This is a genomic window from Microbacterium sp. LWO12-1.2 (assembly GCF_040675875.1).
In the GTDB taxonomy this organism is placed as follows: domain Bacteria; phylum Actinomycetota; class Actinomycetes; order Actinomycetales; family Microbacteriaceae; genus Microbacterium.
Window position 1 is genome coordinate 3,151,366 of record NZ_JBEGII010000001.1, and the last position, 56,422, is coordinate 3,207,787.

53 protein-coding genes (2 of these 53 running past the window's edge) are annotated in these 56,422 nt (G+C 68.6%); 25 read left to right on the top strand and 28 right to left on the bottom strand.

Annotation, left to right across the window (positions count from 1 at the left end; genetic code table 11):
* The 4 genes from MRBLWO12_RS15105 to MRBLWO12_RS15120 form a co-directional block, all read left to right on the top strand.
* Positions 1–101: the final stretch of a CDGSH iron-sulfur domain-containing protein gene (locus tag MRBLWO12_RS15105; protein ID WP_363556890.1), read on the top strand. 106 nt of this gene lie to the left of the window's left edge; the window shows 101 of its 207 coding nt (coding positions 107–207); its start codon lies beyond the left edge, outside the window; it ends in the stop codon at positions 99–101.
* 136 nt (positions 102–237) lie between these two features.
* A complete protein-coding gene (locus tag MRBLWO12_RS15110; RefSeq protein WP_363556892.1) occupies positions 238–915 on the top strand; it encodes a response regulator transcription factor in 678 nt (225 codons plus the stop codon).
* Entirely contained in the window at positions 878–2,224 is a 1,347-nt protein-coding gene (locus tag MRBLWO12_RS15115) for a sensor histidine kinase (protein ID WP_363556894.1), read from the top strand. Before MRBLWO12_RS15110 ends, MRBLWO12_RS15115 begins: the two co-directional genes overlap by 38 nt.
* 80 nt (positions 2,225–2,304) lie before the next feature.
* Positions 2,305–3,147, top strand: a complete 843-nt coding sequence (locus MRBLWO12_RS15120) for a hypothetical protein (protein ID WP_363556896.1) — start codon at positions 2,305–2,307, stop codon at positions 3,145–3,147.
* Between the two features lie 60 nt (positions 3,148–3,207).
* Here MRBLWO12_RS15120 and MRBLWO12_RS15125 read toward each other — a convergent pair whose 3' ends face one another.
* From MRBLWO12_RS15125 to MRBLWO12_RS15140, 4 genes are all read right to left on the bottom strand, one after another.
* The gene (locus MRBLWO12_RS15125) at positions 3,208–4,353 is read right to left on the bottom strand and encodes a lysyl oxidase family protein (RefSeq protein WP_363556898.1); all 1,146 of its coding nucleotides are present in this window, start codon (positions 4,351–4,353) and stop codon (positions 3,208–3,210) included.
* A 49-nt stretch (positions 4,354–4,402) separates the two neighbouring features.
* Positions 4,403–5,371 (bottom strand): class C sortase, encoded by a 969-nt coding sequence (locus tag MRBLWO12_RS15130; RefSeq protein WP_363556900.1) that lies wholly within the window; start codon positions 5,369–5,371, stop codon positions 4,403–4,405.
* Between the two features lie 78 nt (positions 5,372–5,449).
* Positions 5,450–7,045: a SpaH/EbpB family LPXTG-anchored major pilin gene (locus MRBLWO12_RS15135; RefSeq protein WP_363556902.1), complete on the bottom strand. Its 1,596-nt coding sequence runs from the start codon at positions 7,043–7,045 to the stop codon at positions 5,450–5,452.
* Positions 7,046–7,161: 116 nt separating this feature from the next.
* Positions 7,162–10,089: a prealbumin-like fold domain-containing protein gene (locus MRBLWO12_RS15140; RefSeq protein WP_363556904.1), complete on the bottom strand. Its 2,928-nt coding sequence runs from the start codon at positions 10,087–10,089 to the stop codon at positions 7,162–7,164.
* Between the two features lie 372 nt (positions 10,090–10,461).
* Here MRBLWO12_RS15140 and MRBLWO12_RS15145 point away from each other — a divergent pair, with 372 nt between their 5' ends.
* Positions 10,462–11,172: a GntR family transcriptional regulator gene (locus MRBLWO12_RS15145; RefSeq protein WP_363556906.1), complete on the top strand. Its 711-nt coding sequence runs from the start codon at positions 10,462–10,464 to the stop codon at positions 11,170–11,172.
* 260 nt (positions 11,173–11,432) lie between these two features.
* Here the strand turns inward: MRBLWO12_RS15145 and MRBLWO12_RS15150 are convergent, their stop codons facing one another.
* Positions 11,433–12,224, bottom strand: a complete 792-nt coding sequence (locus MRBLWO12_RS15150; RefSeq protein WP_363556908.1) for a GntR family transcriptional regulator — start codon at positions 12,222–12,224, stop codon at positions 11,433–11,435.
* A 55-nt stretch (positions 12,225–12,279) separates the two neighbouring features.
* Here MRBLWO12_RS15150 and MRBLWO12_RS15155 point away from each other — a divergent pair, with 55 nt between their 5' ends.
* Positions 12,280–12,507, top strand: a complete 228-nt coding sequence (locus MRBLWO12_RS15155) for an RNA-binding S4 domain-containing protein (protein WP_363556910.1) — start codon at positions 12,280–12,282, stop codon at positions 12,505–12,507.
* Between the two features lie 34 nt (positions 12,508–12,541).
* Here MRBLWO12_RS15155 and MRBLWO12_RS15160 read toward each other — a convergent pair whose 3' ends face one another.
* Complete coding sequence (locus MRBLWO12_RS15160) at positions 12,542–13,147, bottom strand: hypothetical protein (protein WP_363556912.1); 606 nt, start codon at positions 13,145–13,147, stop codon at positions 12,542–12,544.
* A 264-nt stretch (positions 13,148–13,411) separates the two neighbouring features.
* Here MRBLWO12_RS15160 and MRBLWO12_RS15165 point away from each other — a divergent pair, with 264 nt between their 5' ends.
* Positions 13,412–13,993, top strand: a complete 582-nt coding sequence (locus MRBLWO12_RS15165; RefSeq protein ID WP_363556914.1) for a hypothetical protein — start codon at positions 13,412–13,414, stop codon at positions 13,991–13,993.
* Here MRBLWO12_RS15165 and MRBLWO12_RS15170 read toward each other — a convergent pair.
* Entirely contained in the window at positions 13,972–15,591 is a 1,620-nt protein-coding gene (locus MRBLWO12_RS15170) for a helix-turn-helix transcriptional regulator (protein ID WP_363556916.1), read from the bottom strand. The genes MRBLWO12_RS15165 and MRBLWO12_RS15170 overlap by 22 nt on opposite strands.
* Before the next feature lie 236 nt (positions 15,592–15,827).
* Between MRBLWO12_RS15170 and MRBLWO12_RS15175 the strand changes: the two genes are divergently transcribed.
* Positions 15,828–16,655 carry a class I SAM-dependent methyltransferase gene (locus MRBLWO12_RS15175; RefSeq protein WP_363556918.1) on the top strand — a complete coding sequence of 276 codons (828 nt, stop codon included), beginning with the start codon at positions 15,828–15,830 and terminating at the stop codon, positions 16,653–16,655.
* Positions 16,656–16,673: 18 nt separating this feature from the next.
* Here MRBLWO12_RS15175 and MRBLWO12_RS15180 read toward each other — a convergent pair whose 3' ends face one another.
* Positions 16,674–17,633, bottom strand: a complete 960-nt coding sequence (locus MRBLWO12_RS15180; protein ID WP_363556920.1) for a helix-turn-helix transcriptional regulator — start codon at positions 17,631–17,633, stop codon at positions 16,674–16,676.
* Between the two features lie 62 nt (positions 17,634–17,695).
* On the opposite strand from MRBLWO12_RS15180, the gene MRBLWO12_RS15185 reads away from it, so the two are divergent.
* A complete protein-coding gene (locus MRBLWO12_RS15185; protein WP_363556922.1) occupies positions 17,696–18,832 on the top strand; it encodes an epoxide hydrolase family protein in 1,137 nt (378 codons plus the stop codon).
* A 20-nt stretch (positions 18,833–18,852) separates the two neighbouring features.
* Here the strand turns inward: MRBLWO12_RS15185 and MRBLWO12_RS15190 are convergent, their stop codons facing one another.
* Positions 18,853–21,408, bottom strand: coding sequence for a hypothetical protein (locus MRBLWO12_RS15190; RefSeq protein ID WP_363556924.1), 2,556 nt, complete (start codon positions 21,406–21,408; stop codon positions 18,853–18,855).
* 186 nt (positions 21,409–21,594) lie between these two features.
* On the opposite strand from MRBLWO12_RS15190, the gene MRBLWO12_RS15195 reads away from it, so the two are divergent.
* The 6 genes from MRBLWO12_RS15195 to MRBLWO12_RS15220 all read left to right on the top strand — a co-directional run bounded on the left by MRBLWO12_RS15195 (position 21,595) and on the right by MRBLWO12_RS15220 (position 25,925).
* Positions 21,595–22,023 carry a hypothetical protein gene (locus tag MRBLWO12_RS15195; RefSeq protein WP_363556926.1) on the top strand — a complete coding sequence of 143 codons (429 nt, stop codon included), beginning with the start codon at positions 21,595–21,597 and terminating at the stop codon, positions 22,021–22,023.
* Entirely contained in the window at positions 22,020–22,316 is a 297-nt protein-coding gene (locus MRBLWO12_RS15200; RefSeq protein WP_363556928.1) for a hypothetical protein, read from the top strand. The genes MRBLWO12_RS15195 and MRBLWO12_RS15200 overlap by 4 nt, the downstream gene beginning before the upstream one ends.
* A gap of 237 nt (positions 22,317–22,553) precedes the next feature.
* Positions 22,554–23,219: a hypothetical protein gene (locus tag MRBLWO12_RS15205; RefSeq protein WP_363556930.1), complete on the top strand. Its 666-nt coding sequence runs from the start codon at positions 22,554–22,556 to the stop codon at positions 23,217–23,219.
* Positions 23,216–24,037 (top strand): hypothetical protein, encoded by an 822-nt coding sequence (locus MRBLWO12_RS15210; RefSeq protein WP_363556932.1) that lies wholly within the window; start codon positions 23,216–23,218, stop codon positions 24,035–24,037. The genes MRBLWO12_RS15205 and MRBLWO12_RS15210 overlap by 4 nt, the downstream gene beginning before the upstream one ends.
* Before the next feature lie 11 nt (positions 24,038–24,048).
* Positions 24,049–24,768: a hypothetical protein gene (locus MRBLWO12_RS15215; protein WP_363556934.1), complete on the top strand. Its 720-nt coding sequence runs from the start codon at positions 24,049–24,051 to the stop codon at positions 24,766–24,768.
* Positions 24,765–25,925 (top strand): OmpA family protein, encoded by a 1,161-nt coding sequence (locus MRBLWO12_RS15220; protein ID WP_363556936.1) that lies wholly within the window; start codon positions 24,765–24,767, stop codon positions 25,923–25,925. The genes MRBLWO12_RS15215 and MRBLWO12_RS15220 overlap by 4 nt, the downstream gene beginning before the upstream one ends.
* Before the next feature lie 49 nt (positions 25,926–25,974).
* On the opposite strand, the gene MRBLWO12_RS15225 is transcribed toward MRBLWO12_RS15220, so the two are convergent.
* Positions 25,975–26,649, bottom strand: coding sequence for a TetR/AcrR family transcriptional regulator C-terminal domain-containing protein (locus MRBLWO12_RS15225; RefSeq protein ID WP_363556938.1), 675 nt, complete (start codon positions 26,647–26,649; stop codon positions 25,975–25,977).
* A 118-nt stretch (positions 26,650–26,767) separates the two neighbouring features.
* Between MRBLWO12_RS15225 and MRBLWO12_RS15230 the strand changes: the two genes are divergently transcribed.
* The gene (locus MRBLWO12_RS15230; RefSeq protein WP_363556940.1) at positions 26,768–27,256 is read left to right on the top strand and encodes a DUF6326 family protein; all 489 of its coding nucleotides are present in this window, start codon (positions 26,768–26,770) and stop codon (positions 27,254–27,256) included.
* A gap of 21 nt (positions 27,257–27,277) precedes the next feature.
* Here MRBLWO12_RS15230 and MRBLWO12_RS15235 read toward each other — a convergent pair whose 3' ends face one another.
* The gene (locus MRBLWO12_RS15235) at positions 27,278–27,886 is read right to left on the bottom strand and encodes a class I SAM-dependent methyltransferase (protein ID WP_363556942.1); all 609 of its coding nucleotides are present in this window, start codon (positions 27,884–27,886) and stop codon (positions 27,278–27,280) included.
* A gap of 126 nt (positions 27,887–28,012) precedes the next feature.
* On the opposite strand from MRBLWO12_RS15235, the gene MRBLWO12_RS15240 reads away from it, so the two are divergent.
* The 6 genes from MRBLWO12_RS15240 (at position 28,013) to MRBLWO12_RS15265 (ending at position 33,479) form a co-directional block, all read left to right on the top strand.
* Positions 28,013–28,579 (top strand): helix-turn-helix domain-containing protein, encoded by a 567-nt coding sequence (locus MRBLWO12_RS15240; RefSeq protein WP_363556944.1) that lies wholly within the window; start codon positions 28,013–28,015, stop codon positions 28,577–28,579.
* Positions 28,580–28,723: 144 nt separating this feature from the next.
* On the top strand, positions 28,724–29,827 hold the full coding sequence (locus tag MRBLWO12_RS15245; protein ID WP_363556945.1) for an ABC transporter substrate-binding protein: 1,104 nt from the start codon (positions 28,724–28,726) through the stop codon (positions 29,825–29,827).
* Entirely contained in the window at positions 29,824–31,161 is a 1,338-nt protein-coding gene (locus MRBLWO12_RS15250) for an amidohydrolase family protein (protein WP_363556947.1), read from the top strand. Before MRBLWO12_RS15245 ends, MRBLWO12_RS15250 begins: the two co-directional genes overlap by 4 nt.
* Positions 31,158–31,919: an ABC transporter ATP-binding protein gene (locus MRBLWO12_RS15255; RefSeq protein ID WP_363556949.1), complete on the top strand. Its 762-nt coding sequence runs from the start codon at positions 31,158–31,160 to the stop codon at positions 31,917–31,919. Before MRBLWO12_RS15250 ends, MRBLWO12_RS15255 begins: the two co-directional genes overlap by 4 nt.
* Positions 31,916–32,722 (top strand): ABC transporter permease, encoded by an 807-nt coding sequence (locus MRBLWO12_RS15260; RefSeq protein ID WP_363556951.1) that lies wholly within the window; start codon positions 31,916–31,918, stop codon positions 32,720–32,722. The genes MRBLWO12_RS15255 and MRBLWO12_RS15260 overlap by 4 nt, the downstream gene beginning before the upstream one ends.
* Before the next feature lie 58 nt (positions 32,723–32,780).
* Complete coding sequence (locus MRBLWO12_RS15265; protein WP_363556953.1) at positions 32,781–33,479, top strand: DUF1028 domain-containing protein; 699 nt, start codon at positions 32,781–32,783, stop codon at positions 33,477–33,479.
* 45 nt (positions 33,480–33,524) lie between these two features.
* Here the strand turns inward: MRBLWO12_RS15265 and MRBLWO12_RS15270 are convergent, their stop codons facing one another.
* Positions 33,525–33,755, bottom strand: a complete 231-nt coding sequence (locus MRBLWO12_RS15270) for a histidine ammonia-lyase (protein ID WP_363556955.1) — start codon at positions 33,753–33,755, stop codon at positions 33,525–33,527.
* Between the two features lie 152 nt (positions 33,756–33,907).
* Entirely contained in the window at positions 33,908–35,281 is a 1,374-nt protein-coding gene (dnaB, locus tag MRBLWO12_RS15275) for a replicative DNA helicase (protein WP_141874585.1), read from the bottom strand.
* A 526-nt stretch (positions 35,282–35,807) separates the two neighbouring features.
* Here dnaB and MRBLWO12_RS15280 point away from each other — a divergent pair.
* The 3 genes from MRBLWO12_RS15280 (at position 35,808) to MRBLWO12_RS15290 (ending at position 42,617) form a co-directional block, all read left to right on the top strand.
* Positions 35,808–36,812, top strand: coding sequence for a hypothetical protein (locus MRBLWO12_RS15280; protein WP_363556957.1), 1,005 nt, complete (start codon positions 35,808–35,810; stop codon positions 36,810–36,812).
* Positions 36,813–36,915: 103 nt separating this feature from the next.
* Positions 36,916–38,418 (top strand): chaplin family protein, encoded by a 1,503-nt coding sequence (locus tag MRBLWO12_RS15285; RefSeq protein ID WP_363556959.1) that lies wholly within the window; start codon positions 36,916–36,918, stop codon positions 38,416–38,418.
* Between the two features lie 503 nt (positions 38,419–38,921).
* On the top strand, positions 38,922–42,617 hold the full coding sequence (locus tag MRBLWO12_RS15290; protein ID WP_363556961.1) for an efflux RND transporter permease subunit: 3,696 nt from the start codon (positions 38,922–38,924) through the stop codon (positions 42,615–42,617).
* A 272-nt stretch (positions 42,618–42,889) separates the two neighbouring features.
* Here MRBLWO12_RS15290 and rplI read toward each other — a convergent pair whose 3' ends face one another.
* The 15 genes from rplI to MRBLWO12_RS15365 all read right to left on the bottom strand — a co-directional run.
* Complete coding sequence (rplI, locus tag MRBLWO12_RS15295) at positions 42,890–43,342, bottom strand: 50S ribosomal protein L9 (RefSeq protein ID WP_363556963.1); 453 nt, start codon at positions 43,340–43,342, stop codon at positions 42,890–42,892.
* Positions 43,343–43,353: 11 nt separating this feature from the next.
* Entirely contained in the window at positions 43,354–43,608 is a 255-nt protein-coding gene (rpsR, locus tag MRBLWO12_RS15300; protein ID WP_017829850.1) for a 30S ribosomal protein S18, read from the bottom strand.
* Between the two features lie 56 nt (positions 43,609–43,664).
* The gene (locus MRBLWO12_RS15305) at positions 43,665–44,180 is read right to left on the bottom strand and encodes a single-stranded DNA-binding protein (protein ID WP_363556965.1); all 516 of its coding nucleotides are present in this window, start codon (positions 44,178–44,180) and stop codon (positions 43,665–43,667) included.
* Positions 44,181–44,185: 5 nt separating this feature from the next.
* Positions 44,186–44,554, bottom strand: a complete 369-nt coding sequence (gene rpsF, locus MRBLWO12_RS15310) for a 30S ribosomal protein S6 (RefSeq protein WP_363556967.1) — start codon at positions 44,552–44,554, stop codon at positions 44,186–44,188.
* 180 nt (positions 44,555–44,734) lie between these two features.
* On the bottom strand, positions 44,735–45,730 hold the full coding sequence (locus MRBLWO12_RS15315) for an ADP-ribosylglycohydrolase family protein (protein WP_363556968.1): 996 nt from the start codon (positions 45,728–45,730) through the stop codon (positions 44,735–44,737).
* The gene (locus tag MRBLWO12_RS15320; RefSeq protein WP_363556970.1) at positions 45,727–46,722 is read right to left on the bottom strand and encodes an ADP-ribosylglycohydrolase family protein; all 996 of its coding nucleotides are present in this window, start codon (positions 46,720–46,722) and stop codon (positions 45,727–45,729) included. The genes MRBLWO12_RS15315 and MRBLWO12_RS15320 overlap by 4 nt, the downstream gene beginning before the upstream one ends.
* Positions 46,719–48,101, bottom strand: coding sequence for an ADP-ribosylglycohydrolase family protein (locus tag MRBLWO12_RS15325; protein ID WP_363556972.1), 1,383 nt, complete (start codon positions 48,099–48,101; stop codon positions 46,719–46,721). Before MRBLWO12_RS15325 ends, MRBLWO12_RS15320 begins: the two co-directional genes overlap by 4 nt.
* On the bottom strand, positions 48,098–49,246 hold the full coding sequence (locus MRBLWO12_RS15330) for an ADP-ribosylglycohydrolase family protein (RefSeq protein WP_363556974.1): 1,149 nt from the start codon (positions 49,244–49,246) through the stop codon (positions 48,098–48,100). The genes MRBLWO12_RS15325 and MRBLWO12_RS15330 overlap by 4 nt, the downstream gene beginning before the upstream one ends.
* A 51-nt stretch (positions 49,247–49,297) precedes the next feature.
* The gene (locus MRBLWO12_RS15335; protein ID WP_363556976.1) at positions 49,298–50,590 is read right to left on the bottom strand and encodes an ABC transporter substrate-binding protein; all 1,293 of its coding nucleotides are present in this window, start codon (positions 50,588–50,590) and stop codon (positions 49,298–49,300) included.
* 53 nt (positions 50,591–50,643) lie between these two features.
* The gene (locus tag MRBLWO12_RS15340) at positions 50,644–51,552 is read right to left on the bottom strand and encodes a carbohydrate ABC transporter permease (protein WP_363556978.1); all 909 of its coding nucleotides are present in this window, start codon (positions 51,550–51,552) and stop codon (positions 50,644–50,646) included.
* Positions 51,549–52,490: a carbohydrate ABC transporter permease gene (locus MRBLWO12_RS15345; RefSeq protein ID WP_363556980.1), complete on the bottom strand. Its 942-nt coding sequence runs from the start codon at positions 52,488–52,490 to the stop codon at positions 51,549–51,551. Before MRBLWO12_RS15345 ends, MRBLWO12_RS15340 begins: the two co-directional genes overlap by 4 nt.
* Positions 52,487–53,509, bottom strand: coding sequence for a LacI family DNA-binding transcriptional regulator (locus tag MRBLWO12_RS15350; protein ID WP_363556982.1), 1,023 nt, complete (start codon positions 53,507–53,509; stop codon positions 52,487–52,489). The genes MRBLWO12_RS15345 and MRBLWO12_RS15350 overlap by 4 nt, the downstream gene beginning before the upstream one ends.
* 104 nt (positions 53,510–53,613) lie before the next feature.
* Entirely contained in the window at positions 53,614–54,414 is an 801-nt protein-coding gene (locus MRBLWO12_RS15355) for an HpcH/HpaI aldolase/citrate lyase family protein (RefSeq protein ID WP_363556984.1), read from the bottom strand.
* The gene (locus MRBLWO12_RS15360; RefSeq protein WP_363556986.1) at positions 54,414–55,631 is read right to left on the bottom strand and encodes a CaiB/BaiF CoA transferase family protein; all 1,218 of its coding nucleotides are present in this window, start codon (positions 55,629–55,631) and stop codon (positions 54,414–54,416) included. The genes MRBLWO12_RS15355 and MRBLWO12_RS15360 overlap by 1 nt, the downstream gene beginning before the upstream one ends.
* Before the next feature lie 231 nt (positions 55,632–55,862).
* Positions 55,863–56,422: the 3' portion of an ABC transporter ATP-binding protein gene (locus tag MRBLWO12_RS15365; protein ID WP_363556988.1), read on the bottom strand. It continues 280 nt past the right edge of the window; the window shows 560 of its 840 coding nt (coding positions 281–840); the start codon falls outside the window, past its right edge — the gene reads right to left on this strand; the stop codon is at positions 55,863–55,865.

Sequence of the window (56,422 nt, forward strand, 5' to 3'; positions counted from 1 at the left end):
CCCGCCGCCGCACGGTCGCCCTCTGCCGCTGCGGGCTCTCCACCATCAAGCCGTTCTGCGACGGCACGCACAAGGCCGCGGGGTTCCGCACCGACGTGTGACCGCGACGGCCGCGGCAGGGCTCAGCCGCCGGCCAGAGGACCACGCCGATCCGAGAACTCCAGGACGGCATCGCGCTTTCCGCGCCCTGCCCCCCGCTTCAGCCCCGATTCAGCCGCCGCCCGCCACACTGGAGGAATGCGGATCCTGGTGGTGGATGACGAGGTGCGTCTGGCGGACGGCGTCCGGCGTGGACTCGAGGCGGAAGGCTTCGCGGTCGACGTCGTGCACAACGGCGTCGACGGTCTCTGGCGTGCCCGCGAGACCCGCTACGACGCGATCGTTCTCGACCTCATGATGCCGGGGATGAGCGGGTGGAAGGTGTGCGAAGCGCTGCGCGCCGAGGAGAACTGGACCCCGGTGCTCATGCTCACCGCGAAGGACGGCGAGTGGGACCAGGTCGAGGCGCTCGAGACCGGCGCCGACGACTACGTCACGAAGCCCTTCTCGTTCGCGATCCTCGTCGCCCGCATCCGCGCCCTCGTGCGACGCGGTGCCGTCGCACGACCCACGATCCTGGAGGCGGGTGATCTGCGGCTCGATCCCGCCGCGCATCGCGTGTGGCGCGGTGAGACGCCCGTAGCGCTGACGGCACGCGAGTTCGCCGTGCTCGAGTACCTGCTCCGCCATCGCGGCCAGGTGCTGTCGAAGCGTGCGCTGATCGAGGGCGTCTGGGATGACGACTTCGACGGCGACCCGAACATCGTCGAGGTCTATGTCGGGCATCTGCGCCGCAAGCTCGACAAGCCGTTCGGCCGCGAGGCGATCGAGACGATCCGTGGCGCGGGATACCGGCTGGCGGCCGACGGTGGCTGAGCGCGGCTGGCGCTCGGTCCGCGGGCGCACCACGCTCGGCGCGACCCTCGTCGTCGCCGCCGCTCTGCTGGTCGGGGCGTTCTCCTTCTACGGTGTGCTCAGCGCCAGCGTGCACGGCAGTGCCGAGCGTGCGGCGGAGCTGCGGCTCTCCGAGCTCACCGAGCGTGGCGACGGTCCGGGAGGACGGTCGGTCGATTCGCTGGATGACGAGATCGTGCAACTCATCGGCGCCGACGGTTCCGTACGGGCCGCCAGCGAGGATGCCCGCGAGGCGCTCGGGTCGACACCCCTCCCCCTGTCCGACGACCCGCAGACCATGACGATCGACGGCGAGCCGATGCTGGTCGTGTCGGATGACCTCGACGACGATCAGATGCTCGTGCTGGCGGTGTCGATCGAAGACGGCGCCGAGACCCTGGCGACAGTCGCGACCCTGCTCGCTGTCGCGGTTCCGCTGCTCCTGCTCCTGGTCGCCGTGACGACCTGGCTCGTGGTCGGTCGCGCCCTGCGCCCGGTGACCCGTATTCGCCAGGAGGTCGACGGCATCACCGCGGAACGACTGCATCAGCGCATCGCCGTGCCGGAATCCGCAGACGAGATCGCCGCACTCGCGACGACCATGAACCGGATGCTGGACCGCCTCGACGCGTCCGCCGCGGCCCAGCGGCGGTTCATCTCCGACGCCTCGCACGAGCTGCGGTCCCCGCTCGCGACGATCCGTCAGCACGCGGAACTCGCGCAGGCCCATCCGTCGACCACCAGCATCGGCGAACTGTCCGAGGTCGTCTCCGAGGAGGGGCTCCGGTTGCAGGGGATCGTCGAGTCATTGCTGCTCCTCGCCCGCCTCGACGAGGGGGTGAGCGGGCGCGCGGAGCCGGTCGACCTCGACGACATCGCACTCGGCGAGGTGCGGCGGCTCCGCGCCTCCGGACTCGATGTCGACGGCGCCGGCATCCGTGCCGCGCGTGTGAACGGTGATCCGCGCCTGCTCGGACAGCTGCTGCGCAACCTCGCCGACAACGCCGCCCGCCACAGCCGCGGGCGCATCGCGATCGGGGTGGCGCCTTCCGACGCGCACGTGTTCGTGATGATCGAGGATGACGGCGCCGGGGTGCCGTCCGAGGAGCGCGAGCGCATCTTCGAGCGCTTCGTGCGCCTCGACGAGGCCCGCAGCCGGGACGCCGGCGGGAGCGGTCTCGGGCTGGCGATCGTGCGTGGCATCGCGGCCGCCGCAGGCGGAACCGTGATCGTCGACGAGTCCCGCTGGGGCGGCGCCCGGTTCGTCGTCACGCTCCCGCTCGCCCGCTGAGCGAGAGGGAGCAGGCATTCCTGAAGAGGTCTTCAGGACGCTTCAGGGTGGCTTCAGCGCCTCCGCGGGAGCATCGATGCATGGACGACAAGAACCAGAACCAGAACCACGACCTCACCCCCGACCAGACCCCCGAGCCCACGGCAGCCTCCGCGCCCGACGCCCCGACCGTTCCGGTCGCCCCGGCAGCAGCATCCGACGCCACAGCGCAGTATCCGGCTGCGGGCCAGCATCCCGCGCCCGCAGCGCCTGCCGCTGACGCACCGAAGCCGCGCCGCACCCGCGCCCTGCTCATCGGAGGAGGCATCGCCGCCGCCGTGCTCCTGGCGGGCGGAGGGATCGCCGTCGGCGCCGCGATCGGCGACGAGTTCGGCGATGACGATGATCGCTCCTCGGTCTCCGACGATGCACGCCATGACGACGCCCCCGCCGATCGCGGCGACCAGCGTGGCGACCGGGACGACGATGGAGGCGCCGGCTCGAACCGCGGCGCGGCGGTGACCGGCATCGGCACCGCCTCCGCCGACGAGCTCGTGGCGATCGCCGACGCCGCCCGCCGCGCCGCCGAGGGCGATGTCACCTCGATCGACGCGAAGCGCGACGGCACCTGGGAGGTGCAGCTCACCGCCGCGAACGGCGACGAGACCGATGTGCGTGTCGACGCGGACCTCGGCACGAGCATCGTCTCGACGGATGCCGCCGACGGCGATGACACCGGCCCCGCGCTCATCCTCGACGAGGCGACCATCCGCTCGCTCGTGGCCGCCGCGCTCGACGAGGCCGACGGGATGATCACCGACCTCGACGTGGACAGCGACGACGTCAGCCCCTACGACGCCTCGGTGCTCACCACCGACAACCGTTCGATCGACATCGACTTCGACTCCGCGTTCGCGGTGGTCGGCACCGACATCGACGACTGAGTCCGAGCGTCCGGCACTCGTGGTCGCGCCCGGTGCGCACCTGGACCTCGGGCGCGAGCCCTACGGTGCGCGATAGTCGACCGGGAACTCCACCGCGTTGTTGGTGGTGTCGGATTCGAGCAGCAGTCCGCCCGGATCCACCGTGATGCGGACCCAGTAGTCCCCTGAGGGGAGGCCGGTGACGTCGATCCACTGGTCGGGTAGGTCAGCGCCGTAGTAGTCCGCGTAGCCCGTGTTGATCCCCTGCTCCTCGATCCCGCACTCGAAGGGAGGCAGCTCGAGGAACACGTCGCCGTCCGCGCGCGCTGGCGGATCCACCGGGACGACATCGGTCAGACAGAAGCTGATCTTGGTGCTGGACGCCACCACCGTTCGGCGATCGGCGGCCAGCAACTCGTAGCTCTCGAACTCGTCCAGATGGAAGTGGTGATGCTCGGCGTGATACACGAAGTGCCCGGCATCGCGCACCAGCACCTGCCCGGGCGCATAGATCCGCTGCTGCACGTCCTGCATCCCGCTGTCGGCGCTGACCGCACCGGCGGTGACATGCAGCAGCCCGCCGAGGTTGGCGGTGGACGAGGCGAAACGCAGCAGCACCCGTCCGGGCTGGGTCTCGGTGTCGACCAGAGTCTCGGTCGGGGGCGGGTTGTCGTCGCCGAGTACTGTCAGCTGCGGAGCCAGGTCCGGCAGGGCGAGGTCGGGGCACTGCTCTTCCGAAAGGCACGGGGCGAGGGCGGTGACCGGTACCGCCCGGCTGCTGCCGAGCGTGAACGTGAACGACTGGGTCAGCGCCGTGGGCTGCGGCAGGTGGGTGACGGCCGGCCCCTCGACCACCGGCTGCACCCGCACGTCTACCGTGGTCTCACCCGGCGTCAGGTTCTCGATCTCCGGGAACACGAACACCCCCGACGCGTCGGTCTCGGCCGTCGCGAGCGCCACGGGTCCCGTCGAATGCACCCGCACGGTCCAGCCGCTCAGCACCGGCTCTCCACGGCCCTGCGCACCGTCGCCGTCCCGGTCCTGGAAGAGGAGGCCGGAGATCCCGGATGCCGATGGCGACGGCAGCGCCGGAGGGGGCGGGGTGCCCGCGGACTTCGCATTCCACACCATGAGACCCCCCACGACCGCGACGACGAGCACCGCCGCACCCCCGACGATCCAGAGCAGGCGACGCGAAGACCGCGTGCTCTGGACGGTACGCGTCACCGCGGCACCTCGGCACCGGAGCGGCGGTACTCGTCAGGCGAGAGACTTCTCATGAGACCCGATCGTGCCGTATCGGACGCCGCCGCGCATCCGGAACCGCCTCCCTGGTCCGCCCCGCCCACCCGGCATAGCCGGCGATAGCAGCCAGTGCAGCACCGTAGCCGAGGAGCCACCAGGGGAATCCGGGTGCCTCGGAGGGGCCGGTGGCCGCTTCGAGCGCGCCAGGGGGCGTCGGAGTCGCGCGCTCACCGGTGACGAGGATGCGGTGGCTGTTGATGCCCAGTGGCGTGCAGGTCACGAGCGTGACGAGGTCCCGTCCCGCCTCCTGCCGGATGCTGGTGGTATCGGCCGGATCCACGACGCGCGTGTCGACCACCCGATAGGTCAGCACCTCGCCGAAGGTGTTGACGGTGAAGAGATCGCCCACCTCGACGCGGTTCAGGTCGGTGAACATCGTGGCATCGGCGAGTCCGCGGTGCGCGGTGATGACGGCGTGAGTGCTTTCACCACCGATCGGGAGGGATGTTCCTTCGAGGTGACCGGCACCACGCAGCAGGGTCTGCTCACTCGTTCCGTGGTAGACCGGCAAGTCGACGCCGATTCCGGGAATCTGAATGCGGGACATCACGCCTGAGGGCGTTCGCAGCACGTTGTCGTAGTCGAATCCGCCCTCGATGACACCGTCGCCTTCCGGCACATTGGCGTGCGCAGCGAGCAGCGCTCCCGACGAGAGTGCGTCGTTGTAGCGGTGCGCCTCGGCGAGCTGCGCCGCCGGACCAGGGGCAGCAGCATCCACGTCGTCGCCGTAGTCTCCGACGAGAAGGGACTGGTTGTAGGAGGAGAGCCAGCTCGCTGCCGGCGAGTAGGTGAGCACGGTCGCACCGGCGACCGCCGCGATGACGGTCAGGATGAGGAGCGCGCTCGGCCGCCAGCGCCGACTCGGACGGCGCTGCTCCCGACGAGCGTGCGTCGCCGGGGGCGGAGGGAGTGCGCCCTCCTGAGAGTCACTGGTGATCATCGTCATCATGCTCCGGTGTTCACGGCCTCGGGGCAAGTGGCACTGGGCCACTTGCCCCGAGGCGTCGGGCGTCGCTGGTCAGGCCTGAGCCTGAGCGCGACGGCGAGTGATCAGCACACCGCCGACGGCGATCGCAGCCAGCGCGATGCCGGCGATCGTGAGAGCGAGCTGACCGTCAGCACCGGTGAAGGGCAGCGTCGGGACGCCCTGCTGCGTGTTGTCGATCGCGATCAGCGGCACGGTGCCGTTGTCACCTGCGGCGACGATGACCTCTGTGAGTGCCGCAGCGCCGATCGGCAGGACGAAACCGGCCGGGGCGGCGATCTCCTTGAGCACGTAGCAGCGCTCGGAGTAGTCGTGACCAGGCGTGTTCACGTCGGTGACCGTGCCGTCTGCGGCGATCTCGAGCTCGGTGTCGCCGACCCACAGACCGGGGAACACCACCGTGCCGTCGGCAGCGGAGGTCACCACGAGGGGGGTCGTGGTGCCGGGTTCGGTGACGACGTCGAGAGTGTCGATGTCGGCGGCGCAACCGGCGCCTTCCGTCAGACCCATGTAGATCTCGAACTGTGCGCCCGCAAGACCATCGGTCTCATCGGAGGCGTTCACCTTGATCGCGGTCAGGTTGCCCCATCGCGTGCTGACCTCGTTCGTCGGCGAGCCACCAGGGCCGTTCGGCGTTCCCGGAGTCAGTTCGAAGTCGTTGATGTTCACGTACGCGATGTTGACGATGTCGCCGACGGCGTTCGCGGCGGCCTCGAACGCCACGACGACGTTCTGGTCGGCAGCGAGCTTCGCGAGTCCGGTCGGGGTGAAGGTGACCGTCAGGGTCTGCCCCGCCCACGCCGGCGTGTAGTCCGTACCCTGCACGAAGGTCGCCCCACCGAAGACCGAGACGCTCACGGTGGTGAGGTCGGTGTTCGGGGTGAGCTTCGAGTCGAGCGTGTCGGTGAGAACGAACGAGTCGTACGTCTGCCCCTCCGCCAGTGCCGGGATCTTCGTCGTCACCTGGTAGTCGATCGCAGCGCCCAGAGCGGCTCCGTTCTCCTCCTGGTCGACGATGTTCTTTCGCGGGCCCTCGGCGATCGTGTTCTTCGGGTAGACGTGCACGTCGTAGACCCACTCACCGTCGAGCGGATCACCTGCGACGCCCTCGTTCACCGCCGGCGTCGGAACCGTCACGATGAACGGGAGGGCGGGTGCGACCACATTGCTCGGTGCGTCGATCTCGCGCACGAAGTACGGTCCCGTCGCCAGATCAGGGGTCGTGACCGTGCCGTCGACTCCGGTGGTCACCGTCTGGCACCCGGTCAGGTCGTAACCGGCGAGCGTCGCACCGGTCTGTGCGGCGTTCTTCTGAGCCTGGGTGATCGCGTTGATCGCGTCCCACCCGGTGTTGGTGCCGTCGAACAGGTCGATACCGTTGATCAGGCAGTACTCGAACACCACATCGGCGATCGGGTCCGTGTTCGGCTGCGTGCCGGTTCCATCAGGGTTCGCCGCACCGTTGCCCGGGTTCGCGAACTTGTGGATCGTGATCGATCCGAGCTGATCGGGGTCGATCTCCGCCGCCTGGGCCGCAACCCCCGCGGTCAGGACGCCCAGCGCCCCGAGCGACAGCGCTGCAGTCAGCGCGGTGGCCCGACGCACACGCGTACGTGTGAGTGAAGTCATTGCATTTCCTTTCGAAGTTTTCACCACAGCCGTGGTGAAGGTGATTCCGGCGCCGACGCTCGGGCCGGAGAAGGGCCGGGGCGGGCGGAGGGGAGATCCTTCCCGCCCCGGGGCTTTCATGCGGTGCGTCGGCGGCGGATCGCCTGCCACGCACCGAGTCCTGTCATCAGCACCAGGAGGCCGCCACCGATCATCAGCAGATGGTCAGCGCCGAACCCACCCGTGAACGGCAGCACGGGCGTCGGCTGCTGAGTGTTGACGATGTCGTCGAGCACCGTGACAGAGGTCGTATCGAGCACCGTCACGAGAATCGGCGTGGGATCGAGCACGAACCCGACCGGAGCGCGCGTCTCAACGAGGCGGTACTCGCCCGGAGTCAGTCCCTCGACGAGGAACTGACCACCCACCGGATCGGTGTCCGTTCCGGTGCACGGAACCTCGACGCAGTCCACGACGGCGACCGCGGGACCGGCCGGTTCACCGTCACCGTCCAGCGGAGTCAGCTCCCACTCGGCGCCGGTCAACAGCTCGGCATCGGCCGTGTCGCCGACCTTGTTCCACTGCAGGGCTGCCGAGATCGGGTTCACGACAGTCGTATCGAAGAACGCGTTGCGGAGTTCACCGGCCGCATCCTCGTCCACCACCACCGCGTAGCTGACCTCCACCGTCTCGCCCGCAGGCAGAGCACCCGTCCACGTCAGCGTCTCCGCCACCGGGTCGAATACGACCACACCCAGACCCGCCGGGCTGACCGCGATCGAACCGACATCGAGCGTCGCATCGTCGACCACATCACTCAGGTCATCGACAGCTGAGAACGATGCCGCGTCGACCGCGCCCGTGTTCGACACCGAGATCGTGTAGATCACCGTGTCTCCCGGTGCGACGAGCACACCGTCGCCGACATCGCTCGTCTTCGACCACTCGATGATCGGATGCTCCACCCGCACGTCCGGCTCCACCAGCAGGTTTCCCACCGTGCCCGTCGCATCATCATCGATGAGCACCGTGTAGGTCACCATCGCCGTCGTCCCGCCGTCCATCGGCACCGCAGGCGTCGACTGCCAGCTGAACTCCGTGTCACCACCCGTGAAGAGGACCTCGCCACACGAGTTCGCAACCGGTGCACACGTGACCGAAGGAGGAGCCACAAGTGTCGCCTTGTCGAGCACTTCCGACATGTCATCCGTGACCAGGCCGTCTTCCGACACCACCGTGCCGGTGTTCTCGATCGTGACCGCATACGTGATCTCATCGCCCGGCTTCACCGCCGTGCCGGGGGTCGGATCAGACGACTTGTCGAACGTGAGCTCCGGCACCTGGAGGGGGCTCACGCAGCCGAGGCCCGTGCCGCCGGCACCACCGGTCCCCGAGGGCAGGTTGTTCTTCGGGTTCGTGATCGACGTGCCGCCGTTGCCACCACCGAGCTCGAACGTCACGTTCGGGGCACCATCGGCCGGGCAGCTCGTCGGTGCGTCGAGCAGCTCGACCCAGATGCCTCCGGCCCCACCGCCGCCTCCTGAGACACCGGCGTGGTAGAGGTTCGCCGTCGGCGCGCCACCGATCCCGCCGTTCGCGGTCAGCAGCAGCGGCGCATCCACCGACTGCGCGCGTACGCGCATCTGGCCACCCGCGCCGCCCCCCGAACCGGAATGGGCACCTCCTCCGGCCGGACTCGCGCCCTGGCCGCCGTCGGCGCGGACGGCACCCGCACCCTCGATCGAGGCGAAGTCGAGGAACACGATGCCGCCACCGGCACCCCCATCGCTGAAGCCGGACTCCTGACTACCGCGTCCGCCGGCACCGCCCATCATGAGACGCGGGTTCGCCAGGTTCAGGTAGTGGGCGGAATCAGGGAGCGGCGCCGCGACGGCGGTGTTGCCGTCGCCTCCTGCCGGGTACGGCACGTTCGCCTGTCCGACACCGCCGGTACCACCGGATCCGCCGCCGGTCCAGCTGCCGCCGCCACCACCGCCGGAGGAGTCGTCGCCCCCGGAGCTGTTCGACGGCGCGCCGCCGCCTCCGCCGTAGGACCCGCCTCCGCCGCCGGCACTGCCTTCGTTGGCACTCGTGATCGGGTCGGAACCGCTCGCCCCGCCGATCAGACCGTCGCCGCCGTTCGCCACTCCGCGAGTTCCACCGCCACCGGCGCCGATGTATCGCGCCAGGTTCTCGGCGATGACGTCACCGCCGGCGCCACCGCCATCGGTGCCGCCACCACCACCCGATGCGCCGGACGAGATGCTCGCGACGACGTCTGCGCCACCGCCGCCCCCGCCGCCGATCACTCCACCGCCGCCGCCGGCGCCGCTGGGTGTACCACCGTAGAAGAATGGAGTTCCCGCCGCCGCGCCGTTCGTGCCCGGGGCTTCGGCGGCTGATTCTGCCGACCCTCCCCCGGCGATTCCGCCACCCGCACCGGCGGTGCCGACGGCGCCACCGCCACCACCGCCGACGCCGCCTCCGCCCGCTCCGGCGATGTTCGCCGCGGGACCGGAGATCGACCCATTCTGACCACGCCCTGTCGGCGTTCCGGGCCCGGTGCTGGCGCTGGTGGTCACAGCGCTGGTCGGCGGCAGGGCGCTCGTGAATCCGGCACCGCTGGCGTCGATATCGCCGTCGAGCTCGAGCGCTCCCCCCGACAGGGCGATCACTCCCCCCGTGGCGCCGTCCCACGGGGCGGCGGTGATGTCGCCCACGATCGTCGTGCTGGCGGGATCGTGCACCAGGCGCACCAACTGCACCGCCTCCGAGCCCGGGGAGTACGTGCGCGTGATCGCGGAGAGACCGATGTCCGCCCCCGAGATCGAGGTGATGGTCGCGACGTCGTAGTTGCCCATGTTCGACCCCGCCACGGCGGGCGAGACACCCGTCATCTGCACGAGCATCACCCGATCGCCGACAGCGAAGGAAGCGGATGCTCCGCGCGGCGCACCGCTGACGGTGACGACCCCTCCGGCGATACCGGAAACGGCCTGATACGTGTTCACGACACCACTGACGGGCGCGGCGACAGCCGAAGAGGCCCCGATCACCGAGGGCACCAGCGCCCCCGCCGCGATCGCGCATGCTAGCGGGATCACCTGCCAGGCGCGAACCCTGGACAGTGGTCTACGGTTGCCGGGTCGCGGCGCCCGGCGACGGCGCGGTGCATGGCTCATGGACATGGCGTGTTCTCCCCCAGAATGTGGCGAGGACGGCACGGCGATCATTCACCGGCTCCTCGTGCGGCGGTTCAGGCTAGAACGACCGACCATCACGCCGGAACAGTGCCGAGACTGCGCCACCGTTGCGCCACCGAACTCACCGTGATCCCGCGGGATGCGGGCGTGCTCCGCCGTCCGCATCCGACGCTTCGCCGCACTCTTCCGCTGCCTCGGCCCGCGTCACTATGCTGTGGCTGGGAAGGCTGGGGCATGACCGATCTGAGTGAACAAGCCGGCGATGCCGCACGGCGCCGGCTGACTCTGCTGCTGCGCGCCGCGATCACCCGGGGGGACTATCCCGACCGTCTGCCGACCGACGATGAGCTCGCGGCTGCCTACGATGTGCCGCGCGCCGTGGTGCGCGATGCGCTGACCGCACTGTCGGATGTCGGCATCCTCACCCGCACCCGTGGCATGGGGACCCTGCCGACCGACAACCGGCCCGCGTCCTTCAACCTGCTGTCGATGCAGGTCGAAGGCGGGGTGCCGCAGTACAGCATGCATCCGCGCGTGATCGACATCGCCACGGTGCCGACTCCGGAGATGGTGGCGGCACGTCTGCCCACTGCGGGCGCTGAGGTGCTGCGCGTCGAGTACCTCTCGATGCCCGATGAGCAGATCGACGGCGTCTCGACCGGGTTCTTCGTGCTGCCGAAGGCCGAGCCCTTGCGGACCGCCGACTTCGGAGACAACGTCTACAGCTTCCTGGCCGCGGCGGGGCTCGCCGTGTCGGCGACCGACTTCGTGATCGGAGCGATCACGGCCGGCGACTCCCTGGCGCTGCGGCTGCGGGCCCGAGCCGCGAGTGCCGTGCTGTTCCTCGAACAGACCATCTACGACGACGCGGGTGATCCGCTGAGCTTCTCGGTGGTCGCGATGCGGGGCGACAGACTGGCCGTGTTCTCGCACGCCCACGGCTGACGCCGGCGCTCACCCGCCGGCGAGGTGGGGTCCGGCGGGTGAGCGGTCGTCGCCGGTGCCTGCACCATCGACGACGGCGGCCATAGGAATCTCCGCTGGGCCGGAGATTCTTCGGGTCGCGCTGCTCCCCTCCGGATCTCCGAAGGTGGATCATCGCTCGCCACGAGGCTACGACGCTCCGCGCCATGACGACAACGGCGCCGCGACTGCGCCTGGATTGCGCCGCTCGATGCCGCAAGAACACCGGGTGGAAGCGGATGCTACGCCGTCGGAGCGCCCTCTTCCGCGGCATCCTGAACGGCATCTCCGTCGACGGGTCGCACGCCTGCCGTGACGTTGTGGGCGAAGTAGCGCACCCGGTCACCGCGTTGGGCGACGGTCGAGAAGCAGATCGCCACACCCGCCTCGTCGTACATGATCTGCTCGAGGGTGAGCACCGGCGCTCCCGGTTCCATGGCCAGACGCCCGGCCGTGAACGGGTCGGCCTCGGCCGCACCGATGAGCAGTTCACTCGCCGACAGGCGGATGCCACCGTTCGCGAGGAATGCGTAGATGTTGTGGCCGAAGTCCGCATCGCGCAGCGCATCGGCACGCGGCAGCACGAAGTAGTTGGTCGACACGGCCCCGGGGAACTCCTGCGCCACCGCGATGTACTCGACGCGCAGCACCTCAGGCCCGCACTCCGGGATCCGTGCGGCGACCACCGGCGGGGTACGGATCACCGACCGGTCCGTCACGCGCGGATAGGTGGACTGCTCGGGGACCCCGTCGACGCCGTGGAACGCCCGGAGGCCGAAGATCGACGGAAGCACCCCGGTGCGGGTGCCCAGCCCTGGCTCTCGGGACACGACCCCCGACTCGGCCAGCTCGCGCAGCGAGTCCCGCACGACCGCGCGCGTGGCACCGGCCGCGTCCATCAGTTCCCATTCCCGAGGAAGCCGACCTCGGGGATAGTCGCCGCGGCCGATCGCCGACCGCAGCAGAAGGTTCAGTCTGCGCCGTTCGGCATTGCCGTCCGGTTCGCGCAGATGCTGCGATGCATCCCGTTTCACGACGCTCAGTGTAGCCAGCGAGGTGCGCCGCGCGACAGGCCGTTAGCATTCAAGGATGACGAACTCCGCTCCGATCGACGACGTATCCATCGGCGGCGACATGATCCGCCTCGGCCAGTTCCTGAAGTACTCGGGTCTGCTCGACTCCGGCGGCGACGCCAAGGAGGTCGTGATCGACGGCTACGTGACCGTCAACGGCGAGGTCGACCGCCGCCGCGGGCGCCAGTTGCACGACGGCGACCTGGTGAGCTTCGAAGGCCGCACGGTCCGCGTCCGCCCCTGACCGGGCATCGCCACCGAAGAGCAGATGATCGCGTTCAGGGCACCCGTGACCCTGAGGTCTTCTCGCTGAGGAACTGCGCCGAGAGCGACGTGTTCACGTAAGTCTCCCCCAACGCCCCGCCGGCGGTCGGGTACAGCCAGAGCACCGGAAGCTGGACGACGTTGTCGGCACCGTTCAGCGCGCCGCTGAGCGTGTACTCGACGAACCCGGAGACCCCTGGCTCGGGGAGCGCACCCGAGCGGACCCACCCGTTCAGGGTGCGCTCCTCGGCACGGTAGCTCGCCGGAGTGGGCACGCCGTTCCCTGCTCCCCACTGCACGGTCACGGTGATCACCCCCGAGCGGTACATGCCGCCGGGCTCCGTGTCGCCGGTGTCGGCGTTGAAGACGTTGAAGCCGACGGTCTGGCCCGTGTTCACCTGCACGCGGTTCGGCTGAACCACGGTGAGGGTCTGCACAGAGGTTCCCCCCTGCCACACCGACAACCCGCCACCCGGTGCCGGCAGCGGCTCAGCCGCGCTCGCTGCGGCCAGCGGCGTCGCCACGGCCACGGCGACGACCGGTGCCGACCACGCAGCCGCCTTGAGGAACGTCCGACGATCCGAGGAACCTGCCGGCAGGTCCGTGCGTGTTTCCGACATGATGTTGCCTCTCCGATTGGTCTATCGATCGTGCGGCGGTCGACGGGCACCGCGCAGGGGAGAACCGACCAGCAGCCGGCGCGATTCGGTGTCGCCGTGGGCGCCGCCCGGGTACCCCTGGGCGGTTGATGGTCCTCAGCTCCGGGAAGACGCTAACAACGCGGATGCGGCGAATCAGGTGGGCGACGAAAAGCCCACCTGGGTGACACCAGGGTGAATCCTGACCTCGATCCGTGAGCCCTGCGGGTGGCTATCGTGGTCCTGATGCCTGCCCCCGTTTCCGCCCGGTGGTTCTCGACCCGGGTGCTGCTGACCTGCGCCGCACTGGCGGTCGCCCATCTGCTCCTGCACCTGTGCACCGTCCCTGTGCTGACGACCCTCGCTCCCCTCGCCCCGCCCGCGTACGCCCTCGTCGCCGGGGTGCACAGTGTCATGCCGTTCCTTGCGCGCCGCGTGACCGGAGTGGCCGGTTCCGCGATCGTGACCAGCGGGATCGCTGCGCTCCTCGTCATCCCGTCGAGTTCATCGGGGTTCATCGCCGCGATCCCCGCGCTCCTCGCGGGCGTCATGATCGATCTTGCGCTGTGGCGCTCCACGCGGGGCGCCACACGTGAGGCGCGCTACCTCGCAGCCGGTGCCGTCACGGCCGTCGTGCTGTGGGCGGTGTCGCTCGCGGTGTTCTCACCCGAGCACCTGACCCCGGCCATCGTCGTCGGAACGTTGGTCGGTCGCCTCGGAGGGGAGCTGCTCGCCGTCGTCTCATCCCGCGCTCTCGCATCAGCTCTGCAGCGGGCCGGCATCGGCCGAGGCCTGCGCGCGTCCGATCAGAGCAGTCCCACCTCGTAGGCGCGAGCGATCGCCTCGTCGCGACTGCTCACGCCGAGTCTCTGGTACAGGCCGCGCGCGTGCGTCTTCATCGTGTTGTGCGACAGGTGCTCTCTGGTCGCGATCTCCCGCAGGCTCCATCCCTTCTCCAGTCCCTGCAGCACGATGCTCTGCTGCCGCGTGATGCGGATCGGCTGCTCCAGGACTGTGAACGGATCTCGCACCGCGCGTGTCGGGTCGTTCTGGTCGAGCTCCAGCTCCCGACGATCTTCGGCGGGGACCCCCACGCCGACGAAGCTGAGACCGTTGGCACGGATCGCATCACGCAGGTGAGCGGCCGTCTGCGCAGCCGCGGCCGGATCGGAGACTCGTCGTTGCGCGGGAGCGAGGATCGCGAGTGCTTCCGTCCGAATCCTCGACGATTGCGGACGCGCCAGTGCCGCCGCGGCGTGGCGAGCGGCGAGATCGTACGACCCGCTCACCAGTTCCATGCGCGCCAGCGCGATGATGCTCGCCGGCTGCGACGGGTCCGATGCGACCGCCCGTCGAGCCTTCTGGAGCTGGCCGACCGAGAGCAGCAGTTCCACCTCCGCCTGCGCGAGCATCGGGCCGAGCGCGCTGCTCTCCCCGAGCCAATCCGCGTATCGCGCGCGATCTCGACGCACCATCTCGATCGCGCTGAGCCGGTCACCCCATGCGAGCGCATACCGCGCCCGCGCGAAGGTGACACCCGCTCCCCATCCCTGCTCCGCGTTCACCGGCTGGTCGAGCTGACCCAACGCCGCCGCGGCCGCATCATGGTTCAGCATCTCGGTGGCAATCACGGCACGTGCGATGTCCGCGGTCAAGGCGACCCTCGGCCCGAACCATCCATGGGCCGGCGGTGAGGCATCAAGGCGTTCGAGCCACACCTCCGCCTGATCCAGGTCGCCCGCCAACGAACTGAAGAAGGCCGCCTTGCCCGCCGCATCCCTCTCGACATAGCGGACGCGAGCACCGGGCCCACGCTCGTAGGCGTCGCGCAGAGTGATCAGCGCGCCCGGGATGTCATCGGCGAGCCCTCTGGTGATTCCTGCCTGAAGCAGCGCCGCCGGAAGACGGTCGGTCAGGAGGGCGGGTTGGTGGACCACGGCGATGCGGCCGAATCTCTCGACGAGTTCGGCGAGCCTCGTCGCACTGACCAGCCGCCCGCGCACTCGGAACGCGATCATGCGCGCCGAGGCGACGCTCAGCAGGCTGAGGGCGCGTTCCGAGCGGGCGATCGCTTCGAGCGCCACGAGATCTCCGGCATCGGGCACGGGGACGTCTCCGAGCATCCGATCCACGGCATCGGCGGAGCTGTGAAGCCGGATGTCGCGCACCGCGGCCGCGCGGGTGTCGTGCTCGAAGGCGCTGAGCGGGATACGCCGCAAGGCGTCGTCGAGCAGGTCCCCCGGTCGATCGAGCAGAGCGGACCAGTGCTGTCCGATCAGACCGACGGCTCCGCGCCAGTTCCGACTCTCGAGAGCGATGCCGAGTTCGGCGACGACGTCCTGGAGTGCAGTGTCCTCCGCTGCGGACGCGCGATCGACACCCGACTGGTCGGTCGAGGCGTGGGAGTCGCGGAGGCTGGGGTTCATGGCGGAGGCACGGGCGAGCAGATCCCATGCTGCCAGGGTTTTCTCCCGACGCGGCGACCTCGCCCCGATGGAGGTGTAGGGGCGTGAGAATTCACCCTCACTTCACCCGGCTGATCAGGTCCGCCGCGGCTCGATGAGAGCGAGCACGCACGGCGTCCGTTGCCGTGCGGGAAGCCATGACCTAAACTGCAAGGCTCGGCACTCGAGCGACCCATCACTCTTGCAAGGACACTCCCGTGCAGCACTCCTCCTACGACCTCAACCGCGCCAACTGGAACGAGCGCGCGCCGCTGCATCTGGCCTCTCGCGAGTATGCCGTCCGGTCGTACATCGACGATCCGACCCGGCTCTCCGACGTCGTCTCCTTCGACCGCGAGCGCCTCGGTGACCTGCACGGCGTCAAGGCCGTGCACCTGCAGTGCCACATCGGCACCGACACCATCTCGCTCGAGCGCTTGGGCGCCGAGGTCACCGGCCTCGACTTCTCCGCCGCCGCGATCGAAGGCGCCCGCGACCTGGCCGCGCGCGCGAAGAGCACGGCCGTGTTCGTCGAGGCGGGCGTCGACGACGCCGTCGCCGCTCTCGGTGCCGGGCACTTCGACCTGGTCTACACCGGGATCGGCGCCCTGTGCTGGCTGCCGGACATCGCCGCATGGGCACGCACGGTCTCCTCCCTCCTCGCCCCCGGCGGACGCCTCTTCATCCGAGAGGGCCACCCGGTGCTCTGGGCGATCGACGAGGAGCAGACGAATGGGCTCGTGCTGGGATATCCGTACTTCGAGCAGTCCGAGCCACTGGTCTGGGACGATTCGAGCACCTACGTCGAGACCGACCAGAGCATCAAGGCGTCCGTCACTCATGAGTGGAATCACGGCATCGGCGAGATCCTGACCGCTGTCCTGGATGCGGGGCTCACCATCACCCGGTTCGTGGAACACACCAGCGTCCCCTGGGAGGCTCTGCCAGGGCGCATGCACCTCGACGACAACGGCGAGTGGATGCTGACCGAGCATGCGGAGCGGCTTCCGTTGACCTACACGCTGCAGGCCGTCAAGGCGGACTGAGCCGGTCGCAGCCCTCCTTCACTGTGTGGGTGCGCCACCTGCGCGACCGAATCGCGCCGCCAGGCGATCGAACGCGGTGGCGAGCTCGTCGCCGTCGATCACCTCGACGTCGACATCGAGCTGCGACACCCACAGCGCGAGACGGTGCGGATCGTCGGCACCCAGCTCGACCCGACACGTCGACTCGTCGACTTCCTCGATGTCGACCGGGATGACGATCTTCGCCGCGAGCACGGCGGCGGGGGCGTGCACGAGCATCCGCGCACGGTACTTCCAGCTCGCGCGGATGACCCGTCCGACGACGTAGTCGACGACGCTCCCCTCCGCGATCACGCGCGGGCGGAACCGCGCACCCGTCTGTGTCGGCGAGGTCATGCGATCGACGCGGAAGACGCGCCAGTCGTCACGCTCGAGATCCCACGCCAGCAGATACCAGAGCGGCCCCCAGCTGACGAGCCGCTGCGGTTCGGCGTGACGCGCCTCTTCACTGCCCCCGGGCTTCGTGTATCCGAACCGCAGACGCTCGTGGCCGCGGATCGCGAAGGCGACCTGGCCGAGCGCCGCGAGATCGAGCGAAGGTTCCGCGCCGGCGACGACGCTCGTCGCTCCTCGGACCGCGTCGACTCGGCGCCGCAGACGCGAAGGCAGCACCTGCTCCAGCTTGGCGAGCGCGGTGAGCGATGTCTCTTCCACTCCGAGTCTCGACGTGGCGACAGCCCCCAAGCCGACCGCGACCGCGACGGCCTCGTCGTCGTCCAGCAGCAGCGGGGGCATCGCCGCGCCGGCGACCAGCCGATACCCGCCCGCGACTCCGGGGCGCGCATCCACCGGGTAGCCGAGCGACCGCAGCTTTCCGATATCGCTGCGCACGGTCCGTGTGCTCACGCCGAGACGCTCGGCGAGCGCGGAGCTCGTCCACTCGCGCGTGAGCTGCAGCAACGAGAGCAGTTCGAGCAGGCGAGCCGACGTCTCCAACATGTGTCGATCATCTCAGCAATCGCGGAAGCTTATCTTCCGCATTGGTTGGGAGTGTGGATGCCATGACCGATCACACCGCACTCATCCCCTTCCGCATCGACATCGTTCAGGCGGACGTCGACGATCTGCGCGATCGTCTGGCGCGCGCCCGCTGGCCGCACCCCATTCCCGGCCGCGACGATCGCATGGACTTCAGCCGTGGCATCCCCCTCGGATATCTGCAGGAGCTCACCGAACGCTGGCGCGACGGTTTCGACTGGCGAGCGCAGGAGGCGAAGCTCAACGCGCACGAGCAGTTCACGACCGTCGTCGACGGGCAGACCTTCCACGTGGTGCACGCGCGATCGACGAACCCGGACGCCACCCCTCTGCTGCTCTGCCACGGGTGGCCCGGATCATTCGTGGAGTACCAGCGGCTCCTCCCGCTGCTGGCGGATGCCTTCCACGTCGTCATCCCCTCGCCGCCCGGCTTCGGATTCTCCACCCCGCTCTCCGGAACCGGATGGGAGCTGGCCCGCACGACAGACGCCTATGCCGAGATCATGACGCGGCTCGGCTATGAGCGGTTCGCGGTCCACGGTACCGACATGGGCGCGGGCCTCACCGGGCGCCTCGCCGCCATCCACTCCGACCGCATCATCGGCACACACGTGGGTGGCGACCGGACCTGGCTCGGGCTGGTCGGCACCAAGTTCCCCGCCCCGGCCGACCTGTCCGCTGCAGAGATCGAGCAGCTGGAGGCAGCGCATGCGGAGAGTGCGACGGAGCGGGGATACCTCGCGATGCACAACCACCGCCCCGACACGATCGGCCCGGCGCTCACCGATTCGCCCGTCGGTCTGCTGGCGTGGATCGCGGAGAAGTTCAAGCGCAGGGTCGAGGGCGGGCACCGGGCGCCGGATGTCGACGTCGACCAGCTCCTGACGATCATCAGCGTGTACTGGTTCACCCGCAGCGGCGCATCGAGCGTGCAGTTCTATTACGAGGCGGAGCACACCGAACTCGACTTCGTCATGGGCATCGGGGTGCCGTCCGGATGGGCGGTGTTCGACGCGCATCCGCTCGTGCGCCGCACGATGGACCCGTTCGGGACGGTCGGCCACTGGAACGAGTTCGCCGCCGGCGGCCACTTCCCGGCGATGGAGGAGCCGGAGCTGCTCGCGGACGACATCCGCACCTTCGTGCGCGGGATCGCCTGACCTCGTGACCGGCGGGACGATCAGTCCCGCCGGTCACCCATCTGATGTTCCTGGACATCGTCATCGGGCGTCTGGGAAGCGAACAGGGGGGCGATGAGACCGTGCCGTTCGCCGTTCCAGTCGGACCGGGCGATGCGCGGGCTGTCTGGGGAGTCGAGATCCTTCGGTCTCGGCGCGTTGACGTGGAACGAGTAGTTCGCCGACGACGGGCGCTTGCCGTCGGGCGCTTCGGCGCCCAGCAGGAGCTCGCCGAAGTCGCTTCGCCACCTCGCATAGAGCCCTCCGCTGCGGTCCTCCAGCGTCTTCCACACCGGCGAGCCCTCCGCGACGGATCCGATCCATCCGGCGTTCCAGTTGCGGCTGATGAGCCAGTCCGTCAACAGCGCGATCCGGTTGTAGGTCATCACCGTCCGGGCGCTCGGATCCCCGATCTCGCTCTCGTCGAGGACGCGCGTGACCGCATCCTTGTCGAACAGCGCCGGGTTCAGATTCTTGTATTGGAGCGCGGGAAGGATCCCGCCCGTGAGGAATGTGTGCAGCAGCATCGAATGCATCAGCCGCGGCAGCTCGCCGGGCGCGATGGGATGAGCGATGGTGGTCACGCCGAGGTGGACCGTCTCCAGCTGCCCGATCAGCGCCTCACCGCGTCCTGGCTCACCGAACGGGAACGTCAGCGCCGCCACCGCGGCGGCGCCCGTGCATCGGTAGAGGATGTCGTGCGCCTTGTAGACGAAGTTCGCATCGGCCAGGAACCCGTCGTTGTACCGCTGGCCCTCGAGTTCCCCCTCCGCCAGGAGATGCTCGATGATCGCGACCGCCTCCGTCGCGTGATGCACGGCGAAATTGCTGAACCGCTCCCACTGCTCCCGTGGCACCACGTCACGCTGCCACGTCTTCTCACCCGCGAGGAGCTGTTCCACCCATTGGATCGCGGAGCCGGCGAGATTCATCTCCAGCTGCTCCTCCATGATGAGCATGTCGCGATCGCGGCGCAGCCCTTGGGCGTGCTGCATGCGGAGGCTGCTCAGGCCCTTCATCCCACTCGCGATGGCCCCGTCATAGTCAGAGTTCTGCAGCGCCAGCGCCTCATTGCGATAGTCGGCGGCGCCCAGTGCTTTGCTCGCCGGGTTTCGCTGCAGCCCACCCCGGATCCTGGCGACCACCTTCGGATCGAGTTGCTTGCGAACTCTTCGCGGAGCGATCGCCAGGTTCGCCGCGAGGTCGGCAAGGATCGACACCATTGCGTTCTTCTCGTTGTGCACCATCTCCAGGGTGACTCGACTTCGGGCTTGTATGAAGGCATCGGCAGTAGTGGCGCCGGGCGCGAGCTGGAGCAACTCGGCGGCGCAGAACATGTCGAAGACTCGCGGATGCGCCTTCTCGATGTATCCCGGGCGCTTCTTGCCCGGGAGTGCTTGGATCTTCGGAAAACGGGCCTGGGCCTGCCGGCTCGCTACGGATCGCGCCCGATAGTTCATCTCGGGGCGTTCCGCGCTTCCCGGCCTCTGAAGCGCGAAGATGCGATCGATCGTCTGTTGCGCGGCGGCCTCATTCCAGTCGTTGACGACGCCATGCAGACACATCGCGACGACCGCGGCGACGATCAGCTCATCCCGCGAGCTGGGCTCGAGCCCGTCGCTCTTCTCCTTCTCCGTGCGAAGATCCATCATCGTGTAGCCCTGCCACGGCCGCACGATGTACTGCTGGAAGAAGATCTTCATGCCGCCGTATCCCTCGCTCAGCTGCACGTAGGAATCGACCTGCGCCACGGCGAGGCGCAGCACGACGCTCAGTTGACTGTCATCGCCGATCAGAGTGGTGAGATCGGGCAGCTCACCCAGACGGTTCTCCGCGAAGTCACGGATCCACGCTCGCTCCGCAGGCGGCGGCCATTTCTCGGCCCGCGCTCTCCACACCGGGGGTTTGTCGGACACCACGGCGAGACGGGCCGACTCGGTCGCCGGTCGGCTCCGGTACCAGGTGCGCAGTGCCTCATACGCGATCGGGCTGCTGCACATCGTCTCAGCCCACCGGTCGACGCGCCGATCAGCGGTTGGTGCGATCACGCCTTCATCCCACTCGATGCGGGGAAGGTGATCGAGGCCCCACGATGCTCGCACGGCGGCGACCGCCTCCGCAGAGGTCGCGGTGTCGCTGTGGGGTGAGATCACGGCCCCTGGGTCGAGCGCGAAGGCGTCGAATACGGCCGTCAGCGCCGAGCGAGCTCGGGCGAGGTAGTCCACGCGCCAGTCGCCCCTCTCGTCGTACACGACCTTCGCGACGGCGGAATCGTGCGAGATCCTGCCCGGACGTCCGCTCTGGGTCAGCACCGATCGCAGAGTGCGTCCGAGGAGCAGCAGGCTGCCGTCGCCGACGAGGACGGGGAGGTTCTCCTCCTCGTCCCCGATCAGCTCGCCGTGATCCAGCTGCCACTGCCACTTCGCGAGTCGGGCGAGCGGGACGTCGATCACGTCGAGGAAGATCTCGATCGTGTGCGGGGCGTTGTTCTGCGCATCGCGGTACGCGGCGAGAAGACTCCGCTTCTCGGCGGAAGAGTACCTTTTTTCCTCGGTCATGACGGAACACTGGCAGGACGAATCCCGCCGCAGCAAGGGGCAACAGCCGGTTTCGCCTCGTTCATGGCCTCTTCTGACAGTTCCGGTATCGCTTTGTCATGAGGGCCGCCCGAATCCGCCGATCCGATTCCCCTGCCCGCACCACTGTTCTTGACTCTCCTCACCACCACTGACGAGGAGAACGAAATGGCACGTACGACGAAGTCCCGCTACCAGGGTTCGCGGCGCACCGGAGCGCTCACGATCAACCGCCACACCCGCACCTTCTGCCCCGCAACGGGCAAGGTGCGCCTGCGGGACTCGCACCAGGCAGCGCACGCGCTGCAGGGAGCCCGCCGGGTCGCCTCTCTCGAGCTGTTCCAGACGGGGCACTCGAACCGTCGCGAAACCAGCTTCTACAAGTGCGCTTCGTGCGCCGGGTACCACCTCACCAGTGAGACCTACCGCGACCCGGAGGAATGGCGCCGGTTCTGCCAGGCCCGCTGGGAGGCAGAGCGGATGGCGGAGGCAGCCGCAGATGCCGAGCGGGCTGCCAGCGCAGCCCGCTCTCGTGCCGCACTGATGTCTGCCGTGCACGCCGCGACGCGTCAGACGGACATGACGTGTGCCGCATGACGGCGGTCCCCCGCGATCCTCGCAGCCCGCGGCTCTGCGTTGCCCTCGACGCGGTGCGACTGGCGAACCGAGGCGAGCTCGGTCGCGAAGAACTCGTCACGATCCTCTCGACGTGGACCTACATCCCCCGGTACCGGCAGATCGCCTCCGCGAACCAGATCTTCCTCGAGCCCGACAGCCTCGACGCCGTCGACGTCGCCTACTTCGACTGCGGCCTGTTGACCGATGACCAGTACTCGCGCATCCTCCGCGGTGCGCGAGTACGCCGCGAACCCACCGAGGGAGGTGATTGACATGACCAGTCCGCTCGCCCGCGCGATGTACGTGTGCCGCAGCTGCGGTACCGAATGCGCCTATCCGAACCGCTTCGTCAAGTGCCCTGTCTGCGGCATCAAGTGGAGCTGACCGCCGGCCGGTGACAGAAGCCGTCCCGTTCTGTCGGGTTCCGGGTCCTGTTCGGGCCCGGAACCCTCTCCCGGACTTCCTCGTTCGTACGTTTGCACCACCCCCTCCAGAAAGGCGCAACCGCCGTGAAGAACCTCTTCTCCCGCACGCCAGTGAACACCGATGTTCGCCCGCTCGCGCTGACCGAGCACCGCACCGATCCCGGTCGCATCACGACCATCTCCAACCCCGACACCCGGATGCCGCTGCCGCACGCGGCGAACCAGGTCGATCCGCACGACGGTGCGGACTCCTTCCGCACGCTCGTGCGCCAGAAGGTCGGGACACTCGCCGCAGCCGGCGCTCTCGACCAGGACAACCTGGAGGCGCTGTCCCAGGAGATCTCCTCCTGGCTCGCGACCTGGCGCCAGAAGGTCGAACAGGAGCACACCAGCCGCACCGAGATCGCCCAGCTTCTCCTGGCCCAGACGGTTCAGGACAAGGCCGTCGTCTCCCGCGAGCTCACCACGATGCGCTCCGCACTCGCCGAGATCACCGATGCCCGCGCACGCATCCTGCGGGGCTGGGGCTTCGCCGCCCGCACGGATGAGGGAGCAGCCGCGCCCTCGGCCGCGCCCGCCACCGCGTCCCGCGTGCTCGCGGTATCGCGCGCGGAGACGACCGCCGACAGATCCTCCGACCGGGAGCTGGCCCCCGGCACCGAGGTCACGGCGCCGCCTGTGATCGGCTTCCCGGTCGCGGCTCCTGCCGACGGCCGTTCCGACTCCGACTCCGAGGAGCTCTCCGCATGAACGCGATCACCACATCCGCACCGCAGCCCGCGGTGTCCTCCGAGGCCGCTTCCGGTCTCGCGCCCGACCACGGCTCACTGTCGCGCGCGACGGCATCGTCCCGATCCCGCAGCACCGCGCGCACCTGGGCGCTCGCCGTGCTCATCTTCGCCGGCGCGATGGACATCTTCATCGCGATCCCGGCCTTCAACGGCCTGTTGCGCGGTGAGCCGTGGCAGTCGCTGATCTGCGCCACGGCGTTCGCGCTCATCTCGGTGAGCGCGGCGTTCAGCAGCGGGGCGATGTTCACCCAGCGGAAGAGGCCGATCAGCATCGTGGTGGCTCTGGCCACCGTGGCGATGGTGATCGCGCTGTTCTTCCTGCGTGTGCAGGCAGCTGCCGTCAACTCATCGACGCTCGACTACGAGGGAGGCACGGGGCCTGAGGACGGGGTCGGCGCCGAGCTCGGCATCGCGGTCGCTCTGGCGGTGGCCATGCTCGCGGTGGCCATGCTCGCCTGGGTCGACGGGTACAAGATCACCCTGACGCCCGCGGAGGCGCTCTTCCGCCATCTCGAACGGCGTCTCGCGTCCTCGAACGTCACCGTCGCCGAACTCGAAGGCTCGCTCGTGCGTCTGAATGAAAACCAGGCGATGGCGGAGATCCGCCTCGACCGGCTGCCCGAGGAGCGCGACGAGGCCATCCGCGGGCTTCATGCCTTCAACCGCGAGCTGCGCGAGCTCGCCCGCACCGAGGTGGCAATCCACCTCGGCAACCCGACCGCGACGAGCGGTCTGGACCTGCCCCTGCCCGACACCACCGACTCCGCTTCGAAGTGAAGGAACCCATCGTGAGCACTCACACCACGCACTACACGGCGATGAACAAGCCGCTGTCCCGCCCCATCCCCTACCCCTTCCTCCTGCGCATGCGTGACGCGTGGTTCATCGGTCGTCGCGACGCGCAGAAGAAGCTCGCACACGAGATCGTCGGCGACTCCCAGCCCTCCGCGTCGTTGCGCGGCCTCGCCGCCGAGCTGTCCACCCTGTGCGAATGGGAGCTGCTCGAGGCCGTCCGCATCGCGGGGCCGCTGATCGACGAGCACCGAGAGCACCTCCGAGTGATCGCCTCGCTCCGGCGCCGGATCGCCGCTGGTGCCGCCGAGATCGAGGCCGCATCGGCGACCGACCCCGCCGCATACGATCGTGTGCCGCAGAGCGAGGCGCACCTCTCTCCCGCGCAGCGGCGGGAGCGCCGCGATCGCGAGACCGCCCGCGCGGCCGCTCCCCTCATCGGGCGCCACAAGGCCACGCTCAGCGAGCTGTCCGCCCGCGAACTCGAAGACGCCGAACTCGTCGGCCATCTGACGACGCTTTTCGAGGCGCTGCAGGCGCGCGTGGCGTCTCTCGCGAACCACTACGAGCGGCGGGCGGCGAACCAGATCCGCGCCTATCTGCGCCGCGCACCGGGAGACGCGGATCACCCGCTCAACCAGCGCACCGCGTTCGCTGTTCCGGCTTGGGCCAGCGCGCCGAACCCGTGGCTCCCGGCTGAGGGGGGTGCACTGTGAGGGCGCCGTGGAGTTCCCTCGCATGCATCCTCGTCGCGATCCTGGTGCTCTCGGGATGCTCGAGTGCAGAGGACGACAACTGCGGATGCACCGCAGAAGACCCCACCGATGCGGTCATCTTCGTCGCGGGCGCGCATGCCAACATGCCTGCCGCGCAGGTTCCGGTCGAGCTCGCACCGGTCCTCGAGGCGGCGGTGCGCAACGAAGCACCGATCACCGTGGTCGCGAACGACGGCACCCCCGCCGTCGCGTTCCAGGTGTCCGGCTACACGATCAGCACGATCAACCCCGAAGCCACGCGCAACGACGTCGACCGCGTGGTCGCCGCGGTGATCGACGCGATCGCCGATGTGACCGCCGACTCCGACGGCAATGATCTGGGGGCAGCGCTCGCTGTGGCGCGCGACCAGGCAGTGGCCGACGGCGCCGTCGCCGCATCGATCATCGTGATCGACAGCGGCCTCAGCGATCGGGGCTATCCGATGCTGACGACGCCGGGGATTCTGGCCCCCGGGACGAGCAAGGTCGTCGTCGAGGTCGCGGAGCAGAACGGCTACCTCCCCATGATGCCGGAGGGAACCACGGTGACCCTGGTCGCTTTCGGGTACGGTTCCGCACCTCAGCCGGATCTCACACCCCCACAACGTGACGGGGTGAAAGCGATCTGGCGCGCGTTCATCGAGGCCGCGAACGCGGAGGTCGTCATGATCGACAAGCCTCGAACGGGTCCTGGCCCGGAGACCTCGTTCTCGACAGGGATCGTAGCGCCGGGCTCCTACGAGGATCTGTCGTTCAGCACCACGACCGACGGGGCCGTGCAGGCGACGCTCGGAGCCGATGTGCTGTTCGCGACCAGAAGCGCCACGCTCGGCGAGAGTGCGTTGCCGGCACTGAACCAGCTGCGCGACTTCCTCGCGTCGACGACCGGGGAGATCCTGATCACCGGGCACACCGATGCCACAGGCAGCGACGCGGAGAACGACGTTCTGAGCCTCGCCCGCGCGGATGCGACGAAGGCATGGCTCGCGCGCAACGGCATCGACGCATCTCGGATGACGACCGAGGGACGCGGTTCTGCTGACCCCGCGGTCGCGGACGCAACGACAGCGGAAGAGATGCAGATGAATCGGCGCGTGGTCGCCACCGTGACGCCGTGAGCAGGATCCGCCGGCTGCAGAGGGTCCGCGCGACGGCCCCGGAGCGCGACTAGGCGGAGGCTCTCAACGGCTCGAGCGCAACGAGTACGAGGTCGAGGCCGAAGAGGAACTCCTCCGCCGGGTCGTAGCCGGCAGCGACGAGCGCCGCGGCGGACTCGTTGAGGTAGGGGAACTCGTCGGGAGGAAGTTGGGGCAGGTAGACGCCCTCGGCCATGTCGGCGAACACGCCGGCCGTGTCGAACGGCAGGCTGGCCTCCTGCAGTGCGAAACCGTAGACGTAGCTGTCGAGTAACCAGTTGGCGTGCGTCGCCATCACGACGGAGAATCCCGCCTTCCGCAGGCAGGCGGTGACCGCTTCGTGATGGCGGCGGTTCGCGAGCCCCGGCGATGTGCGTGACTCCATGCGACCGATCGCCCACGGGTGGCGTGCGAGAACCTGTCGCGCGGATACCGCCCGCTGACGGATCGCCGACTGCCAGTCGGCCTGCTCAGGCGGGAGCTCGATCTCCTCGAAGACGCTGTCGATCATGGCGTCCAGCAACTCCTCCTTGCTCGCCACGTAGTGGTAGAGGGACATCGCGCCCGCGCCCAACTCGCCAGCCAGCCGACGCATGCTCAGCCCGTCGACGCCTTCGCTGTCAGCCAGGCGGACCGCCTCGACCACCACGCGCTGCTTGCTGAGCCCCGCGTCTGACGCGACCTGGCGTTGTTCCTTCGCAGACACGTGTCTCCTCACATGGACGAACGGAATGAGAATTCTTCACCGTGTGAGCATCGTACGCTGTACGCTCTTCGTACAGCGTACGTCGTACGGTGTACGAAACTGACCAGGAAGAAGGATCATGTCCACCCGAACGAACACCCGGAACCCGCTCGACAACCCTCCGATCCCCGTGCAGGCCAGACTCGCCGCAGCATGGACCAGCCTCATGTTCCTCGTCATCTACATCGACTACTTCCACCTCTATCAGCCCGGCGAGATCGACGAGATCCGAGGTGGTGTCATCTTCACGTTCGACATCAGCGGGGCCCTGATGTCGATCTTCTTCGTGGTCATCGCGATCCCGGCACTGATGGTGATGCTCTCGATGACCCTGCCCGCACGTGTGAACCGCGTCACCAACCTCGTCGTGGCATCGCTGTACATCCCCATCATGGTGTTCAACGCGGCGGGGGCGACCGGGGACTATGCGGTCTACTACGCCCTCACCATCGGCGTCGAGGTCGTGATCCTGGCCTTCATCCTGCGCACCGCCTGGACCTGGCCGCACCGCTCCGCCGCCCCCGCCGTCCCCATGGCGACGGAGCTTCGACAGGAGCTTCGGCAGTAGGCATCCGACCTCCCGCTCTCCTCAGTCGGATCGGACCGCGATCGCGCTGATCGACGCGTGCGGGCGTCGTCCATCCTGCACTCGCGCTTCGCTGTCGACGACCGAGAATCCCGCCCCTTCGAGCAGCGCCGTCATCCCCTCGATCGACCAGTAGTGGGCGGTGGTGACGGCGTGCGCGAAAGGCTCGCCGTCCACCCCGTCGAAGAATCCGAGGAGCAGGCGCCCTCCGGGGCGCAGCAGAAGTCGGGCGCCGGCCAGGAGAGCGGGGAGCTCTTCAGCATCGGCGTGGATCAGTGAATACCAGGCAAGGATGCCGCCGAGTGAGCCCCCTTCGATACCGGTGCGCTCCAGCGCTGCCACCCGATACGGGACGTGCGGATACCGCGTGGAAGCGTGGGCGATGAACTCCGGCACCAGATCGATGCCTTCGACGTCATGCCCACGGTCGGCGAGGAATGCCGTCCAGTGCCCCGGGCCGCACCCTGCATCAAGAACCCGTCCATCGATGCCTTCTGCCCAGATTCCGATGCGCTCCCGGTCGATCTCATCCATCTGTTCGATGTCGCCGAGGAACTCCACATACTCGGCCGCACGTGCGGAGTAGTCCTCGCGTACATGCCGGCCGTTCATCTTCTCCCCCGCTCCGCGTCACAGTTTACGATTCCGTAACACAAACGTCTTGTCTGCGAACCCCCGCCAGTTTACAGTGTGCTTACTGGAGGTAATCGAACTGATTACCGGAGAGGGGAGGTCGTGATGGACGACAGCAATCTCGGCGCTCGCGTGCGTGAGCTGCGCACGCTACGGCAGATGTCCACGCGCGAACTCGCGCGCCGTGCATCCATCAGTGCCGGGTATGTCAGCCAGATCGAGAACGGCCAGGCCAACACGAGCCTGGATGTCGTGCGTCGCATCGCCGCGGCCGTCGGCATTCCGTGGACCGAGTTGTTCAGCGCACAGCCCGCGGTGGGCACGGTGCTGCGTCGTGGCGAGCGTCCGATGCTCTCATCGGGCAACTCGGTTCGACACTTCAGCATCACCCAACCGCCGCTGGGCAACGTCGAGGTGCTGACCTCGGAGTACGAGCCCGGCCACGGCGAAGGAGGCGAGAACTACACGCACGGCGACTCGCAGGAGATCTGCGTGATCCTGCGAGGCAGCTTCCGCTTCAACCTCGGCGACCAGGAGTTCATCCTCGAGCCCGGGGACAGCATCGACTACCGCACGTCGACCCCGCACAGCATCGTGAACGTCGGCGACTCCGTCGGCGAAGCACTGTGGGTGGTGACCCCACCCTCCGCAGCCCCGCCCGTCACAACCTGATCCGAGGTGCGGCACCGATGCCGCACCCCCTGCACGTCCGCTTCGTCGTCCGACGGCAGCGGTGTTCGGCGATGCCGAAAACGCTCTACCTTCACTACCGCTCCACCCGAACCGCACCACCCCGACTATGTGCAAGGAGACACCATGAAGACCATCCGGACCACGGCTGCCGCGTTCACCGCTGCCGCAATGATCGCTACTCTCGCTGGCTGCTCGACCGACTCGGGCAGCGCCGACGGCTCGACCGAAGCCCTGACCACGGTCGAGTTCGGTCTGCCCACGAACATGGGCGCCAACAACTCGCCGATGGCCGTCGCCGAGGCGCTGGGGTACTTCCAGGACGAAGGCCTGAAGGTCGACATCGTCGTGACGGGAGACTCGACCTCGATCGTGCAAGGTATCGACTCCGGCTCGCTGGACATCGGCAGCACGCCCCCCGAGCCGATCTGGCAGGCGATGACGAAGGGCAGCGATCTGCAGCTCGTCTACAACTACATCCGCAAGCAGACCGGTTCGCTCGCAGTGCTCGAGGACAGCCCGATCACGTCGCTCGAAGACTTCGAAGGCGCAGCGATCGGCCAGTACAGTCTCGGCACCTCGAACATGCTGCTGTCGGAGGGGATCCTCGCCTCGGCGGGACTGGAGCCCGACGTCGACTACACGCATCTGGCCGTGGGGACGGGCGCGGCCGCGCTGCAGGCACTGAAGACCGGCCAGGTCGATGCGCTGTCGCTGTGGGATACCGAGTACGCGGCGTTCGAGGCTCAGGGAACTCCCCTGCGCTACTTCACGACGGATGAGGTCGCGTTGCTGTTCTCCACGACGTACTTCTCCAGTGCCGATTTCGTGGCAGACAACCCGGAGGTGATCGAGGGCTTCGGGCGTGCCATGGCCAAGGCGACCCTGTTCACGGCGACCAACCCCGAGGCGGCGCTGCGCATCATGTACGACGAGTACCCCGACACTCTCGTGGCCGGCAACTCGATCGACGACCAGCTGAGGGTCGACCTGGTCGCGCTCAACGCGCGGATCGCCCTGCTGACTGCCGGTGACCCCCAGGCCGCGCAGTCGTGGGGTGCATACGACGAGGACGCACTGACGGCCTGGGGCACATTCGCTCTGGATGCCGGCATCATCGACGCCGCCGTCGACACGGTCGCCGCAGCACCGAACACCTTCGTCGAGGCCTACAACGACTTCGACGCCGACGCGGTCGTCGCCGATGCAGAGAACTGGAGCGCCGAGTGAGCAATCCGACCTTCACCGCCGGTGTCCCGGCGATCGATCACCATTCCCACGCGGGATATGTGCGACCCGGCGAGCGGCTGGAGGGGATCGACGCCCTCCAGCGCGAGAACGCCATGGGTCACATCGAGGCGAACCTTCCTGTCGAGGCTTTCGACGCGTTCATCGCCGCCCGAGCCTCCGGCGACGCGGGTGTGCTCGCACAGTTGGAGGCAGACCACGGCATCCAGGCGCTCTTCGATGAGAGCAGCGTCTTCCAGTCGACATCGGTCTACGGCGTCTCGTTGGCGGAGGGAACCCGTGCCCTCTACGGCGAGCTCGACCACGCAGACGCCGTCCGGGTGAGCACCCAGCAGCGCGAGGAGGACTTCCCCGGCCTGTACGACCGCGCATTGGAGGTGTCGGGGACGGCCCTCGTGCTCACCGACATCCCCTCGATCGACGCGCAGTCCTGGTCCCCCGAACGGTACAAGCCGATCGGACGGATCGACCCGTACCTGTATCCGTTCGGTCACCCCGGTTTTCGCCGTCGCGGCTCGGACACCCCGAGGTTCCAGAGGGTGTTCGGCTCGATCCTGCGGGATCTGCTGGATGCCGAGGGACTCGGCGAACCGCCGGCGACTCTCGGCGCCTACCTCGAGTTCGTGCGCAGCTCGATCATCCGGCGTCAGGAGAGCGGGTTCGTCGGGCTGAAGATCGCCTCGGCCTACGTGCGTTCGCTCGACTTCACGCGGCGTTCACGCGAGGAGGCCGAGGCGGCGTACGCGCTGTTGCGACAGGATGCGGGAGCGCTGGAGACCCCGGCGTACACCGCCCTCGCCGACTACCTGGTCTTCGCGATCGCGGAGCTGGCGGTGGAGCGCGAGCTGCCCATGCAGATTCACACCGGCATGGGCCACGCCGAACCGGGGCTGCTGCTGTCGGGGGCCGATCCTCGCCTTCTCGAGCCGCTGCTGTCGGATCGTGCGCTGAATCGGCTGCGGGTGATCCTCATCCACGGCGGATATCCGTACACGTCGCATCTCGCCGCGCTCAGCCAGGCGCACGGGAACGTGTTCGTCGACTTCTCCTGGATGCCGTATCTGCACCACCACGCGCTGGAACGCATGCTGCAGGAGTGGTTGGAGCTGTTGCCGGCGGACAAGGTCATGTTCGGGACGGACACCGGGCAGCCGGAGTTCCATGTCGCGTCGGTGGCCCGCGGGCGTCTACTGCTGGACCGGGCGCTCGCGTCAGGGGTGGCCGATCGGCTGTGGACGACGACGCAGGCTGATTGGTTGGCGCGTCGTGTACTGAACGAGAACCTGTGTCGTGTCTATGGATTGGAGGCGTTGTGAACAAGCTGATCGAGATCGAAGACCTGTCGAAGGTCTATCAGACCCGCACCGGGGATGTGACCGCACTCTCGCATGTGGACCTGGGAATCGGTGAGGGCGAGTTCGTCTCGATCCTCGGACCGAGTGGGTGCGGCAAGACGACGCTGTTGCGGATCCTCGCGGGTCTGGAGCAGCACACGGCCGGGTCGGCGACGATCTCCGGCGTACCGATCGGCACCCCGCGCGGGGAGGCAGGGATGGTGTTCCAGAAGGCGACGCTGTTGCCGTGGTTGAACATCCTCGACAATGTGCTGCTGCCGCTGAGCCTGAAACGGCGCATCACGGCGGACGACCGCACTCACGCCACGGGTCTGTTGACGATGGTGGGTCTCGCGGAGTTCGTGTCGAAGCATCCGCATGAGCTGTCGGGCGGCATGCAGCAGCGTGCCGCGATCTGCCGGGCGCTCGTGCACGATCCGGCGGTGCTCCTGATGGATGAGCCGTTCGGCGCCCTGGATGCGATGACCCGCGACGCGTTGAACGTGGAGTTGAACCGCATCTGGCGGGAGACTGCGACCACCGCGGTACTGATCACCCACAGCATCAGCGAGGCGGTGTTCCTCGCCGAGCGGGTCGTGGTGATGACTGCCCGTCCGGGAAGGATCGCGGAGATCATCGACATCCCCTTCGGGAAGACGCGGACCCCCGAGCTGCTCGGCGATCCCGAGTTCGCGGCGCTCACTGCCCACATCCGTCGTCACTTCGAGGTGGCAGCATGACCGTCACGGTGCAGATCCCGACACAGCGCCGGGCCCTCGTGAACACTCCCATGAAGCGCACTCTCGCGTCTCTGGGCCTGCTGGCGGTACTGCTCCTCGCGTGGCAGTTCCTGCCGGGGTGGACGAACACCCCCGAGTACGTCGTGCCCCCGCTGAGCGACGTGCTGGCGGCCCTGTTCGATCCGGCGGCGCTCCCGCGGTATCTGGAGAACGCCGCCTCGACGATGACGATCGTGCTGTCGGGTCTCGTCATCGGTGTCGTGGCGGGACTGGTGCTGGCCATCGTGCTGGCGCAGTCTCCCACCGCCTATGCCGTGGTGTTCCCGTACATCGTCGCGATCGAGTCGATCCCGAAGGTGGCTGTCGCGCCGCTGTTCATCATCTGGTTCGGTTTCGGGATGCCGTCGAAGGTCGTCGTCGTGGTGTTGCTGGCGTTCTTCCCGATGCTCGTGAATGCTCTGCACGGGTTCCGCGGGGTCGATCGCGATCAGCTGGACCTGTTCCGCGTGAATGGCGCGAAACCGCTGCAGATCCAGACGCGGCTCATGCTGCCCGCCGCGCTTCCGCAGATCTTCTCCGGACTCGAGCTGGCCGTGGCGAACTCGATGATCGGCGCGATCGTGGCGGAGTTCGTCGGGGCGCAGAAGGGTCTCGGCGTGCTGATCCTGCAGGCCCAGGGGCGGATGGAGACGGCGGCCGTGTTCGCACTGCTGATCATCCTGTCGGTCCTGGGAATCCTGCTCAACCTTGCGGTGCGGGTGCTGCGAAAGATCGTCATCCGCTGGGAGATCACGGCGCGCTGAGCGCCTTCAGAGTGGGGGCGGGCCGACGGCGCGCCCCCACTCGCACGAGAGGAGAGTCATGACATTCAGCATCATCGCCACCGATCCCCGCACGGGTGCGGTGGGAGTGTGCCAGGGCACCGGTTCGATCGCACTCGCGTCACGCTGTCCGCAGGTGGCGGGAGGAGTGGCGGTGACCAGCCAGTGGCATTCCGACTGGCGTCTCGGCCAACGGGCGTGGGATCTCGGACAGACCGGTCTGGATCCGCGGTCGATCATCGCGGCGCTGTCGACCACCGACCCGTTCTTCCGGTACCGGCAGATCGGGGTCGTTCTCGACGATGGCCGTGTCGCCGCCCACACCGGAGACTTCGTCGAGGGCGAGCTGTACGCGGGCCACCTTGTCGGCGACGGCTTCGCCGCGCTGGGCAACGGGCTGGTGGGAGCGGGCGTTCTCGAGGCCATGGGGGCGCACTTCGAGTCCGCGAAGGATCTGCCGTTCGAGGAGCGCCTGCTGCAATCGCTCGAGGCAGGGCTCACGGCCGGAGGCGAGGGCAGGCGCCATCTGTCCTCGTCGATCATCACGACCGTGCGTGGCGCGCGTCGCGCCCGCCTGGACCTGCGGGTGGACATCGCCCCCGAGGGGGCGGATTCGATCCACGAGCTGCGCCGCATCGTCGACGAGTACGCGCCCCTCATGGACTACTACGCCGACTACTGGCTCGACCACCCCGAGGTGACGCCCGAGCAGTGGCTGCATGCCGGAAGGCATGCGTGATCATCACCCCGAGATCGCCGTAAGAGATCCCGGGCGCACATCCCGTCAGACCGATCCGTGCGGAGAGAAAGGGCTTGCGGGACCGTGGTGACGGCGGGTCTCGGGGTCGATCCAGTTGCCCGAACCGGTCATCCGGTGCCATCGCTTGTGGAACGCGAGATCGGTGCCGTCGGCTTCGGCGACAGCCGCACCGCACAGATCGCAGATACGCAGGATGACGATGTCACCGTCTGTGGTCGTGACCGAGAATGACCCTGCCGGGAATACGACGCCCATCGTGTTGCTCCTCTCGCGCCCTCGCCGACCGTCGAGGTGAGGTCTGAGGTTCTATCAAGGTAGCTAAAGTGTGCCTCCGCGGACACCGCGGCAACCATCGCGAACCCCGTCGTCACCCCGCGGATCGCGGCATGTCGGCCCAGGACTTGCACTCAGTGGAAGTCGCCGCCCGGCGCCATGTCCATGAAGCGCGAGTAGTGCCCCTGGAACGCGACGGTGATGGTCGCGGTCGGACCGTTACGGTGCTTGGCGACGATCAGGTCTGCCTCGCCGGGGCGCACGTCCTTGTCGTAGACCGAGTCGCGGTGCAGCAGGATGACCATGTCGGCGTCCTGCTCGATCGAGCCGGACTCACGCAGGTCGCTGATCGCAGGCTTCTTGTCGGTGCGCTGCTCGGGACCACGGTTCAGTTGCGACAGGGCGATGACGGGAACCTGCAGCTCCTTGGCGATGAGCTTGAGGCTACGCGAGAACTCCGAGACTTCCTGCTGACGCGACTCGACGCGCTTGCCCGACGTCATCAGCTGCAGGTAGTCGATGATGACCATACGCAGGCCTTCGCGCTGCTTGAGCCGACGGCACTTCGCGCGGATCTCGACCAGCGTCATGTTGGGGCTGTCGTCGATGTAGAGCGGAGCGTCGTTGATGCGCCCGCGGGTGGCGGCGACCGTCGTCCAGTCGCGAGGATCGAGGTTTCCCTTGCGCATGTTCTGCAGCGGGATCTGCCCTTCGGCACTGAGCAGACGCATCGCGATCTCGCTCTTGCCCATCTCGAGCGAGAAGAACACCGACGGGATGTTGTGGCCGATGGACGCCGATCGCGCGAAGTCGAGCGCGAGCGTCGACTTACCCATCGCGGGTCGTGCGGCGACGACGATCATCTGGCCACCGTGGAGGCCGTTGGTGAGCTCGTCGAGCTCCTTGAAACCGGTGGGAACGCCGGTCATGGAGCCGTCGCGACCGCTGGCGGCCTCGATCTCCTCGAGCGCGGCGTCGACCGCGATCTGCAGCGGAACGTAGTCCTCGGCCGTCTCGGATCCGGTGATCGAGTAGATCTCGGCCTGGGCGTTGTTGACGATGTCGGTCGCGTCGCCCTCGCCCGCGTAGCCGAGCTGCACGATGCGCGTTCCGGCGTCGACGAGGCGGCGGAGGATCGCGCGCTCCGAGACGATACCCGCGTAGTAGCCGGCGTTGGCGGCGGTGGGGACGATCGAGGTGAGCGTGTGCAGGTAGTCGGCACCGCCGGCCCGCCCCAGCTCGCCCGTCTTGATGAGCTCGTCGGTGACGGCGACGACGTCGGTCGGTTCGCCGTGCGAGTAGAGCGAGAGCACGGCCTCGAAGATCAGCTCGTGCTTCGGGATGTAGAAATCGGCGCCCTTGAGCGTCTCGATCACATCGGCGACGGCATCCTTCGACAGGAGCATGCCGCCCAGGGCGCTCTGCTCGGCGAGGAGGTCGTGCGGCGGCACGCGCTCAGGAGAACGCTGCCCTCCGAGGCGGTCCTGCGAGATGTCCGCGATCGACACACTGTTCCCTTCGATGCGACTTTTCTGAGTGCATGGCTCCGACTTGAGAGGTGGAGCCGTATGCGCATCGGCCACGCGATGGCCACCTGCACAGCGAACCAGACGCCTCCGACATTCGGTCGCTCGCTAACGCTACGAGGGGCGCTATCCACATGCAACACGGCCTGTGGATAACCCTGTGCAAAGTGTGCGAACAAGATCGGAGTGTCTGTGCAGAACCGCTGTGGATAACTCGGTGGAGGGGTCGCCAGAAGAACTTTCTTATTGCTACTGACCTGGGCTTTTCTGTTTCCCCACCCTGTGGATGAGAAACAGCTTCAATATTCGATTGAAGGTTGCCCCCTCTGGGGAGGAATGTGTACAACCTGGGGAAAGTCAAGCTCAGATTCTCCCGGGCGCGTCACGGATCGACATCCCCGGCAGCGAGAGGAAAACCCCCTAGACAGGGGGTGTACGTGCGAGTAAGGTCTCCGGCAATCGATGCACTTCGTGTGAACGTGCGTTGCCTTCGGAGGGGGAGGTTGACGTGGATGCTCGGGCCACCCGACGCGGCGTACCCGCCGGCGTCATCTGGGGCGGCCTCGGCGTGCTCCTCTGGTCCGCATTCGCGATCTTCAACGGCGGTGCCGCGCACGCGGACGAGAGCGATGACGGCCCTCTCGACGGACTCACCTCGCTTGTCGGCCAGACGGTCACCTCGGTGACCGAGCCCGTCGTCACCCAGGTCGTCGCTCCCGTCGTCACCCAGGTCGTCGCACCGGTCGTGCAGACCGTGGTCGCGCCCGCGCAGCAGGCCGCTCCGCCGGTCGTGAAGGCCGTCACGCAGACCGCTGCCGCCGTCCCCGTCGTCGGCCCTGCCGCCGCACCCGTGGTGATCGCGGTCGCTGACACGGCGCAGGCCGTCACCACCCCGGTCACCGACCTCCTCACCGACTCCCCGGTCGCGCAGGTCACCGATCCGATCCTGGATGCCGTCACCGGCCTTCCTGTGGTCGGGGGCCTCGTCGACGACCTCGGCGTGAGCGGCGTCGTCCGAGATGTCGTCGGCGTCGTCGACGACGCGACCGGACTCATCGGCGGAGTCGCATCCGAGACCCTTCCGCCGGTGCTCGAGGCACTCGATCCGGTGACTCCCGACACCGACGTCGTGCCGAGCACTCCGCCGTCGCCCGCAGTCACCGACGCGGCTTCGACCGCATCGACGATCGTCACGTCCGGCAAAGGGGCTGAGAACGCGCCCGCGGCGCTCGCGCGCACCTCGATCGGGGCCTCCGTGCCCCCGCCGGTCGTCGGTCTCAACGACGATGCGACTCCGGCTGATCTCCCCGCAGACGGCGCCCCCGGCGCCCCGCCGGGCACTCCCGCATCCCCGACTTCCTCCGCCGGTCCCGGCGGAGCCTCCTCGTACGCCCATGCTCGCCTCAGCGACTCCGGCGTGCCCCCGCTCCGTGCCTGGGAGCGGGCTGCCGGCGCATCCGACGACGCCCTTCCGGCGTCTCCGGTCGCCGACACCGACGTCTCTCCTGACTGACGGGTTGTCACGTCGTTCTCCGTGAACGACAGATGCTGTGCTGCGCGCACCCCAGATGCGCGCGCACATCCCAGACACCCCACACCCAGTCAGGAGCAACATCATGCGTACATATCTGAAGCGTGCCCTCTGGGGGACGCTCATCGCCGGCGGGATCACCCTGCTCGGCGCGACGGCCGCGAACGCGGCCGAGACATCGGGAGAAGACGGACTCCTCTCCGGCACTCAGGCGCTGGCCCCGGTCTCCGCGCCGCTCACCGTCGTGGGCAACGCGATCTCGGTGCTCGGCACCTCGACCGCCCCGGCACCGGCTCCAGCACCAGCCCCGGCTCCAGCCCCGGCGCCCGCGCCTGCGCCGGTGACGAGCGGCGAGTCCGGCACCGCCTCCGGCACCCAGGCCGCCGTGACCGTCACCGTTCCCGTCACCGTGACGGGCAATGCGGTGAGCCTTCTGGGCACCTCTTCGACCAGCACTCCGACCGCGGTTTCCCAGAGTGAGGCTCCCCAGGCCCAGACTCCCGCGGCCGGGGTGCCCTCCGTCACGACCGACGGCATCGACGGCGTCCTCTCGGGCACCCAGGCGCTGCTGCAGGTCGATGTGCCGGTGACGGTCACCGGCAACTCGGTGTCGCTGCTCGGCACCAGTGGCAACAGCGCCCCGGCAGGACAGGGAGCCGCAGCACCGGCATCCCCCGCCCCGAGCGAGGCGGCGACGGACGGATCGGATGGCATCGGCAGTGGAACGCAGGTCGTCGCTCCGGTCACCGCACCGGTGACGGTCGGCGGCAACGCGATCTCGGTCCTCGGTGACAGCAGTGTCACCGGAGCGTCGGCAGCATCCGCGCCCGCATCGACTCCGGCACCGTCCGGCGGCACCTCGGGCGATGATGCGCTGCTCGGCGGCAGCCAGGTGGCGACTCCCATCGCCGCACCGATCACGGTGGGCGGCAACGCGATCGGCGTCCTCGGTGACAGCAGTGTCACCGGAGGCGCGGGCGCCACGTCCGCACCGGCATCCGCACCCAGCACCCCGGCGGAAACGTCGGGTGACGATGCGCTGCTCGGCGGCACGCAGGTGATCGCACCCATCACGGCTCCGGTCTCGGTGGTCGGCAACGCGATCGGCGTCCTCGGTGACAGCAGTGTCACCGGAGGCGCGGGCGCAGCGCCGACAACGACCGCTCCCCTTGCCGGGGGCGGCCTCACGACCGGCCTCGGCTCGATCCTCGGCGGCACGCAGCTGTCGCTCCCGGTGACCCTGCCGATCACGATCGGCGGCAACGCCATCGCGGTGGGAGGCGAGAGCACGGTCACGACGCCGGGGACGAACCCCGGAACCGACCCGGGCACGAACCCCGGCACGGGTCCGGGCACGGACCCCGGAACCGACCCGGGAACGGACCCCGGAACCGACCCGGGCTCTGGCACCGGAACCGACCCCGCTGTGGGCGCCGGAACAGGAACAGCATCCGGTGCGGCCGCGACCGGCTCAGCGGAAGGTCTCGCCATGACCGGCGGTACCCCCGCACCGGGCCTGCTCGCGATCGGAGCGCTGCTGCTCCTCGGCGGTCTCGCCCTGCTGCGTCGTCGCACGATGACGGCGTAGCCGCAGCCCCGGCGGTGCGGGCGTCCTCGGGGGAGGAGACCTTGCACCGTCGGTGCGCGGGTGCGTCGACCATCGCGGCGACCGGGCACTGCGTCCCGGCATCCTGCAGCGTCGCAGCCCGCGCGACATCGCGGGTGCCTCGTGGGGATTCTGCTCCACGGGGCATCCGCCGTGCCATCGAGGGGATCTCGGCAGGCACATCTGTGCGACCCGCAGGAGAATCGGCGACGTGCGGGGAGGCCGATCGTCGGGTCACGACGCCTCCGAGTAGTCCCACAGGGGGACGAGGATCGTACTGCGGGAGGATGTCCCGGCGCGTGCGACCCGGCAGGCTCGAATCGTCGATCGTGTCGCCGGAGCTCAGTCGCCTCTCGTCGCGCTGAGCCGGAACCACAGGATTCGGCACGGGGTGACGAGAGTCGAGTGATCACAGGCGGCTTCCGCGTCGCGCGCGTGCCACTGTGCCCGCCGCTGCGACCCCGCACAAAGGACCTCACCGCTCCATGTCGTTCCTCACACGCAGCAGCCTCAAGAATCGCCTGATCCTGTCGCTCGCGACACTGGCGATCGTCGCTCTCGGCCTCATCTCGATGGGCTCGCTCAAGCAGGAGCTGATGCCGTCGTTGCAGGCGCCCATGGCGTTCATCTCCGCCCAGTCGCAGGGTCTCGCGCCCGAGGAGATGGCGAGCAGCGTGACCGAGCCCGTCGAGCAGGCGGTCCGTGCCGTCCCCGGCGTGACGAGCGTCACCTCCACCACATCCAGCGGGGCTGCGCAGATTCTCGTCGAATGGTCGTTCGGCGAGAACGACGAGGAGACGTTGCGTACGATCCGCAGTGCCACCGAGTCGTTGAAGCCGGGCTTCCCTTCGGGCACGGAGGTCCAGGTGGCGTCGGGCGGTGCCGGTGATCTGCCGGCGATGGTACTCAGCGCTGGCACCAGCGTCGACCAGGAGACGTTCGGCGACGCCCTGCAGCAGACCGCCGTCCCAGCACTCAAGGGCGTGCCCGGTGTGCGCGGTGTCGAGCTCGCGGGCCAGGAGACACAGCGCATCACGATCGACCTCCGCCCCGCAGACGTCACGCGCCTGAAGGTCGAGCCCTCGACGCTCGGTCCGATCCTCCAGGCGCACGGCGCCGCCCTTCCGGCAGGGCAGGCGGATTCCGCCGAGGGCCCTGTGTCGATCACCGTGGGGTCGCGACTCGCCACTCTCGAAGACATCCAGGCCCTCCCGGTGCCGACGCCCGACGGCGCCGTCACTGTCGCCGATTTCGCCGACGTCTCGATCGAGACGGTGCCGGCACAGACCATCTCGCGGGTGAACGGTAACCCGTCGCTCACGCTCCAGATCATCCCGTCGCAGGGAGCCAACGTCGTCGACATCTCGCACGGCGTGAACGCCGAGCTCGACCGGCTCGCTCCGATCCTCGAGGCGGAGTTCGTCACGATCTTCGACCAGGCGCCCTACATCGAGCAGTCGATCCACGACCTCTCCGTCGAGGGTGGGCTGGGCCTCCTCTTCGCGGTCCTCGTGATCCTCGCGTTCCTGCGCTCGTGGCGCTCGACGGTGATCGCGGCCGTGTCGATCCCGCTGTCGCTGCTGATCACCCTCGTGGGCCTGTGGTGGAGCGGCAACACCCTCAACATCCTGACCCTCGGCGCGCTCACGATCGCCATCGGACGTGTCGTCGACGACTCGATCGTGGTGATCGAGAACATCTCGAGACGCCGCGGCGACGGCCCGCTCACCACCGATGGCATCGTCGCCTCGGTGCGCCAGGTGGCCGGCGCCATCACCGCCTCGACGCTCACCACCGTCGCGGTCTTCCTGCCCATCGCTTTCGTCTCCGGAATCGCCGGGCAGCTGTTCCGACCGTTCGCGGTGACGGTCTCGATCGCCCTGCTCGCCTCGCTCGTCGTCTCGCTGACGATCGTGCCGGTGCTCGCTTCCTGGTTCCTCAACAGGGCCCCGAAGCACCGTGCCGCAGACGCCGATGCGGCTCAGCCAGTGGCCGAGGGATCGGCCGACGAGGTGCCGCTCGCCGCGGAGGCTCCGGAAGCGACGGCTGCGCTCCCGACCCCTGCTGCCGCCCCTGCTGTGGCTGTCGCACAGACGCCCGCCCCCGAGTACGAGGTGCCGTCCGAGCTCGACGAGATCCACACGGCTCCCGACCGCCTGCAGCGCACGTTCATGCCGGCCTTGAACGCGACCCGTCGACACCCGGTCATCACCCTGGTCGCCTCTGGGCTGCTGCTCGTCGCGACGCTGGGTATGACGCCGTTCATCCAGACCGACTTCCTCGGCTCATCGGGCCAGGCGAGCCTGCAGGTCGTGCAGACGCCTCCAGCAGAAGCAACGGCCGACCTGGTCGCCGCCGCGGAGCCGGTCGAGAAGACGCTCGGGAAGATCGCGGAGATCGACGACATCACCACCTCGATCCCCGTCCCCACACCCGGCACCCCGACGTCGATCACCTACGACCTGCGGGTGAAGGACGGAGCCGACGTCGCCGCAGTCGAGTCGAAGGTGCAGAAGGCGCTGGACGGCCTTGCCGACAGTGGGAAGATCGAGCTCGCTTCGCAGGATGCCTCCCTCGCGGGTGCCGGTGACGGCATCGCCCTGGCGATCCAGGGCAACGACCCGGCCGCGCTGCGGACCGCCAGCGATCTGCTGGAAGCACAGCTCGCCGACGCCGACGGGGTGCGATCCGTGAAGAGCGAGCTCGCGGGCGAGCAGCCGGTGCTGCGTGTGAAGGTCGACGAGCCGCTGGCCGCGCGCCTCGGCTTCGACCGGACCACGATCGCGAAGGCCGTGCAGGAGGCGCTCTCGGGCGCCACGGTCGGCACCCTCATGTACGAGGGTCGAGAGCGCGACATCGTCGTGCGCACGCCGGGCTCGGCGCGAACCGCCGACAAGCTCGGCGAGATCATGCTGCCCGTCACGGCTCAGCAGACGGCCGAGGCGCAGAAGGCGGCCGCCGACGCGCTCGAAGCCAAGGCCAAGGCCAAGGCGGACGAGGCCAAGGCCAAGGCCGAGAACGAACTCGACTCGCAGATCAACACGGCCACGAAGCAGCGGGCTGAGCTCGCGGGTCAGATCGGCGCCCTGAACAAGCAGCTCGCGGAACTGTCGGCGGCACCGATCATCCCCGCGGACCCGCTGAGCCCTGAGGATGAGGCTGTGCTCCAGGCGCAGACGGAGCGCGCCGAGCAGCTCGCGGCGCTGCAAGGTGCGATCGAAGGCGCGCAGTCCGGCATCACGGCGGCGGACGAGCAGATCAAGGCCCTGCGGCAGAGCCGCACCGACGCCGCCGCCCAGCAGGTCGAGGCCGAGGCCGCCGAGGCGGAGCAGAAGGCGCTCACCGAGGTCACTGGTACGGCGATCCCTCTCGCCGCGATCGCGTCGATCGAGGAGGAGCTCACAGCTCCGACCATCACCCGCGCGGAAGGCGAGCGTCAGGTCACGCTGACGGTCACGCCGGAGAAGGGCGGTCTGTCGGCGGCCAGCCGGGCGATCGACGAGGCGATCGCCGAGACCGATCTGCCGGCGGGGGTCACGTTCGAACAGGGCGGCGCGTCCGCTCAGCAGGACGAGGCGTTCAGTCAGCTCGGTCTGGCGATGCTGGGGGCCATCGTTCTCGTGCTGCTGGTGATGGTGGCGACGTTCCGCAACTTCCGCGGCCCGCTCGTGCTGCTCATCTCGATCCCGTTCGCGGCGACCGGTGCGATCCTCGGGCTCCTCCTCACCGGTACGCCGATGGGGCTCCCCGCCCTGATCGGACTGCTGATGCTCATCGGCATCGTCGTGACGAACGCCATCGTGCTGATGGACCTCGTGAACCGACTACGGGTGGCAGGCGCCAGCCTCGACGAGGCCGTGGAGCACGGAACGCGTCTGCGTCTGCGCCCGATCCTGATGACGGCGGCCGCGACGGTGTTCGCACTGGTGCCGATGTCGCTCGGCCTGACCGGTGGCGGCGTGTTCATCTCGAAGCCGTTGGCGATCGTGGTGATCGGCGGGCTGGTCTCATCGACACTGCTCACCCTGGTGCTGGTGCCGGTCCTGTACACGCTCGTTGAGCGCCGCCGGGATCGCCGGATCGCCAAGCGCGCCGAGCGACGGGCCCGCCGCGAGGAACGCCGTCTCGCCTCCGCCGAGGAGTCGACGGACGTCTTCGAGGTCATGGCCGACAGGGAGTAAGCCCAGGGGCCGTGAACGATGCACGGATGTCGGGAGATTCCCGCGGATAGTGCGTCGTTCACGGCTCGCCCGGCTGCTGCGGCGCACGCCCGGACTGCGGGATCTGCCTCAGCATCCCGACATCTGCAGGAGAATCGGCGACGTGCAGGAGGAATCGGGCCCGAATCGTCCTGCAACCCGCCGAATCTCCTGCAACCGGCGCCGAGAGCGACCCCGGAACACAGAACGCCCCCTGTCCCGAAGGACAGAGGGCGTTCGGAAGGTGTCGCGCCTTACTTGGCGGCGACGACCTGCAGCGTGATGACTGCGGTCACGTCGTCGTGCAGACGAACCGTGGCCTCGTGGTCACCCGTCGACTTGATCGGCGAGGTGATGTGCACCTTGCGCTTGTCGATCGCACCGAGACCGGCAGCCGCGACAGCGTCGGCGACGTGCTCGGTCTTGACCGAACCGAAGAGGCGACCAGCGGCGCCCGCCTTGACGGCGAGACGGACCTTGGTGCCCTCGAGTGCGTTCTTCAGTGCGACAGCGTCGTCACGATCGTGGATCGCGCGGGCCTGACGCGCGGCCTGGATCGATGCGACCTGCTTTTCGCCACCGCGGGTCCACGCCGTAGCGAAACCCTGGGGGATGAGGAAGTTACGGGCGTACCCGTTCTTGACCTCGACCACGTCACCGGCACTACCCAGCCCGGCGACCTCGTTCGTGAGAATCAGCTTTGCCATCTCGATACCCCTTACCGGCCGGCGCCAGCGTAGGGCAGGAGCGCCATTTCGCGCGCGTTCTTGATCGCCGTGGCGATCAGACGCTGCTCCTGCACCGAGACACCGGTGATACGACGGGCACGGATCTTGCCGCGCTCCGAGACGAACTTGCGAAGGGTGGCGACATCCTTGTAATCGATGACACCAACCCGAATGGACTTCGCGGGAGCGGTGGGCTTGCCACCCTTCCGCGGCTTGCGGCGGTCGCCGCTCGACTTTCCAGCCATTGTTTTTCCTTAGTGATGAGCGGATGCCGGCCGCGAAGGCCGGATCCAGAAGTTGTTCAGAACGGGGTGTCGTCGCCGAAGCTGCCGGGAGTGCTCCAGGCATCTGCACTGGTCGACGAGCCGGGCGTGGACCACGGCTCCTCCGACACCTGTGCGGGACGAGCCTGCCCGCCGCCGGCACCACCGGCACCGCCGGCACCACCGTTCGAGGCAGCGCGGGTGACCTGCGCGGTGGCGTACCGGAGCGAGGGGCCGATCTCGTCGACCTCCAGCTCGATCGCCGTGCGCTGGTTGCCCTCGCGGTCCTGGTAGGAACGCTGACGCAGACGGCCCTGCGCGATGACGCGCATGCCCTTGGTCAGCGAACCCGCCACGTGCTCTGCGAACTCGCGCCAGACGGATGCGCGGAGGAACAGCGCGTCGCCGTCCTTCCACTCATTCGCAGCACGGTCGAAGTTGCGCGGCGTGGATGCGATGGTGAAGTTCGCCACCGGCAGCCCGTTCTGCGTGTAACGCAGCTCGGGGTCGGCCGTGAGGTTGCCCACCACGGTGATGACGGTTTCGCCGGCCATGAGACTTAGGCCTTCGCAGCCTTGGCGGCCTTGCGGGCTGCCTTCTCTTCGGTGCGCTTGGCCTCGGTTGCGACCATTGCCTGAGCCTCTTCCGAACGAAGAACCTTGGTGCGCATGATCTGCTCGTTCAGCTTGAGCTGACGGTCGAGCTCCTGCGTGGCCTCGCTGGTCGCGGTGAAGTTGACGACGGCGTAGATGCCCTCGTTCTTCTTCTGGATCTCGTATGCAAGACGGCGCTTGCCCCAGATGTCGACCTTGTCGATCGAGCCACCATCGTTGGTGATGACCTTCAGGAACTTGTCGAGGGTCGGGGCGACCGTTCGCTCATCGATCTCCGGGGTCAGAATGACCATGAGTTCGTACTGGTGCGTCACTTACCCACCTCCTTCGGACTAGAACGGCTCTCGGGACTTTCCCGGGAGCAGGAGGGTGTGTGAACGTGTCCGCCCGAAGCATCCAGATCGGATGCCGGTAGGCAGACAACCTGCACAGTCTAGCGGAGTCCCGGGCGCGTCGCGAACACGCACAACCGGGACTCCGCAGGGCGTCGTCCGTCAGCCGGCGATCACTTCGGCTACCGTGCGTCCGGCCAGCGCCGGAATGCCGAGTCCGGTCAGGCGGATGCCGTCGGCGTCGAGCCCGACGGGGATCCAGTCCTCGCCGAACAGCACGGCAGCCGCGGCACCGGCCAGGGCAGGCAGCGATGCGGCGTTCCGCGGTTGTGCGAGCGCTCCGAGCAGCACGTCGTCGGCGCTCCGGGCCGTCGCCACGTGCGCGAGCAGGAAGCCGAACGTCTCGGGTGCTGCGATCGGGTAGCTGTAGACCCAGTCGCCCACCTGGGTGCTCAAACGGCGCGCCCGATCCAGCGGGCCCGTCGCCTCGGCCGCGACCCGCAGCGAAGTCTCCGCCATCCGTCGGCTCCAGGTGTCTTCCGGGAGCTGATCGACCGCGAGCCGCACGGCGTCGGCCGCCGCGGCCCCATCGACCAGCGCACCGAACAGCGCCGCACTGGCCCTGGCGCACCAGAGGCCGTCGAGGGAGTGGGTGACGGCGGCATCCGCTTCTGCGGCGTCCAGGGCTCCGTCCGCACCGTGTACCGCGACGGCGGCGAGCGCCCGCACCGTGGCGATGTCGTCGAAGTAGTGGGCGTTGTCGTGCCCGGACTGCGGCGGTTCGGCGCCTGCGCGCAGATTCTGCAGTGCCAGCTTCGTGCCGATGCGGGCGCGCAGCCCTCCATCGGGGTCGGCTTCGAGCTCGGCGAGTTCGCGCCATTCGGTCAGGCCCAGCCCGCGTGCGTGCTGGCGTGCGGAGAACGCGAACCACTCGACGTTCTCGCCCGGTCCGGGATGCAGCGTGGTGGGCGGGGCCGCATGCGTGAACGGACGCGGAACGGTCGTGGTGCGGTCATCGTCGCCGAGCTTGGCGAGGATGCGCACCCGGTTCACGCGCTTGGGCGGGAGCGCGTAGACGCGGAAGTCGGCGTTCATCGACGACGCGGATTCTCCCGCGACGATGCCCCGGGTGAACAGGTCGATCAGGGGGGTGGTCATGCGCGCGCCTCCTCGACGATGCGGGTCAGGGTGTCGGCGGCGTCCAAGGGGTGGATTCCGGCCATCGACCGGATGCACGAGCCGACGACGGGTCGCAGTCCTGCCACCCATTCCTCGGGCAGATCGCCGATGCCGGAGATCGCGCCCCCGATGCAGCCGGCGATCGCCGCGGTCGTGTCGGCGTCGCGTCCCATGTTGACGGCGAACAGGATGCTGTCGGCCGCGCGCCCCTCGGCGTGCAGCACCGAGGCCATCGCGAGCCCGACCGCTTCGGGCGCGAGGTCGGCCCAGAAGTAGTCGGCCACGGCGAGACGGTCGTGGAGCGCGAGCGCGAGCGCGTCGTCGTCGAGCCCGGAGCGGACCAGGTCACGTGCATCGCGCAGGTTGCGCGCCGTCCAGCTGTCCGCGGGGATCGCGGCGAGCCCGGCGTCGTAGCAGGCGGCGGCATCCGCTCCGGTGAGAGCCGTGGTCACGGCGACCGCGACGACCACTCCGGCCCAGATGCCTTCGGTCGTGTGGCTCACCGCACCGTCGGCCTCGGCCAGGCGACGGGCGAGGTCGACATCGCCGTCGGCGACGATGCCGAGCGGGCTGACCCGCATCGCGAGCCCGTCGCTCCAGCCGTGCATGGTGTCGCCGCTCAGGGGCGGGCGGATGCCCCGACGCAGGTTGTCGATCGCGGCCATCTCGCTGAACCCTCCGCCCTTGAAGTCGTCGGCCTGCGGGAGCACGTCCTCGATCCAGGTCTGCGCGAAGTCCTCAGCTGTGGCGTTCACGCCGACGCGCTGCACGGTCTTCGCGGTCAGCAGGGCATACTCGGTGTCGTCACTGCCGGCCGGTTCCGGATCGAGGTACCCGGTCACACGGCCATGGGCGGCCTGGATCTCGGCGGCGGAGAAGCCTTCGACCGGCCGACCGATCGCATCGCCGATGGCGAGTCCGGCCAGCGAACCACGGACGCGGTCCTGCAGGGTCGGCGTGGGAGAAGTCATGAACGTCCTTGTCTCTGGGAATGAACGGAGTGCGCGGGGAGCAGCGCGACGGTGCGGCGGGCGAGGTCGTCGATCTCGACACCGTCGAGCCCGGGAAGGCTCGTCGCGATGCGGTTCTGCAGAGGGTCGATGAAGCGAGCGGGCAGGCCGTCGATGCCCGCGAGCCCGCCGAGCACCGAGCCGACGGTGGCTCCCGCCGAGTCGGTGTCCCACCCCGTGATCACCGCCAGCGGCACTCCGCGGGCGAAGTCCCCACCACTGCGTGCCAGCGCGAACGCGATGAGGGCCGCGTTGTTGATCGTGTGCACCCAGTGCAGGTGACCGTAGGCGTCGTGCAGCGCGTCGATGGCTGCCGCGTCGTCGAGGTCGCCGCGCCCGAGAGCGGCTCCGAAGGCGATCGCCTCGCCCAGGTCGCTCCCCACGGGAACGGCGGTCGCTGCGAGATCGAGCACCTCGTCGACGGATGCCGCGACGAGCGAGGCCGAGGTCAGCGCCGCCGCCCACATCGCTCCCCACAGTCCGTTGCGAGTGTGGCTGAGGCGAGCATCCGTCCAGGCCATGCGGGCCGCTTCGGTGATGTCACCGGGATTGATCCAGCCGTAGACGTCGGTGCGGATGAGGGCGCCGATCCACTCGCGGAACGGATTGCGCACGCGAGCCGCCTCATCCGGGCGATAGCCGTCGAGGAGGTTGCGATACGCGATGCGCTCAGCGGTGAAGGTGCGCCCCGCCGGGAGGTCTGCCAACCACGCCTGTGCGATGTCGTCGGTCGTGAACCCGCGACCCACGGATTCGAGCACCCGCAGGTTCAGGAGCGGGTAGTTGAGATCGTCGTCCTCCGGCATCCCGGCGATGTTCTCGACCAGGGAGTTGACCGCCGAGCGCCGGTTCCACGGCCAACGCCGTGCGACGTCGTCGGGCAGCCCGTGCGCGGTGAAGTAGTCCGTCAGCGGCCAGCGACCCGTCGCCCGCAGGATCTCCTCGATCCCCGCCCGCGGTATCTTCTCGACGGGTTTGCCCCACAGGCAGCCGGCCGACCGACCGGCCCACGCGCCATGGATGCGGGCACGGAGCGCGGCGTCATCCGGCGTCGCGATGGGTGCGGGCATGCCGGTGAGCTCGGCACGCACCTCGCCCCATGTCGTCGCCTCCGGCTCCGCGGGGGCAACCGCGTCGAGTTCGATCAGCAGCGCGCGGGCCAGCATCCGGAGGTCGTCGGACGCCGCATCCGCCGTCGCCCCGCCGCGCACGGGGTCGAGCGTGCCGCCCGCCGCGGTCCAGCGGGCAGCCACCGCCTCGACGTCCTTGCCTTCGGCGCGCGCCTGCACCAGCTCGTGCGGCAGCAGGTCTTCCGGCTGCGCCCAGGTCAGGCGCATCATGCTTCCCGGAGCGCCGCGACCCGGCGGAGGTCGGCCTCGGCGCGAGCCGCGTCCTTCTGCATGACATCCACTGCGACGCCCGACAGCAGCGCGGCGTACTCGTCGAAATCGACCCGGCTGGCCGTGGCGATGGTGTCGAGTATCTCCGAGGGGATCACGGCCTGACCGCCGATGCCCGCGGCGAGGCTTCCGGCCATCGACGCGATGGAGTCGGAGTCGCGGCCGTAGTTCACGGCGCCGAGCACGGTGGGAAGGAACGCTCCCTCATGCGCGACGAGGAAGCCGAGCGCGACGGGCAGCTCCTCGATCGACTTGGTCCGAGACGGCACTCGCGCATCCATCAGCGGCTCGCGATACGCGTCGCCCACTGTGTCGAAGGGACGGATGGCGTCGCGCAGGGCGAGCCCGATCTGCTCCTCATCGGCGTCTGACCCCAGGCCGCGAGCTGCATCGACCACCGCACGGATCGCTGCGGCCGTGCCGTCGTGGGCGACGCGCAGCGCGGCGTCGATCACGGAGTCGACCGTCGCGTCGAGAGCCACGGATGCGGCGACCGCGGCGGCGAACACCCCGGCGGCCTCCCGTCCGTAGCTCGACTGGTGAGCGCCGGCGACGTCGATCGCCTCGGCGTACGCCGCCTCCGGGTTGCCGGCGTTGATGATGCCGACGGGTGCCATGTACATCGCGGCGCCGCAGTTGACCACGTTCCCGACGCCCGCCTCCCGTGGATCGACGTGGCCGTACTGCAGACGAGTGACCAGCCACTTCTCGGCGAGGAAGATGCGCTGCAACAGGATCGATTCACGTTCCAGCTCCGGGATCCAGCGGACCTCGGTCTGCAGCAGCGGCACGAGCAACTCGGCGACGGCGAACGCGTCGATGTGGTCTCGTCGCTCCGCGTACACCCGGATCAGCGCCTGCGTCATCAGGGTGTCATCCGTGATGTGCCCATCACCCTTGTGGTACGGGCTGACCGGTCGAGCGGTCTGCCAGTCCAGGTGATAGGGCGGGACGATGCCCGTGATCGGACCCCCGTACCGCTCTTTGATCTTCTCCGGACTGAAGCCTTCGGCCGCCCCACCCAGGGCGTCGCCGATGGCCGACCCCGCAAGCACGGCCGCCGTGCGTTCCCGAATCCAGCTCATGCCATTCCTCTCTTAAAGGTGGGGCGGATGCGTGCATCCGCCCCACCGTCGTCAACCGTTGACCTGTGCCCAGCCGTCATCGAGCTCGGATGCCAGGCCCTTGTCGTCGATCTCCCCGCCCAGGAACTTCTGGAACGCGGGAGTCGCGACGGTGTCCTTCCATCGCACGAAGCCGTTCGCCTGCAGGAAGGCCGGTCCGTCGAGGCCTTCTGCCGACTGCACGATCTCGGGCCAGCCGTTCTGGTCGGCCGTCTGTTCGGCGAGCGCCTCACGTGCCGAGATCGTCGTGGGGATGAGCCCGTCGGCGATGTTCATCTTCACGAGGTTGTCGGTCTGCATGAAGTAGTCGAGGAACTTCGCGGCCTGCTTCTGATGCGGCGAGTCGATGTTGATCGACAGCGTCTGCGGGTTGGCGGCCTGCACCGCTCCCTCGGATCCGGCGAGCGGCGGCAGCACGATCCAGTCCATGTCGGCCGGGGCGTCGGTGGCGATGTTCGCCACCTGGTACGAGCCCTGCACGGTCATGGCGGCCTTGCCCGCGTAGAACGTCGCCAGCACGTCGGAGCCCGACTGCGTGACGCCGATCGGGTCGACAGAGCCGTCTTCGATCATCGACCGCACGCGGTTCGGCACCTCGAGGTCGGCATCCTTCACCTCGACCTTCATGTCTTCGCCCTCGCCGGTGAAGTACTCGGAACCGAAGCCCATGCCGAGGCTCATGAACGCCGCGGTGGGGCTCTTCAGGCCCCACGTGATGCCGTGCACATCGCCGGACGTCGTGGCCTTCGCGATCTCGTCGAGCTCGTCCCACGTCATGGAGTCGCCCGTCGGGATCTCGACGCCCGCGGACTCCAGCAGCGTCTTGTTCGCGAACACGACGTAGGTCTGCAGTTCGGTCGGGGCGCCGATCATCTGGTCGTCGACCGTCACCGAGGCGAGCACGCCGGGGTCGATGTCGTCGATGGTCTCCTTGCTGAGCAGTTCGCTCAGGTCGGCGAGGTAGCCATCACGGGCGAAGGGCACGATGCCGAGCACTTCGTAGTGGATGATGTCGGGCGCGACCTCACCGGCGAACTGCGTCGTCAGCTTGTCGTCCAGGCTGTCGGTCGGTGCCTGCACGATCTCGACCTGGATGTCGGGGTTGTCGTCGTTCCAGGCATCCACGATCTCCTTGGTCGCCTCGATCGCGGCCGGCTGGTCGGAGAACGACTGGAAGGTGATCGATACCGGCTCGCCATCGCCGGCGTCGTCGGTCGTGTCGCCGCCCGCGGAGCAGGATGCGAGGGTCAGCGCCGTCACCGCGGCTGCGGCGAGCGCGATGGACGCGCGATGAAGCTTCTTCACTTCATACCTCTTTCTTTATGTGATGGGAATTGCGGGAAGTCCATGGGCTCAGCTCAGCCCTTGACGGCGCCGGAGAGCAGGCCGGTGGCGAGACGCTTCTGCAGCAGCGTGAAGAAGACGATGCTCGGGATGCTCGACAGCAGAGCCCCGGCGGCCAGCGGCCCGACCGCGACCTTGCCCTCACCTCCGACGAACGTGCTGAGGGCGATGGGGAGCGTGTAGTTCTCCGGCGACTGCAGCAGCACCAGGGCGAAGAAGAACTCGTTGTACGCCGAGACGAAGCTGAACATCGCGGTCGCCACGAGCCCTGGCATCAGCAGCGGGAACACGACCCGCTGCAGCGTGCGCGCCTTGTTGGCACCGTCGATCGCCGCGGCCTCTTCGATGTCGTACGGGATCGCCGCGACGTACCCCTGCAGCATCCAGAGCGAGAACGGCAAGGTGTAGACGGAGTAGACCGCCACGAGCCCGAGCAGGGAGTCGACCAGGCCGACCGACCGCAGGATGAAGAACAGCGGGATGACGATGAGGATCACCGGGAAGATCTGGCTCACCAGGATGTAGCCCACCCCGATCGATCGGAGCTTGCCCTGGTACCTCGCCATGACGTACGCGCCGGGGATCGACAGCAGCGTGACGATGATCGTCGTGGCGATGGCGACCAGGAGGCTGTTGCCTGCCGCGCGCACGAGACCCTGCCGTTCCAGCGCCACGACGAAGTTGTCGATCGTCGGCTGCAGGGGGAACAGGTTGACGGCGAGGGAGTTGATCTCGGCGGACGACTTGAACGCGGTGGAGATCAGCCACAGCAGCGGGAAGCCCAGGAAGATCAGGAACCCCGCGAGCGCCACGTACTGCAGGATGCGGACCAGCGGCTTCTTCGTGCGCCGATTCATCGATCTGCGCTGCTTCTTCGTCGTGTTCTGGGTGACCATGGCGCGGGTGACGGTGCTCTGAGTCATCGCGGGCTCCTCTCCGGACGCAGCTGACGCCACAGGGCGATCACCAGGATCACGACGAGGAAGATCACGATGACGTCACCCATCGCCGCCGCCCCTCCGGTGTTGCGGGACTTGAATGCCTCGAGGTACGTGAACAGCATCGGCAGCATCGTGCGACCACCGGGACCGCCCTCGGTCATGACGTAGACGATGCCGAAGGAGTTGAAGTTCCAGATGAAGCTGAGGCTGGCGATCGAGAAGATCACCGGGCGCAGCGCCGGCAGGGTGACGCTGATGAAGCGGCGCCAGGTGCTCGCGCCGTCGACGGCGGCCGCCTCGAGGAGCTCGCCCGGCACCTGCTGCAGGCCGGCGAGCAGCACGACGGTGTTCTGCGGCATGCCCACCCACACCCCGACGAGGATGACGGCAGGCAGCGCCAGTCCGAAGTCGCCCAGCCAGTTGATGTTCTCCGGCCCTCCCAGCGATTCGATCAGCCAGTTCAGCGGCCCGTTGGTCGGCGAGTAGATCATCTGCCACATCACAGCGACCACGACGGGCGGCATCGCCCACGGGATCAGTGCCAGCACGCGGGTGATGCCGCGGAAGCGCAGATCGGTGTTGAGCAGCAGCGCGAGGCTGAGTCCGCCGATCAGCTGCAGGGCGGTCACGGTGACGGCCCAGATCATGCCGATCCCGAACGACTGCCAGAACTGGGTGTCGGAGCCGAGCTTGATGAAGTTCTCGAATCCGACGAACTGCGTCTCGTGGTTCCGGGCGAGGCGCGAATCGGTGAACGCCGTGGCGACACCGATGAACAGCGGGATCACGCTGAGCGCGAGGATGGGGATCAGCGTCGGGATGACGAGACCGAGCGCCTCGTTGCGGCGCGAGCGGGCGAGGCCGCCCGGCTTGGGCGCGATCCCCTTCGTCGTGGACGTCTTCGCAGCTGTCGTGCTCATGCGGATTCCCCGATCGTCGACGCTCGGATGACGAGCGTGGCCTCGACCGTCTCGCGCCGTGTGGGACGCGAGGGATCGGCGAAACGCTCGCTGAGCATGCGCGCGGCGATCCGCCCCCGTCGCTCGGACTGAAGGGAGACCGAGGTCAGCGGCGGGCTGTAGAGCGCGGCCAGATCGGTGTCGTCGATGCCGGTCACGGCGATGTCCTCCGGTACGCGCAGACCCTGTCGGCGGATCGCGTTGATGGCGCCGATCGCGATCAGATCGTTCGCGCAGACGATCGCGTCGATCGGTTCGCCGCTCTCCGTCGTCGCGGCGAGCAGCCGCTCGGCGGCATCCACCCCTGCGCCGACGGTGAAGTCGGCCGCGGTGATCTGCAGGGCATCGGTGCGCGTCAGACCGTGCCGCTGGACGGCGGCGGCGAATCCGGCGCGGCGGGCCGCACCGGGGTTCGTGTTGCCCGGCCCGTTGATCACGCCGATCCGGGTGCGCCCGATCTCGACCAGGTGGTCGACGACCATCCCGACGGCGACCGCGGAGTCGACGAAGACACTGTCGATGCTGAGTTCGGAGTGCAGGGTGCCGATCACCACGACCGGCACGACCGTGTCGGCGAGCGCCTGGCGAAGCGCGGGGGTCACGCGCAGGGGCGAGATGATCAGGCCGTCGCCGGCCCCCATGCTCAGCATTCGCACGAGTTCGACCGTCTGGTCAGGGCGGCGGCCGGTTGCCGAGACGCTGATCCGCGTCGTCTCTCCCAGCTCCTCCTCGATCGCGCGCAGCATCTGCACGTAGTTCGGGTTGCCGATGTCGTCGACGGCGAAGACGACCTGCGGATGACCGCCCAGACGCAGTGAGCGCGCCGTGGCATCCGGCAGGTAGCCGATGCGCTTCGCCGCTGTGCGCACCTTTCGCACCATCTCCGGGCTCGCGGAACGGCCGGTGAGGGCGCGCGATGCGGAAGCGAGTGAGACACCGGCCGCGGCGGCGACCTCGTGCAGAGTCGGCTTCGTCCCCATGATTCTCCTCGTCGAGCGGAAACGTTTCCAAGATGCGATTTGGAAACGTTTCCAAATCGGCGGTGGTTGGGCTCCAGGGAATCTAGGCGGACTCCCTCCGGGTGTCAAGACCTCGGTTCGGTCATCCCCAGAATCCGTTCTGCGCGTCCTCGCATGGCGGGGTCGACCATCTCGCCCGAGGCGAGGGTCATGACTCCTCCACCCTGCAGCGCCGAGAGCACGTCCCGCGCCCAGGCGACCTCGGCCTCGGTGGGGGCGAAGACAGCGGCGATCACCGCGAGCTGCAGCGGATGCGCAGCCATCCGGCCGAACAGGCCGAGGTCCGCGGCACGACGAGTGTCCGCCGCCAGCCCTTCGAGGTCACGGATCGCGGGATAAACCGACGCCATAGGAGCAGGCAATCCCGCCGCGCGCGCCGCGAACAGCATCGACAGGCGCGCGTGCGTGATCACCGGCTCGCCTCCCCCGACCTCGCTGCGCAGGTCGCTCTCCCCGAGCGCGAGGGCGACCACGGCCGGATGCTCAGCGATCGCGACAGCGTTCACCACCCCACGAGCGGATTCGAGCAGTGCGATGAGCGGCCGGCCCGGTGCGAGCGCGAGCGCATGGTCGAGATCGGCGACGCCCTCGACCTTCGGCAGCCGGATGCCGATCTCGGGCGCCAGTGCCGACACAGCCTGCAGATCCCGATCGTCGCCCGCGTTCACGCGCACCTGCACCGCGGCACTCCCCCGCCGTCCGTTGCGGAGCCACTCGACCACGGCGTCGCGCGCCTCGGCCTTGTGCTCCGGCGCGACGGCATCCTCGAGGTCGAACACCACCAGATCGGCGCCGCTCTCCTCCGCCGAGAGGAAGCGGTCAGGACGATCCCCCGGCACGTAGAGACCGCTGCGGTAGCCGTCCATCACACCGCTCCCCGCGTCTTGAGACGCGCGATCTCCGCATCGGAGAGACCGGCATCGCGCAGCACCTCGTCAGTGTCGGCGCCGTGCCTCCGCCCCGTCCACCGGATCGACCCGGGCGTCCGCGACAGGCGGAACAGCACGTTCTGCATCGCGACATCTCCGAGGTCGTCGTCTTCGACGCGCACGATCGTGCCCAGGGCCTGATACTGCGGGTCCTCGACGACGCCGCGCACGTCGTAGACCGGGGCGATGGCCGCTGATGCCGCCTCGAACACCGCGACGACCTCGTCGGCATCATGAGCCCCGATCCAGGACTGCACCGCCTCATCGAGCTCGTCGGCGTGCAGCGCCCGCTCGTGTCCTGATCGGAACCAGGGCTCATCGATCAGCTCGGCACGGCCGACCACGGTCATCACACGCTCGGCGATCGACTGAGAGCTCGTCGACACCGCCAGCCACACGCCGTCGCGTGAACGGTAGACGTTGCGCGGGGCGTTGTTGACCGAGCGGTTGCCGGTGCGGGGCTGCACCGCGCCGAGCTGATCCCACGCGGTGATCTGGCCACCCAGCAGCATCAGGATCGGTTCGATGATCGCCATGTCGACGACCTGCCCGCGGCCGTCACGCTCCGCGCTGCGCAGCGCAGCCATCACGGCATAGGCGGTGGCGAGAGCGGCGATCCCGTCGGCGAGACCGAACGGGGGAAGCGTGGGCGGGCCATCCGGGTCGCCCGTGAGGGCGGCGAAGCCGCTCATCGCCTCCGCGAGACTGCCGAAGCCGGGCCGCGCGGAGTACGGACCGAACTGCCCGAACGCGGTCACCCTGGCCAGCACGAGCCGAGGGTTCGCCTCGTGCAGACGCTCGGGCGAGAGCCCCCAGCGCTCGAGTGTGCCGGGGCGGAAGTTCTCGACCATGACGTCGGCATCGGCCACCAGTCGCAGCAGCACCTCGGCGCCGGCGGAATCGCTGAGGTCGATCGTCACGGTGCGCTTGTTGCGCCCCAGCGTCTTCCACCAGAGGTTGACGCCACCCTTCTGCGGCCCGTGTCCGCGCGAGGCATCGGGCCGGGTCGGATGTTCGACCTTGATGACATCCGCACCGAAATCCCCGAGGAAGGTCGCCGCCAGAGGCCCGGCGAACAGCGTGGAGACATCGAGCACGCGCACCCCCTCGAGGGGCGCCGTTGGAACAGTTCTCAGATCTTCCCGGTCCGACACCGAGACATGATAGTCACAGCTCTGCCGTCACGACCAGATGCGCCGGTTGGGCGCGCAGAGGTCGCAGATCATCGCCTTCGACAATCAGGGACGCGGGTCCGTCGACAGGCACAGCGCCCAGCGCAGCCCGGTGGTACGTGGTGCCCCCTCGCCCGACGGGACCGTCGGACGAGGGGAGCCAGAGGGCCGACGACCCCGACGAGGGCCGGCGGACGAGGCGCGCGAGCGACCTCAGTTCAGGACCGGGGGGATCTCCGACCAGATGATGCGCTCCTCGGTCGTCGGCGCGACCGGGATGTGCCCGGCGCCGTCCGGCTCCGGGATCGCGGCGAGCAGTGCACGCGTGTACGGATGCTGCGGATCGGCCCACACCCGGTCGGTCGGGCCCGACTCCAGCACGCGTCCGCCGAACATCACGAAGGTGCGGTCGGCGATGCGCCGCACCACGGCGAGGTCGTGCGAGATGAACAGCATCCCGGCTCCGGCCTCCGCGACCAGGTCGCGCATGAGTCCGGCCACGCTCGTCTGCGTCGAAGCGTCGAGTGCCGAGATCGGCTCATCCGCGACGAGGAGTGAGGGCCGGGCAGCCAGCGCACGGGCGATCGCGATGCGCTGCTTCTGACCGCCCGAGAACTGGTGCGGGAACCGCGTGCTCACGTTCGTCGGCAGCCCGACGCGTTCGAGCCACTCCTCGACCGTCGAGCCTGCCGCGCCTCGCGCCTTGGCGGTGGCGATGCCGTCGGCGATCTGCTCGCCGATCCGACGCCGCGGGTTCAGCGAGGTCGACGGAT

Bases quoted from the DNA above. Each gene is read 5' to 3' on its own strand.
- MRBLWO12_RS15110 (WP_363556892.1), top strand. From the start codon at position 238: ATGCGGATCCTGGTGGTGGATGACGAGGTGCGTCTGGCGGACGGCGTC.
- MRBLWO12_RS15120 (WP_363556896.1), top strand. From the start codon at position 2,305: ATGGACGACAAGAACCAGAACCAGAACCACGACCTCACCCCCGACCAG.
- MRBLWO12_RS15130 (WP_363556900.1), bottom strand. From the start codon at position 5,371: ATGATCACCAGTGACTCTCAGGAGGGCGCACTCCCTCCGCCCCCGGCG.
- MRBLWO12_RS15135 (WP_363556902.1), bottom strand. From the start codon at position 7,045: ATGACTTCACTCACACGTACGCGTGTGCGTCGGGCCACCGCGCTGACT.
- MRBLWO12_RS15145 (WP_363556906.1), top strand. From the start codon at position 10,462: ATGACCGATCTGAGTGAACAAGCCGGCGATGCCGCACGGCGCCGGCTG.
- MRBLWO12_RS15155 (WP_363556910.1), top strand. From the start codon at position 12,280: ATGACGAACTCCGCTCCGATCGACGACGTATCCATCGGCGGCGACATG.
- MRBLWO12_RS15160 (WP_363556912.1), bottom strand. From the start codon at position 13,147: ATGTCGGAAACACGCACGGACCTGCCGGCAGGTTCCTCGGATCGTCGG.
- MRBLWO12_RS15165 (WP_363556914.1), top strand. From the start codon at position 13,412: ATGCCTGCCCCCGTTTCCGCCCGGTGGTTCTCGACCCGGGTGCTGCTG.
- MRBLWO12_RS15170 (WP_363556916.1), bottom strand. From the start codon at position 15,591: ATGAACCCCAGCCTCCGCGACTCCCACGCCTCGACCGACCAGTCGGGT.
- MRBLWO12_RS15180 (WP_363556920.1), bottom strand. From the start codon at position 17,633: ATGTTGGAGACGTCGGCTCGCCTGCTCGAACTGCTCTCGTTGCTGCAG.
- MRBLWO12_RS15185 (WP_363556922.1), top strand. From the start codon at position 17,696: ATGACCGATCACACCGCACTCATCCCCTTCCGCATCGACATCGTTCAG.
- MRBLWO12_RS15190 (WP_363556924.1), bottom strand. From the start codon at position 21,408: ATGACCGAGGAAAAAAGGTACTCTTCCGCCGAGAAGCGGAGTCTTCTC.
- MRBLWO12_RS15195 (WP_363556926.1), top strand. From the start codon at position 21,595: ATGGCACGTACGACGAAGTCCCGCTACCAGGGTTCGCGGCGCACCGGA.
- MRBLWO12_RS15200 (WP_363556928.1), top strand. From the start codon at position 22,020: ATGACGGCGGTCCCCCGCGATCCTCGCAGCCCGCGGCTCTGCGTTGCC.
- MRBLWO12_RS15210 (WP_363556932.1), top strand. From the start codon at position 23,216: ATGAACGCGATCACCACATCCGCACCGCAGCCCGCGGTGTCCTCCGAG.
- MRBLWO12_RS15230 (WP_363556940.1), top strand. From the start codon at position 26,768: ATGTCCACCCGAACGAACACCCGGAACCCGCTCGACAACCCTCCGATC.
- MRBLWO12_RS15235 (WP_363556942.1), bottom strand. From the start codon at position 27,886: ATGAACGGCCGGCATGTACGCGAGGACTACTCCGCACGTGCGGCCGAG.
- MRBLWO12_RS15240 (WP_363556944.1), top strand. From the start codon at position 28,013: ATGGACGACAGCAATCTCGGCGCTCGCGTGCGTGAGCTGCGCACGCTA.
- MRBLWO12_RS15245 (WP_363556945.1), top strand. From the start codon at position 28,724: ATGAAGACCATCCGGACCACGGCTGCCGCGTTCACCGCTGCCGCAATG.
- MRBLWO12_RS15260 (WP_363556951.1), top strand. From the start codon at position 31,916: ATGACCGTCACGGTGCAGATCCCGACACAGCGCCGGGCCCTCGTGAAC.
- MRBLWO12_RS15265 (WP_363556953.1), top strand. From the start codon at position 32,781: ATGACATTCAGCATCATCGCCACCGATCCCCGCACGGGTGCGGTGGGA.
- MRBLWO12_RS15270 (WP_363556955.1), bottom strand. From the start codon at position 33,755: ATGGGCGTCGTATTCCCGGCAGGGTCATTCTCGGTCACGACCACAGAC.
- MRBLWO12_RS15285 (WP_363556959.1), top strand. From the start codon at position 36,916: ATGCGTACATATCTGAAGCGTGCCCTCTGGGGGACGCTCATCGCCGGC.
- MRBLWO12_RS15290 (WP_363556961.1), top strand. From the start codon at position 38,922: ATGTCGTTCCTCACACGCAGCAGCCTCAAGAATCGCCTGATCCTGTCG.
- rplI (WP_363556963.1), bottom strand. From the start codon at position 43,342: ATGGCAAAGCTGATTCTCACGAACGAGGTCGCCGGGCTGGGTAGTGCC.
- rpsR (WP_017829850.1), bottom strand. From the start codon at position 43,608: ATGGCTGGAAAGTCGAGCGGCGACCGCCGCAAGCCGCGGAAGGGTGGC.
- MRBLWO12_RS15305 (WP_363556965.1), bottom strand. From the start codon at position 44,180: ATGGCCGGCGAAACCGTCATCACCGTGGTGGGCAACCTCACGGCCGAC.
- MRBLWO12_RS15315 (WP_363556968.1), bottom strand. From the start codon at position 45,730: ATGACCACCCCCCTGATCGACCTGTTCACCCGGGGCATCGTCGCGGGA.
- MRBLWO12_RS15320 (WP_363556970.1), bottom strand. From the start codon at position 46,722: ATGACTTCTCCCACGCCGACCCTGCAGGACCGCGTCCGTGGTTCGCTG.
- MRBLWO12_RS15325 (WP_363556972.1), bottom strand. From the start codon at position 48,101: ATGATGCGCCTGACCTGGGCGCAGCCGGAAGACCTGCTGCCGCACGAG.
- MRBLWO12_RS15330 (WP_363556974.1), bottom strand. From the start codon at position 49,246: ATGAGCTGGATTCGGGAACGCACGGCGGCCGTGCTTGCGGGGTCGGCC.
- MRBLWO12_RS15340 (WP_363556978.1), bottom strand. From the start codon at position 51,552: ATGACTCAGAGCACCGTCACCCGCGCCATGGTCACCCAGAACACGACG.
- MRBLWO12_RS15345 (WP_363556980.1), bottom strand. From the start codon at position 52,490: ATGAGCACGACAGCTGCGAAGACGTCCACGACGAAGGGGATCGCGCCC.
- MRBLWO12_RS15350 (WP_363556982.1), bottom strand. From the start codon at position 53,509: ATGGGGACGAAGCCGACTCTGCACGAGGTCGCCGCCGCGGCCGGTGTC.
- MRBLWO12_RS15355 (WP_363556984.1), bottom strand. From the start codon at position 54,414: ATGGACGGCTACCGCAGCGGTCTCTACGTGCCGGGGGATCGTCCTGAC.